General features: G+C 29.8%; 64 protein-coding genes and 1 tRNA gene (2 of these 65 cut by a window edge). 38 read left to right on the top strand and 27 right to left on the bottom strand.

Going from position 1 to position 55712, the window contains the following annotated elements:
* On the bottom strand, nt 1-695 hold the 5' portion of the coding sequence (gene mtnA / locus ACTTA8_RS01780) for an S-methyl-5-thioribose-1-phosphate isomerase (protein ID WP_440653997.1). 376 nt of this gene lie to the left of the window's left edge; 695 of the gene's 1071 nt are visible here — the first part of the coding sequence; the start codon lies at nt 693-695; the stop codon falls past the left edge of the window.
* Nucleotides 692-1564 (bottom strand): S-methyl-5'-thioadenosine phosphorylase, encoded by an 873-nt coding sequence (locus tag ACTTA8_RS01775; RefSeq protein ID WP_440653995.1) that lies wholly within the window; start codon nt 1562-1564, stop codon nt 692-694. The genes mtnA and ACTTA8_RS01775 overlap by 4 nt, the downstream gene beginning before the upstream one ends.
* Nucleotides 1565-1597: 33 nt before the next feature.
* On the opposite strand from ACTTA8_RS01775, the gene ACTTA8_RS01770 reads away from it, so the two are divergent.
* Nucleotides 1598-2125, top strand: coding sequence for an adenine phosphoribosyltransferase (locus ACTTA8_RS01770; protein ID WP_440653994.1), 528 nt, complete (start codon nt 1598-1600; stop codon nt 2123-2125).
* Here the strand turns inward: ACTTA8_RS01770 and ACTTA8_RS01765 are convergent.
* A complete protein-coding gene (locus tag ACTTA8_RS01765) occupies nt 2122-2997 on the bottom strand; it encodes a glycosyltransferase (RefSeq protein WP_440653993.1) in 876 nt (291 codons plus the stop codon). The two genes, ACTTA8_RS01770 and ACTTA8_RS01765, sit on opposite strands and share 4 nt — an antisense overlap.
* 68 nt (nt 2998-3065) lie before the next feature.
* On the opposite strand from ACTTA8_RS01765, the gene rfbB reads away from it, so the two are divergent.
* The 7 genes from rfbB (at nt 3066) to ACTTA8_RS01730 (ending at nt 7426) form a co-directional block, all read left to right on the top strand.
* Entirely contained in the window at nt 3066-4082 is a 1017-nt protein-coding gene (rfbB, locus tag ACTTA8_RS01760) for a dTDP-glucose 4,6-dehydratase (RefSeq protein ID WP_440653992.1), read from the top strand.
* Nucleotides 4075-4941, top strand: coding sequence for a sugar nucleotidyltransferase (locus ACTTA8_RS01755; RefSeq protein ID WP_440653991.1), 867 nt, complete (start codon nt 4075-4077; stop codon nt 4939-4941). Before rfbB ends, ACTTA8_RS01755 begins: the two co-directional genes overlap by 8 nt.
* Complete coding sequence (gene rfbC / locus ACTTA8_RS01750) at nt 4938-5480, top strand: dTDP-4-dehydrorhamnose 3,5-epimerase (protein ID WP_440653990.1); 543 nt, start codon at nt 4938-4940, stop codon at nt 5478-5480. Before ACTTA8_RS01755 ends, rfbC begins: the two co-directional genes overlap by 4 nt.
* Before the next feature lie 250 nt (nt 5481-5730).
* Nucleotides 5731-6027 (top strand): EF-hand domain-containing protein, encoded by a 297-nt coding sequence (locus tag ACTTA8_RS01745; protein ID WP_440614225.1) that lies wholly within the window; start codon nt 5731-5733, stop codon nt 6025-6027.
* A gap of 76 nt (nt 6028-6103) precedes the next feature.
* Complete coding sequence (locus tag ACTTA8_RS01740) at nt 6104-6652, top strand: sigma-70 family RNA polymerase sigma factor (RefSeq protein WP_440614224.1); 549 nt, start codon at nt 6104-6106, stop codon at nt 6650-6652.
* A 16-nt stretch (nt 6653-6668) separates the two neighbouring features.
* Nucleotides 6669-6998, top strand: a complete 330-nt coding sequence (locus ACTTA8_RS01735) for a hypothetical protein (RefSeq protein ID WP_440614223.1) — start codon at nt 6669-6671, stop codon at nt 6996-6998.
* Nucleotides 6995-7426 (top strand): hypothetical protein, encoded by a 432-nt coding sequence (locus ACTTA8_RS01730; RefSeq protein WP_440614222.1) that lies wholly within the window; start codon nt 6995-6997, stop codon nt 7424-7426. The genes ACTTA8_RS01735 and ACTTA8_RS01730 overlap by 4 nt, the downstream gene beginning before the upstream one ends.
* Before the next feature lie 57 nt (nt 7427-7483).
* Here the strand turns inward: ACTTA8_RS01730 and ACTTA8_RS01725 are convergent.
* Nucleotides 7484-7560 (bottom strand) — tRNA-Met (locus ACTTA8_RS01725).
* A gap of 58 nt (nt 7561-7618) precedes the next feature.
* Between ACTTA8_RS01725 and ACTTA8_RS01720 the strand changes: the two genes are divergently transcribed.
* A complete protein-coding gene (locus tag ACTTA8_RS01720) occupies nt 7619-8092 on the top strand; it encodes a DM13 domain-containing protein (protein WP_440653989.1) in 474 nt (157 codons plus the stop codon).
* Between the two features lie 9 nt (nt 8093-8101).
* Here the strand turns inward: ACTTA8_RS01720 and ACTTA8_RS01715 are convergent, their stop codons facing one another.
* From ACTTA8_RS01715 to ACTTA8_RS01705, 3 genes are read right to left on the bottom strand one after another with little or no spacing between them, the layout of a single operon-like run.
* Complete coding sequence (locus ACTTA8_RS01715) at nt 8102-10546, bottom strand: GcvT family protein (RefSeq protein WP_440653988.1); 2445 nt, start codon at nt 10544-10546, stop codon at nt 8102-8104.
* Between the two features lie 2 nt (nt 10547-10548).
* Complete coding sequence (gene ald / locus ACTTA8_RS01710; RefSeq protein WP_440653986.1) at nt 10549-11667, bottom strand: alanine dehydrogenase; 1119 nt, start codon at nt 11665-11667, stop codon at nt 10549-10551.
* 30 nt (nt 11668-11697) lie between these two features.
* Complete coding sequence (locus ACTTA8_RS01705; protein WP_440653985.1) at nt 11698-13044, bottom strand: aspartate aminotransferase family protein; 1347 nt, start codon at nt 13042-13044, stop codon at nt 11698-11700.
* A gap of 201 nt (nt 13045-13245) precedes the next feature.
* Between ACTTA8_RS01705 and ACTTA8_RS01700 the strand changes: the two genes are divergently transcribed.
* The 3 genes from ACTTA8_RS01700 to ACTTA8_RS01690 all read left to right on the top strand — a co-directional run bounded on the left by ACTTA8_RS01700 (nt 13246) and on the right by ACTTA8_RS01690 (nt 16996).
* Nucleotides 13246-14187: an ABC transporter substrate-binding protein gene (locus tag ACTTA8_RS01700; RefSeq protein WP_440614218.1), complete on the top strand. Its 942-nt coding sequence runs from the start codon at nt 13246-13248 to the stop codon at nt 14185-14187.
* Nucleotides 14188-14273: 86 nt separating this feature from the next.
* Nucleotides 14274-15071, top strand: coding sequence for an ABC transporter ATP-binding protein (locus ACTTA8_RS01695; protein WP_262590519.1), 798 nt, complete (start codon nt 14274-14276; stop codon nt 15069-15071).
* Nucleotides 15071-16996, top strand: coding sequence for an ABC transporter permease subunit (locus ACTTA8_RS01690; RefSeq protein ID WP_440653983.1), 1926 nt, complete (start codon nt 15071-15073; stop codon nt 16994-16996). The genes ACTTA8_RS01695 and ACTTA8_RS01690 overlap by 1 nt, the downstream gene beginning before the upstream one ends.
* Nucleotide 16997: 1 nt before the next feature.
* On the opposite strand, the gene ACTTA8_RS01685 is transcribed toward ACTTA8_RS01690, so the two are convergent.
* Nucleotides 16998-17882 (bottom strand): hypothetical protein, encoded by an 885-nt coding sequence (locus tag ACTTA8_RS01685; protein WP_440653981.1) that lies wholly within the window; start codon nt 17880-17882, stop codon nt 16998-17000.
* Nucleotides 17883-17938: 56 nt separating this feature from the next.
* Between ACTTA8_RS01685 and ACTTA8_RS01680 the strand changes: the two genes are divergently transcribed.
* From ACTTA8_RS01680 to ACTTA8_RS01660, 5 genes are read left to right on the top strand one after another with little or no spacing between them, the layout of a single operon-like run.
* Nucleotides 17939-19288 carry a B12-binding domain-containing radical SAM protein gene (locus ACTTA8_RS01680; RefSeq protein WP_440653980.1) on the top strand — a complete coding sequence of 450 codons (1350 nt, stop codon included), beginning with the start codon at nt 17939-17941 and terminating at the stop codon, nt 19286-19288.
* Between the two features lie 6 nt (nt 19289-19294).
* On the top strand, nt 19295-20146 hold the full coding sequence (locus tag ACTTA8_RS01675; protein ID WP_440653978.1) for a glycosyltransferase: 852 nt from the start codon (nt 19295-19297) through the stop codon (nt 20144-20146).
* A complete protein-coding gene (locus tag ACTTA8_RS01670; protein ID WP_440653976.1) occupies nt 20143-21165 on the top strand; it encodes an NAD-dependent epimerase/dehydratase family protein in 1023 nt (340 codons plus the stop codon). The genes ACTTA8_RS01675 and ACTTA8_RS01670 overlap by 4 nt, the downstream gene beginning before the upstream one ends.
* Complete coding sequence (locus ACTTA8_RS01665; protein ID WP_440653975.1) at nt 21165-22214, top strand: NAD-dependent epimerase/dehydratase family protein; 1050 nt, start codon at nt 21165-21167, stop codon at nt 22212-22214. The genes ACTTA8_RS01670 and ACTTA8_RS01665 overlap by 1 nt, the downstream gene beginning before the upstream one ends.
* Nucleotides 22198-23217 carry an Ldh family oxidoreductase gene (locus tag ACTTA8_RS01660; protein WP_440653973.1) on the top strand — a complete coding sequence of 340 codons (1020 nt, stop codon included), beginning with the start codon at nt 22198-22200 and terminating at the stop codon, nt 23215-23217. The genes ACTTA8_RS01665 and ACTTA8_RS01660 overlap by 17 nt, the downstream gene beginning before the upstream one ends.
* Here the strand turns inward: ACTTA8_RS01660 and ACTTA8_RS01655 are convergent.
* Nucleotides 23197-23394, bottom strand: a complete 198-nt coding sequence (locus ACTTA8_RS01655; RefSeq protein WP_440651552.1) for a hypothetical protein — start codon at nt 23392-23394, stop codon at nt 23197-23199. The genes ACTTA8_RS01660 and ACTTA8_RS01655 overlap by 21 nt on opposite strands.
* Nucleotides 23395-23509: 115 nt before the next feature.
* Between ACTTA8_RS01655 and ACTTA8_RS01650 the strand changes: the two genes are divergently transcribed.
* Nucleotides 23510-24466 (top strand): MarR family transcriptional regulator, encoded by a 957-nt coding sequence (locus ACTTA8_RS01650; protein ID WP_440653972.1) that lies wholly within the window; start codon nt 23510-23512, stop codon nt 24464-24466.
* Here ACTTA8_RS01650 and ACTTA8_RS01645 read toward each other — a convergent pair.
* Nucleotides 24459-25307, bottom strand: a complete 849-nt coding sequence (locus ACTTA8_RS01645; protein ID WP_440653971.1) for a bile acid:sodium symporter family protein — start codon at nt 25305-25307, stop codon at nt 24459-24461. The two genes, ACTTA8_RS01650 and ACTTA8_RS01645, sit on opposite strands and share 8 nt — an antisense overlap.
* A gap of 80 nt (nt 25308-25387) precedes the next feature.
* On the opposite strand from ACTTA8_RS01645, the gene ACTTA8_RS01640 reads away from it, so the two are divergent.
* From ACTTA8_RS01640 to ACTTA8_RS01630, 3 genes are all read left to right on the top strand, one after another.
* Nucleotides 25388-26299: a bifunctional enoyl-CoA hydratase/phosphate acetyltransferase gene (locus ACTTA8_RS01640; RefSeq protein WP_440653970.1), complete on the top strand. Its 912-nt coding sequence runs from the start codon at nt 25388-25390 to the stop codon at nt 26297-26299.
* 61 nt (nt 26300-26360) lie between these two features.
* Complete coding sequence (gene hisD, locus ACTTA8_RS01635) at nt 26361-27641, top strand: histidinol dehydrogenase (RefSeq protein WP_440648053.1); 1281 nt, start codon at nt 26361-26363, stop codon at nt 27639-27641.
* Between the two features lie 24 nt (nt 27642-27665).
* The gene (locus tag ACTTA8_RS01630) at nt 27666-28031 is read left to right on the top strand and encodes a rhodanese-like domain-containing protein (RefSeq protein ID WP_075505893.1); all 366 of its coding nucleotides are present in this window, start codon (nt 27666-27668) and stop codon (nt 28029-28031) included.
* Here ACTTA8_RS01630 and ACTTA8_RS01625 read toward each other — a convergent pair.
* Entirely contained in the window at nt 28028-29113 is a 1086-nt protein-coding gene (locus ACTTA8_RS01625; protein ID WP_440653969.1) for an ester cyclase, read from the bottom strand. The two genes, ACTTA8_RS01630 and ACTTA8_RS01625, sit on opposite strands and share 4 nt — an antisense overlap.
* Nucleotides 29114-29162: 49 nt before the next feature.
* On the opposite strand from ACTTA8_RS01625, the gene ACTTA8_RS01620 reads away from it, so the two are divergent.
* From ACTTA8_RS01620 to ACTTA8_RS01590, 7 genes are all read left to right on the top strand, one after another.
* Complete coding sequence (locus ACTTA8_RS01620) at nt 29163-30107, top strand: cupin domain-containing protein (RefSeq protein WP_440653967.1); 945 nt, start codon at nt 29163-29165, stop codon at nt 30105-30107.
* Nucleotides 30107-31069 carry an ester cyclase gene (locus ACTTA8_RS01615; protein WP_440653966.1) on the top strand — a complete coding sequence of 321 codons (963 nt, stop codon included), beginning with the start codon at nt 30107-30109 and terminating at the stop codon, nt 31067-31069. Before ACTTA8_RS01620 ends, ACTTA8_RS01615 begins: the two co-directional genes overlap by 1 nt.
* A 3-nt stretch (nt 31070-31072) precedes the next feature.
* Nucleotides 31073-32200 (top strand): cobalamin-independent methionine synthase II family protein, encoded by a 1128-nt coding sequence (locus ACTTA8_RS01610; RefSeq protein WP_440653965.1) that lies wholly within the window; start codon nt 31073-31075, stop codon nt 32198-32200.
* A gap of 85 nt (nt 32201-32285) precedes the next feature.
* Nucleotides 32286-33506: an ABC transporter substrate-binding protein gene (locus ACTTA8_RS01605; RefSeq protein WP_440653964.1), complete on the top strand. Its 1221-nt coding sequence runs from the start codon at nt 32286-32288 to the stop codon at nt 33504-33506.
* A gap of 49 nt (nt 33507-33555) precedes the next feature.
* A complete protein-coding gene (locus tag ACTTA8_RS01600; RefSeq protein ID WP_440648067.1) occupies nt 33556-34584 on the top strand; it encodes a carbohydrate ABC transporter permease in 1029 nt (342 codons plus the stop codon).
* A 2-nt stretch (nt 34585-34586) separates the two neighbouring features.
* The gene (locus tag ACTTA8_RS01595; protein ID WP_075505887.1) at nt 34587-35468 is read left to right on the top strand and encodes a carbohydrate ABC transporter permease; all 882 of its coding nucleotides are present in this window, start codon (nt 34587-34589) and stop codon (nt 35466-35468) included.
* Complete coding sequence (locus tag ACTTA8_RS01590) at nt 35465-36130, top strand: HAD-IA family hydrolase (protein WP_440653963.1); 666 nt, start codon at nt 35465-35467, stop codon at nt 36128-36130. Before ACTTA8_RS01595 ends, ACTTA8_RS01590 begins: the two co-directional genes overlap by 4 nt.
* Here the strand turns inward: ACTTA8_RS01590 and ACTTA8_RS01585 are convergent.
* From ACTTA8_RS01585 to ACTTA8_RS01560, 6 genes are all read right to left on the bottom strand, one after another.
* On the bottom strand, nt 36117-36872 hold the full coding sequence (locus ACTTA8_RS01585; protein WP_440653962.1) for an alpha/beta fold hydrolase: 756 nt from the start codon (nt 36870-36872) through the stop codon (nt 36117-36119). The genes ACTTA8_RS01590 and ACTTA8_RS01585 overlap by 14 nt on opposite strands.
* A complete protein-coding gene (locus tag ACTTA8_RS01580) occupies nt 36869-37486 on the bottom strand; it encodes a LysE/ArgO family amino acid transporter (protein WP_440653960.1) in 618 nt (205 codons plus the stop codon). The genes ACTTA8_RS01585 and ACTTA8_RS01580 overlap by 4 nt, the downstream gene beginning before the upstream one ends.
* Before the next feature lie 9 nt (nt 37487-37495).
* Complete coding sequence (locus ACTTA8_RS01575; protein WP_440618248.1) at nt 37496-39001, bottom strand: ABC transporter permease; 1506 nt, start codon at nt 38999-39001, stop codon at nt 37496-37498.
* Entirely contained in the window at nt 38991-40052 is a 1062-nt protein-coding gene (locus ACTTA8_RS01570; protein ID WP_440653958.1) for a quaternary amine ABC transporter ATP-binding protein, read from the bottom strand. Before ACTTA8_RS01570 ends, ACTTA8_RS01575 begins: the two co-directional genes overlap by 11 nt.
* A 68-nt stretch (nt 40053-40120) precedes the next feature.
* Nucleotides 40121-41083: an ABC transporter substrate-binding protein gene (locus ACTTA8_RS01565; RefSeq protein ID WP_262590496.1), complete on the bottom strand. Its 963-nt coding sequence runs from the start codon at nt 41081-41083 to the stop codon at nt 40121-40123.
* Between the two features lie 92 nt (nt 41084-41175).
* Nucleotides 41176-41586 (bottom strand): VOC family protein, encoded by a 411-nt coding sequence (locus tag ACTTA8_RS01560; protein WP_145595791.1) that lies wholly within the window; start codon nt 41584-41586, stop codon nt 41176-41178.
* A 73-nt stretch (nt 41587-41659) separates the two neighbouring features.
* Between ACTTA8_RS01560 and epsC the strand changes: the two genes are divergently transcribed.
* Complete coding sequence (gene epsC / locus ACTTA8_RS01555) at nt 41660-42244, top strand: serine O-acetyltransferase EpsC (protein ID WP_440653957.1); 585 nt, start codon at nt 41660-41662, stop codon at nt 42242-42244.
* Nucleotides 42237-43238, top strand: a complete 1002-nt coding sequence (locus tag ACTTA8_RS01550; protein ID WP_440653955.1) for a cysteine synthase A — start codon at nt 42237-42239, stop codon at nt 43236-43238. Before epsC ends, ACTTA8_RS01550 begins: the two co-directional genes overlap by 8 nt.
* Here the strand turns inward: ACTTA8_RS01550 and ACTTA8_RS01545 are convergent.
* Complete coding sequence (locus tag ACTTA8_RS01545; protein WP_440653954.1) at nt 43235-43651, bottom strand: hypothetical protein; 417 nt, start codon at nt 43649-43651, stop codon at nt 43235-43237. The two genes, ACTTA8_RS01550 and ACTTA8_RS01545, sit on opposite strands and share 4 nt — an antisense overlap.
* Nucleotides 43652-43814: 163 nt before the next feature.
* On the opposite strand from ACTTA8_RS01545, the gene ACTTA8_RS01540 reads away from it, so the two are divergent.
* The 7 genes from ACTTA8_RS01540 to ACTTA8_RS01510 all read left to right on the top strand — a co-directional run bounded on the left by ACTTA8_RS01540 (nt 43815) and on the right by ACTTA8_RS01510 (nt 46370).
* Nucleotides 43815-44243, top strand: a complete 429-nt coding sequence (locus ACTTA8_RS01540) for a hypothetical protein (RefSeq protein WP_440653953.1) — start codon at nt 43815-43817, stop codon at nt 44241-44243.
* 13 nt (nt 44244-44256) lie between these two features.
* A complete protein-coding gene (locus ACTTA8_RS01535; RefSeq protein WP_440653951.1) occupies nt 44257-44631 on the top strand; it encodes a hypothetical protein in 375 nt (124 codons plus the stop codon).
* Nucleotides 44632-44649: 18 nt separating this feature from the next.
* On the top strand, nt 44650-44931 hold the full coding sequence (locus ACTTA8_RS01530; protein ID WP_440653949.1) for a hypothetical protein: 282 nt from the start codon (nt 44650-44652) through the stop codon (nt 44929-44931).
* A gap of 73 nt (nt 44932-45004) precedes the next feature.
* Complete coding sequence (locus tag ACTTA8_RS01525) at nt 45005-45328, top strand: GYD domain-containing protein (RefSeq protein ID WP_075505873.1); 324 nt, start codon at nt 45005-45007, stop codon at nt 45326-45328.
* Nucleotides 45329-45341: 13 nt separating this feature from the next.
* The gene (locus tag ACTTA8_RS01520; RefSeq protein ID WP_440653948.1) at nt 45342-45662 is read left to right on the top strand and encodes a nuclear transport factor 2 family protein; all 321 of its coding nucleotides are present in this window, start codon (nt 45342-45344) and stop codon (nt 45660-45662) included.
* 38 nt (nt 45663-45700) lie between these two features.
* Nucleotides 45701-46033, top strand: coding sequence for a DMT family transporter (locus tag ACTTA8_RS01515; protein WP_440652293.1), 333 nt, complete (start codon nt 45701-45703; stop codon nt 46031-46033).
* A gap of 1 nt (nt 46034) precedes the next feature.
* Nucleotides 46035-46370, top strand: coding sequence for a DMT family transporter (locus ACTTA8_RS01510; RefSeq protein ID WP_440614179.1), 336 nt, complete (start codon nt 46035-46037; stop codon nt 46368-46370).
* On the opposite strand, the gene ACTTA8_RS01505 is transcribed toward ACTTA8_RS01510, so the two are convergent.
* Genes ACTTA8_RS01505 through ACTTA8_RS01495 form a run of 3 tightly spaced genes read right to left on the bottom strand, consistent with a single transcriptional unit; the run spans nt 46349 to nt 48088 of the window.
* Nucleotides 46349-46720: a DUF952 domain-containing protein gene (locus ACTTA8_RS01505; protein WP_440653947.1), complete on the bottom strand. Its 372-nt coding sequence runs from the start codon at nt 46718-46720 to the stop codon at nt 46349-46351. The genes ACTTA8_RS01510 and ACTTA8_RS01505 overlap by 22 nt on opposite strands.
* Before the next feature lies 1 nt (nt 46721).
* On the bottom strand, nt 46722-47285 hold the full coding sequence (locus ACTTA8_RS01500) for a DUF924 family protein (RefSeq protein ID WP_440653946.1): 564 nt from the start codon (nt 47283-47285) through the stop codon (nt 46722-46724).
* Nucleotides 47282-48088 carry an inositol monophosphatase family protein gene (locus ACTTA8_RS01495; RefSeq protein WP_262590483.1) on the bottom strand — a complete coding sequence of 269 codons (807 nt, stop codon included), beginning with the start codon at nt 48086-48088 and terminating at the stop codon, nt 47282-47284. The genes ACTTA8_RS01500 and ACTTA8_RS01495 overlap by 4 nt, the downstream gene beginning before the upstream one ends.
* Nucleotides 48089-48155: 67 nt before the next feature.
* On the opposite strand from ACTTA8_RS01495, the gene ACTTA8_RS01490 reads away from it, so the two are divergent.
* Nucleotides 48156-49259, top strand: coding sequence for a TauD/TfdA family dioxygenase (locus tag ACTTA8_RS01490; RefSeq protein WP_440653945.1), 1104 nt, complete (start codon nt 48156-48158; stop codon nt 49257-49259).
* On the opposite strand, the gene ACTTA8_RS01485 is transcribed toward ACTTA8_RS01490, so the two are convergent.
* The 6 genes in view from ACTTA8_RS01485 to ACTTA8_RS01460 are tightly spaced (at most 8 nt apart) and all read right to left on the bottom strand, a layout consistent with a single transcriptional unit that may run on beyond the window.
* Complete coding sequence (locus ACTTA8_RS01485; protein WP_440633546.1) at nt 49249-49836, bottom strand: FMN-dependent NADH-azoreductase; 588 nt, start codon at nt 49834-49836, stop codon at nt 49249-49251. The genes ACTTA8_RS01490 and ACTTA8_RS01485 overlap by 11 nt on opposite strands.
* A gap of 8 nt (nt 49837-49844) precedes the next feature.
* A complete protein-coding gene (locus ACTTA8_RS01480) occupies nt 49845-50552 on the bottom strand; it encodes a cytochrome c biogenesis CcdA family protein (RefSeq protein ID WP_440653944.1) in 708 nt (235 codons plus the stop codon).
* Nucleotides 50553-53243 (bottom strand): phosphoenolpyruvate carboxylase, encoded by a 2691-nt coding sequence (gene ppc / locus ACTTA8_RS01475; protein WP_440653943.1) that lies wholly within the window; start codon nt 53241-53243, stop codon nt 50553-50555. It abuts the gene before it with no gap.
* Nucleotides 53218-54129 (bottom strand): SMP-30/gluconolactonase/LRE family protein, encoded by a 912-nt coding sequence (locus tag ACTTA8_RS01470; RefSeq protein WP_440653942.1) that lies wholly within the window; start codon nt 54127-54129, stop codon nt 53218-53220. Before ACTTA8_RS01470 ends, ppc begins: the two co-directional genes overlap by 26 nt.
* Nucleotides 54122-55294, bottom strand: a complete 1173-nt coding sequence (locus tag ACTTA8_RS01465) for a mandelate racemase/muconate lactonizing enzyme family protein (RefSeq protein WP_440653941.1) — start codon at nt 55292-55294, stop codon at nt 54122-54124. The genes ACTTA8_RS01470 and ACTTA8_RS01465 overlap by 8 nt, the downstream gene beginning before the upstream one ends.
* A 6-nt stretch (nt 55295-55300) precedes the next feature.
* Nucleotides 55301-55712 carry the final stretch of a fumarylacetoacetate hydrolase family protein gene (locus ACTTA8_RS01460; protein WP_440653939.1) on the bottom strand. 431 nt of this gene lie beyond the right edge of the window, so the window shows 412 of its 843 coding nt (coding positions 432-843); its start codon lies beyond the right edge, outside the window; its stop codon occupies nt 55301-55303.

The following is a 55712-nucleotide window of genomic DNA, read 5'->3' as shown; positions in this document are numbered from 1 at the left end:
ACTTCGCCTCTTTGCATTAAAATACCACCTGTATTATCAGCAATAATTGTATTTGGAATTTCTTCCTGATTTAGCTCATATGAGGTTAAATTTGCACCTTGGTTTCTTGGTCTTGTTTCATCTACCCAGACATGAACTGGAATTCCTTTTTTATGAGCATGATAAATCGGTGAAGTTGCTGTACCCCAATTAATTGTTGCTAACCATCCTGCATTGCAATGAGTTAAAATATTTACTGTACTTTTTTTCTTATTATAAATTTCTTCTATTATTCTTAATCCATTAATACCTATATTTTCACAAAACTTTTCATCTTCATCACATATTTCTTTAGCTTCCTTTAAAGCTATATCTAAAATTTGATCACTATCGATGCCAGATAATTTTTTCATCATACGATCAACTGCCCATTTTAAATTAATTGCTGTAGGCCTTGATTGAATTAATTCTTCTGCACTTTTATTAATAAACTCTTTCTCAGTACTTTCTTGAATAGCTAATACTATCCCGTAAGCAGCAGTTCCCCCTATTAAGGGAGCGCCTCTAACCTCCATGACTTTTATTGCATTAATTGCATCAATTATTGATTTAAGATCTTTAATTACAAATTGATGAGGAAGTTTTGTTTGATCAATTATTTTTACTATTTTATCCTCGTACCATATAGTTCGATATTCTTTTCCTTGAATTTTCATTTAATCAAAACTCTACCAGCAACTGTTTTTAACTTATCTAATGTTTTTTGGGTTCGTTTTTCTGGAGCTGTAATAATAGCCACATCTAAACAATTATTAGTTGGGTCATTTGGATCTATATGACTTTCAAAATTATCAATTAAATTTTTAATCATAATTTTTGCTTTTTCAGCATTTCCTAATAAAACTTTTATAACTTGTTGAACATCAACATTTTCATGATCTGGGTGCCAACAATCAAAATCTGTCACCATTGAAACTGATGCATATCTGATTTCAGCTTCTCTAGCTAGTTTTGCTTCAGGCATATTAGTCATACCAATTACATCAGCTTTCCAAGATCTATATAAATTAGATTCAGCTAATGTTGAAAATTGAGGGCCTTCCATGACAACATAAGTTCCATTTCTTTGATAATCTATTTTAGATTTTTTAATTGCATCTTCACAAGCATTCATTAGTCCATTTGATGTGGGATGTGCCATCGATACATGGGCAACAATTTCGTCATCAAAAAAAGTTTTTACTCGTGCAAAAGTTCTGTCAATAAATTGATTTACAATAACAAACTTTCCAGGTGGCAAATCTTCTTTTAAAGATCCTACGGCCGAAACTGAAACAATATCAGTAACACCTAATTTTTTTAATGCAGCAATGTTCGCTCTAAAATTTATATTTGAAGGAGAAATAAAATGTCCTCTTCCATGTCGAGGTAAAAAATAAACTTCTTTATTGTTATAATTAGTTTTTAAAATTTGATCAGATGGTTTACCCCAAGGAGTAATGATTTCTAACAACTCTCTATTAGTAAATTCTTCAACATCATAAAGACCACTTCCACCTATTATTGCTAATTTATTTGTTGTCATATTTTAAAATACACTTATTTATAATTAAGTATTATGAATTTAAAAGATTATATTAGATCAATTCCTGATTATCCTAAAAAAGGTATTTTATTTAGAGATATAACTACTCTTATTAAAAACGAGAAAGCTTTTGCAGAAACTATCAATCAAATTATAGAAAGATCAAAAAAATACAAAATTGATAAAATTGCTGCAATAGAATCTAGAGGCTTCGTATTTGCTTCTGCAGTTTCTTTCATCCTTAAAAAACCTTTTATAATGTTAAGAAAAAAAAATAAATTACCAGCTGAAGTGCATTCTGTAGATTTTGAATTAGAATACGGAACTGCGACTATAGAGGTTCATAAAGATTCTATTTTAAAAGAAGAATCTGTTTTAATAATTGATGACTTAATTGCAACTGGAGGCACTGCAGAAGCTGCTGCAAAATTAGTAGAAATGTGTGAAGCTAATGTTTCGGCTTTTGTGTTTGTAATTAATTTATTTGATTTAGGTGGATCAGATAATTTAATTAAAAAAAATTATAAAGTAGAAAATTTAGTTGATTTCCCTGGACACTAACTCTTGATTTTGGGTCTATAAAAAGAATTATTCCCAACCAATGCATTTACAAAACCTGACATTCTTTGAAAGTAAATATATTTTTTTTTTTTATTAATAAAAAAATAAATTAGATATTTAAATAACGCTGAAACAAATGTTGGAACTCCACCTTTAAGAGCATTAATTGTTCCATAATGTTTTTTATTAAAATAAAATTTTGACCAAATCCAATGCCAGTTTCTAGAAAGCTCAATTTCATATTCATGTTTTGAGTCAACAGCCTTGCCACCTAAATGATAAACTTTAGATGATGGAATCATATAAATTTCTTCATTGATATCCCTAATCCTTTTGCAAATATCATCATTTTCAAGATACATAAAAATTTTTTCGTCAAAATAATAAAAATTCTTAAATTGGTTTAGTCTTTTAATATTAAATAGCATAGCGTAACCATCAACACTTAATACTTTGAATGGTTTGTTTTTTTTAATTATATGATTTTTGTCGAGCTTATAATTTGGATAATTTAAATTTTTTGAAATTGGTGCAATTAAAGCAAAAGTTTCCAACTGTTTAGAGGCATTTATTAATTCATCAATAGTATTTTTATCTAAAATTACATCAGGATTTAAAATAAAAGCAAAATCGGTTTTGATGTGCTTGAAGCCTAAATTATTACCTGAGCCCATTCCTAAATTATTTTTAGATAAAATACATTCTACATTTGCATGTTTTTTTTCTATCATTTTCTTAAAATACTCATCATTAGCGTTGTCAACTATAAGAATTTTAATATCTTCAGGAATATTTTTTAAACATTGTTCAATAACTTTTTCACTCCTGTAAGTAACTATTATTATTGATAAATTTTGTCTTGATATATTCATTTTGTCTAAATATTAAATATACTAATACTTTTTACTAATGTAAAAAATAATTAAATATAAACAAAAAAATGAAAAAAATATTTGTAACTGGGGGTCTTGGATTTATTGGTAGCAATCTTATTGGCTTGTTACTTAAAAAAAAATATTATGTTATAAATATAGATAAAGTAACATATTCATCTAACAACTATAATGTAAAAGAATATAAAAACTCTAAAAATTATAAATTTATTAAATGTGATATCAAGAATAAAAAATTTAAGAAACTTTTATTTAAATATAAACCTGATTGCATTTTTAATTTAGCCGCAGAAACGCATGTTGATAGATCAATAGATAATCCTGAAAACTTTATTCAAAGCAATATAGTTGGAGTATATAAATTGCTTGAGTATTTTAAAGCTTATTCATTTAAAAATAACTCAAAGCTAATACATATCTCTACTGATGAAGTTTATGGTGATATTCTGAAAGGAAGAACATCTGAAAAATATCCCTACAATCCAAGCTCACCTTATGCTGCTAGTAAAGCTAGTTCAGATCATTTAGTTAGATCTTATTTTAGAACATACAAACTTCCTGTGATAGTTACAAATTGTTCAAATAATTATGGACCTAAACAACATCCTGAAAAATTAATACCAAAATTAATTTATAATATAATCAATGATTTACCTTTGCCAATTTATGGAAATGGTAAAAATTCAAGAGAATGGATTTATGTTGATGATCATTGTGAGGCATTAATTAAAATTTTTGAAAAAGGTAAAATTGGTGAATTTTACAATATTGGATCAAATAAAAATTTGAACAACCTACAAATTACTGGGGAACTTTTAAAAATGTCCAAAAAATTCATACAACTTGGAAAAAATGTTAAAATTAATTTTGTTAAAGATCGACCTGGTCACGATATAAGATATGCATTAAATAGCAGTAAACTTAAAAAGGATTTAAAATGGAAACCTAAAGTTTCATTTAGAAATGGAATTAATTTAACTTTAAAATGGTACTATAATAATAAATCTTATTATAAATCATTATCAAAAAAAGATATCGTAAAAAGACTGGGAAATCATGATTAAAAAAGGAATAATTTTGTCTGGAGGTATGGGAACTAGAATGAGTCCGTTAACAAAAGCAGTTAACAAACAACTTCTTCCAATTTACGATAAACCTTTAATTTTTTACCCATTATCAATATTCATGTTAGCTAAAATAAAAGAGGTTTTGATAATAGTAAATAAAGGACAGTTGGATCAATATAAAAAAATTATTCCAGATGGAAATCGATTGGGAATGAAAATATCATATAAAGAGCAAGATAAACCAAGAGGCTTACCTGATGCTTTTATATTAGGTGAAAATTTTATTAATAAAGACAAGGTTGCAATGATACTTGGAGATAATTTTTTTTACGGTCAATCCCTAACAAAAATTCTTGATAATTGTGTTAAATTGCAAAAAGGTGCGAAGGTGCTTTTACACAAAGTAGCTAATCCTGAAAATTTTGGCGTTGCAATTTTAAATAAAAAAAAAATTATTAAAATTCAAGAAAAACCTAAAAATTTTATATCCAATTACGCAATCACAGGACTTTATTTTTTTGATAATAAAGTAATAAAGTACGCAAAAAAATTAAAACCTTCGAAAAGAAACGAATTAGAAATTACAGACTTGTTAAACGAGTACAGAAAGCATAATAAATTATCAGCAGAATTAATTGGACGTGGTGGAGCATGGCTAGATACTGGATCTATAGAAGATTTTTATAAAACAAGCAATTTTGTATCAGTAATTGAAAACCAACAAGGTTTCAAAATTGCATGTTTAGAAGAAATTGCTTTTAATAATGGATGGATAAAGAAAAGTGATATCAAAAAATCTATTAAATTTTATGGTAACTGTAATTATTCAAAGTATTTAATGAAGATTATTTCGTGAAAACCTTAAATAAAAAATTTAAAGGCTTAATTTTAATCAAGAATAAATCTTTTCAAGATAACCGTGGTTATTTTAGAGAAATGGTAAGAGAGAACAAAATAAATAAAAGATTCCCTTTCCAAGTTATGTCTTTTTCCAAAAAGAATGTTGTACGTGGTATTCATATTCAAACCAATAAATCACAGGGAAAACTAATTACAGTAATTAAAGGTAAAATATTTGATGTTGCTGTTGATTTAAGATCAAAATCAAAAACATTTGGAAAATATTTTTCCTGTAAATTAAGTAGTGAAGACGCAAATTCTATTTATATTCCACCAGGTTTTGGTCACGGCTTTCAAGCATTAAGTAACGAAAATTATGTAGTCTATAGTTGTACTCATTATAGAGATAAATTTAGCGAAAAATCAGTAAATCCTAATGATGTTTCATTAAAAATAAAATGGCCATTGAAAAAAAAAATTCTTTCTGAGAAAGATAAAAATGCAATGTCTTTTGAGGAATATAAAGAAATTTTGAAAAAATCAAAAAATTGGTAGCGGGAAGTGGGATCGAACCACTGACCTCGGGCTTATGAGTCTATCGCCATGAACCCTTGAGCCTACCTCTAGAACAATTACTCCTGTAAATGCTCTCTTTCCTTTCTATGCATATTGAATCAAATTAAAGAATCTTAGTCAAGAACCAATGTCATTGGAGCACTATTGGAGCAATAAAAATTCGAGTACTTTTGAAGTTTATATCGTTTAAATCAATAAAGTTTAAAATTTATTTTAATAGGAGATAGAAATGATTGATTTAAAAAAAAAAATTATAAAAGTTCTAATTACTTTGATTATATCAACTACTTCATTTAGTGCATTAGCTCATGACGAGATTAATTTAAAAGGTAAATTTCAGAATATCGATGCTAATAATGATGAAACAATATCTTTAGAGGAGTTTAAAAATTTCGTACTAGAGAATAGAAGAATGAATAGATTAGAGAGAATATTTAATCGAATTGATAATAACTCTAATGGAGAAATAACAATCGAGGAACTAGAATTATTTCAAAAAAAATTTAGAGAAAATCAAAAATCTTAAATTTAATTTACAGATTTTGTTTAGATGTATTTATTAAATCTATTTAAATTATGGATAATAATTTAAAAATATTATCATGTCCTATGATTCAGAATCTGATTATATTTTGCTTAAAGAAATACAAAAAGGAAATCATTCTGCGTTTAGCAAACTTGTAAATATTTATACAACAAGATTTTATAGTATGGCTTATCGATATTTAAATAATCAACAGGATGCTGAAGACATAGTTCAAAAAGCATTTTTAAAATTGTGGAAAAACCCTTATTCTTGGACACCAGGTAAAGCAAAATTTACTACATGGTTTTCACGTGTAATAATCAATTTATGCCTAGATCAGCTAAAAAAAAGAAAACTAGTTAGCATATCTGAGAATTTTGAATTTATGGATCAATCAACACTTCAAATAGAAAAAATAATAAAGGAAGAAAGGAACATTTTAGTTCAAAAAGCTATTCAACAACTTCCCACAAGACAAAAAACTGCTCTAATTCTTTGTTTCCTCGAAGGCTATTCAAACAAAGAAGTAGCAACTATTCTAGAAACAACTGAAAAAGCTGTACAATCATTATTGTTAAGGGCAAAAGATTTTTTAAAGAGACAAATAGATATTACAAAATTATGATAGAAAATTAAATTTGATGCAAAACAAAAATTATAAAAACATAGATGCAATACTTAACAAACTTCAAGTAAAGCCTCATAGTAAAGATCTGGAAAAAAACATTATATATAAAGCTAAACAAATGAAACAGGGCAAATCATTTGTTTTTAATATTAATTATTTAATTGAAAGTTTTTCAGACAATTTACTTTTGCCATCAGCACGTCTTAATGCAGCAATTATTCTTATAGTTGGTTTTTTTGGAGGCATTATTGTTTCTAATTTATCAATACAAAATGAACTGCAATTAATTTTCAATGATAATTTTATAACAGAATTATTTTTTGATGAGGATATATCTATATGAATTACACTAAATATTTCCTAACATTTTCTATAATTTTAAATTTAGTCTTAATTGGTTTTATTATTGGTAATAAATTTAATACTAATTTCTTAAAAAAAGATAAATTTACAAATAATAAAATTGTTAAATTAATTTCAAAAACAGAATTGACTGAAGATAAAAAAGAAGAATTTATAGAACGAATTAAGAATTTAAAAATTTCAAAAAATCAAAAAAGAGAAGTTAGAAAATTGTGGCGAAATAAAATAAAGAAAATTATTGAGGCAGATGAATTCGATGAGGACGCACTCAAGGTATTATTAGAGAAACGAGCTAGTATTTTTGCAGATAACCGAGGAGAAGCAATTGATACAATAATTGACTTGCTAAATACGCTTTCTAAAAAAGATCGTATAAGAATATCTAAATTAATTCTTAAAACAGATTGAACTTAACCAATTCCCATTGGAGCACTATTGGAGCAAAAAGATATCGATCGTCTAGAATGGTAGCGGGAAGTGGGATCGAACCACTGACCTCGGGCTTATGAGTCCCGCGCTCTAACCAACTGAGCTACCCCGCCATAAAATGAGAGATTTATACTACATTTATTAACTCTTTCAACTATAAGTAAATTTACTATGAAAAAAAAAAATACCTTTCTATTTATCAGTCACTTTTTCTTTTTAATAATCGGCTTTGGCTTAGGTGTATATTTTCTACCAATTTTAACTGCGCCAGCTTCAGTCGAGGTGAGTAAAATTAATGAGTATGAAAATAAATCTCAATATCAAACTAAGTTTGTTAGAGATTTAAGAGGAAGTGATCCATTTCACTGGGGAGAAGCAAAAGTTACAATTTCAAAGACAAAAATTACAGTTAATGGCGCAATTGCACCTGGGCCAGATTATAAACTTTATCTAACAAATGAATTTACTCAACATGAGGATGAATTTTTACCAATTAAAGATGAAGCTAAATATGTTGCAGAGGTTAAAAGTTTTGAAAACTTTGTTGTTGATGTTCCTTCAAATGTAGATGTAAGTAAATACAATACCGTAGTTATTTGGTGTGAAAGTTTCAGAGAATTTATAACTGCAGCTAAATACCAATAATTTTTTTAATTAACTATTTTTAAAATTAGTTTGCTTTAATGGTTTGAAGATAATTTCAGCAGGATATTTAATTTTCTCTATTTCAATTGAAATATTTCCGTTTTGAAGTTCATCATCTGAATAGTCATTATTTATATAACCAAATGCAAGATTTTTTTTGAAGTTAAAAGAATAATTTCCCGATGTAGTTCTTCCAACTATCTTATTATCTTTATAAATTGGTTCATCGTGAAGTAGAAGGGGTTTTCCTGGTTCATTATTTTTAAGAACAAACATAGCAAACTTCCTGTCAATTTTTTTGTCTTTTATTTTTTCCAGTGCTTCTCTTCCAATAAAATTAAATTCTTTCTTGTAGCTAATTGTAAAGTTAAGACCTGCCTGGTATTGGTTTTCTTCAGGTGAAATATCATGGCCCCAGTGTAAAAAACCACTTTCCATTCTCATAGTATCTAATGCATGCATTCCACAATTAGATAAGTTATATTTCTTACCTTTTTCTATTAATTTCTCATATATATTTTTAGACTCAGAATTTTTAACATAAAGCTCATAACCTAACTCTCCAACGTAAGATAATCTTTGGGTCCATATTTTAGTTCCGTTAATTTCTATATATTTTGAATTCGCAAACTTAAAATTTTCATTACTAAAATCATCTGAACTTAAATCTTGCATTAACAGCCTACTCTTTGGCCCAAATATTCCAAACACACAATAATCATCAGTAATGTCAGTTAACTCAACATTATCCGATAGATGCTTTTTAATATGAAATTTATCTCTTTCTCTTGTTGCTGCAGAACTAATAATTCTAAAATGATTTTGATCTATACAAACTACTGTAAGATCTGTCTCTATTCCTCCATCTTTATTGAGCATATGAGTATAAGTACATTTTCCAGGTTCCTGTTTTATATTTGATGTGCAAATTCTCTGAAGATCTTCATGTACTTTCTCGGATTTAATTTCAAATTTAGAGAAAGGAGACAAATCATATAGACCAACATTTGTTAGTGTGTTGTTAGTTTCGTATTCAACTGATGGATACCAGTTTTGGTAATTATAACTGTATTCATACTCTGCTTTTTCTCCATCAAGAGCAAACCACATTGGTCTTTCGTATCCAGCTGAAACTCCAAAGCATGCACCAAAACTTTTTAATTCATTGTGGTATGGTAGTTTTTTTACATTTCTTGATGTTTTATGTTGTTTATAAGGCCAATGCATTCCATACAAATCTCCAAGTGACTCCGTAATACGATCTTTAATAAAACCTAATTCTGAATGAAACTTTTGAAATCTCTTGATATCATAATTAAAAATATCTTCGTTAATATGGCCAGTCATTAACCATTCTGCAGTTACTTTTCCAACTCCTCCTCCACTACCAATACCAATGCTATTCAAACCACAGCTAACAAATAAATTTTTAACCTCAGGAACTTCACCCAATAAAGAATTGGTATCAGGCGTAAAAGATTCTGGTCCTGAAAAAAACTTTCTAATTCCAGCTTGCTCTAAAACTGGAAATCGCTTCATGGATTTTTCTAAATATGGTTCAAAATGATCAAAATTTTCTGGAAATTCACCAAATGAAAAATCTTCTGGAACTTTATTAGTATCTTTAAATGCAGGGATTGATTTACCTTCAAATATTCCAATTAAAAGTTTTCCAGCATCTTCTTTAATATAAGTGCTGCTGTCAAAATCTCTTATTACAGGTAATGTAGGTGAAAGATTTTCAATTGGTTCTGTAATTACATAAAAATGTTCTGCAGGATATAAAGGAATACTAACTCCTATTTTTTCTCCAATTTGTCTAGACCACATACCTGTTGCAAGGACCACATATTCACATTCAATATCTTGCCCATTAACTCTAACACCACTAACTCTACCATTTTTAGTTAATATTGTTTCAACAGGTGATTGCTCAAATAATTTTGCTCCACCTAATCTTGCACCTTTTGCTAACATGTGTGTAACACCACTTGGATCAGCTGCACCATCACCAGGCATTAACACTCCACCTTTTAAATCCTCTGTGTACATGATTGGATAATTTTTCTTAATTTGATCTTTATCTAAAATCTTAATATCAACATCATACAATTGAGCCGTAGTTGCTTGTCTTTGAAGCTCTTGCCATCTAGCATCTGTTTGAGCAATAGATAAGGCTCCATTAATTCTTAAACCAGCTGAGTGATCAACTTCCTTTTCTAATTTTTTATAAAGATCTAAAGTATATTTTCTAATTTTTGTAACGGCTGCTGTAGGTCCTAACTGACTAACTAATCCTGCTGCATGCCAAGTTGTTCCAGATGTTAATTGATCTCTTTCTAAAAGAACAACATCTTTCCAACCGAATTTTGTTAAGTGATAAGCAACTGAACAACCTATAACCCCACCTCCAACAACAACTACCTTTGTGCTAGAAGGATACTTTTTTTCCATTACTAATGTTTGACAGCTTCTCCTGGATCTACAAAGTTGTGACCAAATAAATCTGCAACTGCCTTATAAGTAACCATTCCTTTATGAACATTTAATCCAGCTAAAAAGTTTTTATCTTCACTTAATGCTTTTTGATAACCATTGTTAGCAAGTTTAACCAGATAAGGTAACGTTGCATTATTTAATGCTAATGTTGAAGTTCTTGGAACTCCACCTGGCATATTTGCTACACAATAATGAACAACATCATCAACTATATAAGTTGGTTCACCGTGAGTAGTTGGTTTACTTGTTTCAACACATCCACCCTGGTCAATTGCAACATCAACAATAACAGAACCCCTCTTCATACTTTTGATCATGTCTTTAGTAACTAATTTTGGTGCTTCAGCACCTGGAATTAAAACACCTCCAACTAATAAGTCTGCTTCAGAAACTAATTTTGGAAGATCAATTTTGTCACTTTGCTCAGGAATAATTTTGTCACCAAACATATCAACTAATTGTTTTAATCTAGCTTCTGATTTATCAACGATATGAACTTTAGCTTGCATTCCTGTTGCAATAACTGCAGCGTTTTCACCCACAACACCACCACCTAAAATTACAACAGTTCCACCGGTTACACCTGGAGCACCACCTAACAAAAGTCCTCTTCCACTTTGATTTTTTTCTAAACAATGAGCACCAGCTTGTACTGACATACGTCCTGCAACTGCACTCATTGGCGCTAACAATGGTAATCGACCATTATCATCTGTTACTGTCTCATAAGCAATGTTAACACTTTTTGATTTGATTAATCCTTCAGTTAATTCTTTCGCTGCTGCTAAATGAAGATATGTGTAAACAATTTGATTTTCTCTAATCATATCAACCTCAACTTTTTGAGGTTCTTTAACCTTAACAATTATGTCTGCATCATAAAAAATATCAGCTGCAGTGCTAGCTATTTTTGCGCCTGCATTTGTATATTGATCATTTTCAAATCCAGCTTCAAACCCACCATTGTTTTCAACAATAACTTCGTGACCTTCCGAAACTAAAGTTTTAACACTCTCTGGTGTTAACCCTATTCTGTTTTCTTGAGGTTTTATCTCCTTAGGTACGCCTATCTTCATAAGCACTCTCCATGTCTTTAATTAAACTAATTAGTTCTTTTGGTTTTTTTGATAGTTCGTAATACCTGTTCTTAGTTTATCAATAATCTCATCTATATGTTTTTCTTCACATATAAATTGAGGAGCGATAATTAGACAGTCACCAGTTGCTTTAAAGTTCACACCTGCTTCATAACAAGCTTTAAAACATTCATAACCTGCTTTACCTGGTTTAGTATTCATTTTCATATCAATACCACCCATCATTCCATAACCTCTTATGTTTTCAACAGACTCTAAATCTTGAAGAGAAAATAATCCTTTTTGGAAATAAGGTGCTAAATTTTTTGCTCTGTTAAAAATATCTTCTTTTTCAAAAATATCTTGAACAGCTAAACCTGCTGCTACTGCAACTGGAATTCCTGAATAAGTGTAACCATGAAATAATTCAACAGATCCCATTGGAGAAGCATCCATCACTGCATCATAAATTTCATCTTTACATGCAACCACACCCATTGGAACAACACCATTAGTTGTTGCTTTAGCCATAGTCATTAAATCTGGAATAACACCAAACTCATGACTTGCAAAAGAAGAACCTGTTCTTCCCCAACCAGTAATTACTTCATCAAAAATTAAAAGTATTCCATGCTTGTCACAAATTTCTCTTAATCTTTGCAAATATCCTTTTGGTGGAACTAAAGTTCCAGTAGATCCAGCAATTGGTTCTACGATACAAGCTGCAATATTTTCTGGTCCAAAGTTACTTGCAATTCTTTCTAAATCATCTGCAAGATCTCCTCCTGTTTCAGGTTGACCACTAACAAATTTATGTTCTGGTAAATGTGTGTGTCTCATATGTTGAACACCTGGCATTAAAATGCTTGCAAATGTTTTAACATTATTGATCATTCCACCAACTGAAACACATCCAATGTTCATTCCGTGATAACCTCTTTCACGTCCTACAAATCTAAATCTATGAGCATTTCCTTTTGCTCTATGATAAGCAATTGCAATTTTAATTGCAGTCTCAACAGCAGTTGAACCACAAATAGTAAAAAACATTTTATTTAAATCACCTGGAGTATGTTTTGAAATTTTTGTAGCTAATTCAAATGAACCACCAAAACCTTGTTGAAATGGTTGAGCATAATCTAAAGTTTCTAATTGTTTAGTAACTGCTTCTGTAATTTCTCTTCTTCCATGTCCTAATGGATTACAAAATAATCCTGAGCTTGCATCAATTTGTGTTTTTCCATGGTGAGTTTTTAAATAAACTCCTTTCGCTTCAGTAATTAATCTTGGGTTTGCTTTAAAATCTTTATTCGATGTAAACGGCATCCAATGTTCATTTAATGAATTTGGAACTGAAGTTCTTCTTTCTGAGCTCATAAATTTTTTTCTCTTTTTATTACTGTTATAAATATTTCCAACTATTAGACTAAATCAATTAGTTTGCTAGAAATATTTTGACCATCTAAAATGATGCGTCATATGTATACAACTTTTAATTGAGCTTATCTTTTTGTTTTACAACCGCTCAAAATTGAATTTAAATAACAATAATTTAATTAAATTAACATAGGGGAATAAATGAAAAAAATACTAAGTTTTATTCTAGGATCTATTTTTGCTCTTAACCTTTCAATTTCAGTTGCAAACTCTGCAGCTACTGAAGTTAGAGTTGCATACTTTCTAGAATGGCCAAGTCCAAATCTAGAGGACATGCAGAAGAAAAATTTTGCAAAAGCTCTTGGTGTACCAGTTAAGTGGACAAACTTCACTAACGGTGGAGCTATGACTGATGCAATGTTAGCAGGAGATATTGATATTTCTTACTCACAAGGTTTAGTACCTTTCATCAACGCTGTAAAATCAAATGCACCACTTAAGTTAGTGGATATTGCTATGGAATACGGAATGGGTGGAACTACTTGTGTAACATCAAATGCATCTGGAATTACAAAAGCTAACGCTACTGAATTAGAAGGTAAAAAAGTTGCTGTTCCACTTGGAACAATGGCTGAATACGTTTTTGATGAAAGTATGAAAGTTGTTGGTGCTGACAGAAGTAAAATGGATATCATTCAAATGGACCCTGAAGAAGGCGCTGCTGCATTAGTAAGCGGTGATGTTGTTATGGCATGTTTATTTGGTGGTAACTCAATTAAAGCAGCAACTGCAGTTGGTTCAAGATTATTAACTGTAGATGAAGCAAGAGCTGCTGGTATCTTAGGTATAGATATCACATCTGTTACAGATAAATTCATGAAAGAAAATCCAGGAATGCTAAGAACTTTCATCGAAGTAACTCACGAAGCAAACGACAGATACAGATCAGGTAAATCCGATATGAATGCTATGTCAAAAGCTTCTGAAATGACTGTTGCTGATATGAAAGAAACTTTAAGTGGATTTAAATTCTTAACTCCAGAGGAAACTAAAGCTTCTATGGAGAGCGGAAACTTAGATGGGTTCTTAAAAGGAATGGGAACTCCAGCTGGTAACGTAGACACAAGTTTCTTACCTTTATAATTTTAAAGGTTTAAGACTTTTTAAATAGGCACTGATTTAAAAATTAGTGCCTATTTTTTTTAAAAAATTTCTAATATAAGGGCGCTATGAGTGATCTTGTTTCTCAAAATCTAAATATGATTTTTAAAACTCCAAAAGGAGAAACGGTTCATGCATTAAAAGATGTTAGTTTTACTTTAAAAAAAGGAGAACTACTTACTGTTCTTGGCCCATCTGGTTGTGGAAAAACAACTTTATTAAATATTACTGCTGGATTTTTAAGACCGACTTCGGGAAAAATTACTTTAAACGATAATGAAATAGATGGACCTGGTGTTGAACGAGGAATGGTGTTTCAACAAGGTGCTTTGTTCGAATGGTTAACAGTTGCTGAAAACGTAAACTTTGGTCTTCGTATGAAAAGTGAAGACCCTGAAGTAACAGCAAAAAAAGTTGAAGAATGGTTAGATATAGTTGGGTTAAAAGGATTTGGTAATACTCCTACTTATCAATTATCAGGTGGTATGCAGCAAAGAGTTGCTCTTGCAAGATGTTTGATTAATGATCCTGATTTAATTTTAATGGATGAGCCATTAGGTGCATTAGATGCATTAACAAGAGAAAAGATGCAGTCTTTAGTTTTAAAAATTTGGAAAGAAACTGGAAAAACAATTATTTTAATTACTCACTCTGTTGAAGAAGCTCTTTTACTTGGTGAAAGATTATATGTAATGGCGCCAAGACCAGGGAGAATACATAAAGAGTACAATCTTCCATTTGCTGAAATGGGTCTTACTCAAGATTTAAGAGAAATTAAAAAAAATAAAGAATTTTCATCTACTAGAGAAGAAATTTTATCCATGATCTGGAATATGGAAGAAGAAATAATGGGGAAAGATAATTAATGTTAACCCAATTTGTAACAATATTAATTATCGTTTCTGTCATTGGCTGTGTTCTTTATGGAAGAAGATTAATCAGAACTGAAAAAGTAGATGCTGTTTTTGGTAATCCAGAAAGAGCTAAAGGTGGAACGCACTGGGTAATTGTTGGAAGTAGTGCAATCTTAATGCTCTGGCTTTATTATTCATGGGATATTGCAAAGGGTTTTTATCCAAAATCAGCAAATGAATTATGTCAGGTTGCTAAAATTAATGAGTCGTTATTAGGTTTAAAATATCAATTCCCTATTGAAGAAAGAGAATTCAAAAGTACTTCGATCATTAAAATTGAAAATAAAAATCTTGTAAAAATTGCAAATGAAATAAATGGATCTCCAGATCTAAATGATCAACAAAAAACAATTCTTGTAAGCTACATTGATAGAACTTCTAAATTAATTCCACTGTTAACAAGTGAAGAATTAATGGAAATGGATACCAAAATTAAACTTCAAGAAATAACGGAAGAAATAAAACTTCTAAGTTCTAATTTCCAAAAGAAAGATTATCCCTTTGAGACAGATGAACAAAAAACTGAAAGACAAAAACTTATTGATGAACAAGGTGGCTGGGGAATTACTACAATAGATTCTGGAAGTGGGTCTATTGAAAATACAATTGAAATACCAACTGCACCTCAAACAAATAAAGGTTTAAAATTTCATGCAGCTGCAGCAGAATTAAAAAAAATTGACGACAAATTTTTCAAATTAAAAAATCATAATCCACCTTTCAAAAGCTCAATTAAACAACTTAAAGATGATATAAAAGCTTACAGAAAAGGTTTAGATGATAGTGAAGAGATAGCATCTGACTATGCAAAAAATATAGTTAAAATTGCAAGAAGAATAGAATTTGCAAGTATCTACCCTCCTAATGCATTAAATGAAATGCAAGCAGCAATCATAGAGTTTGATGAGTTACAAAATAAAGAACAAGCTGGATTAAGATTAATCGATATACTTTTATTTCCTGCTGGAACAATTGTAGCAAGTGGACCTACTTGTTCGGAGCAAGGCTCAGGTAGATGGCTACCTAAACCATCTGATACTTTTAATAAGTTTGTATTGATGTCTAAACCAAGTGTTGGATACAAAAATGTTCCTCTTTTATGGATTGAAATGGTTGATGTTAGTAAAATGATTGGCTTCGTTTTACCAGATTGGATAGCTGATATTTTACCTGGTGAGTATCCAGTTCATACAAAAGATGGAATTGTTAAAGAGAACTTTAAAAGCAATGTTTTAAAAGTTGTTAGTGGTGACTTTAAACTATTCAAAGTTCCAGTTCCATACGGGCATATCTGGGACTCTTTTATGAGGGTATTTTTAGGATTAGTGTTTGGAATTATTATTGGTGTTCCATTAGGATTATTTATGGGTCTTAATAGATTTGCAAAAGGCTTCTTTGATCCATTAATTGAACTTTATAGACCGGTCCCACCACTTGCTTGGGCTCCTTTAATTATTTCTGTACTTGGAATTGATAACTCTGGAAAAATATTTTTATTATTTATGGTCTCTTTATCTATTATGATTATTTCAGCAAGAGCTGGAGCATCAGGAACTCAATTATCAAAAATTCATGCCGCTCACTCATTAGGAGCTACAAAAAAACAAATATTAAGATATGTAATTTTCCCAAATTCTCTTCCAGAAATTTTAACTGGAATCAGGGTTGCAGTTGGTATGTGTTGGGGAACATTGGTTGCAGCAGAATTTTTAGCAGGAACAACAGGTATTGGTTTTGTTGAAAACGTTGCTAAAAAATACTTTCAGTACGAAGTTATTTGGATAACGATATTTATTATGGGTCTTCTTGGTTTATTGTTCGATGTTACTTTAAGAAAAATAATCGATAAAACTATTCCATGGCGTGGAAAAGGTTAAATCAATCTATCCAATCTTTATAATATTCTAAATTTTTTTTTATATAATCAGGTAAATTTTCTGAGCTTACTTTTGTAAGCTCAAACCTATTATCTTGCTTTTTTTCATTTTCTAATTTTCTGTCTGCTAAATGATCATAATTCACAAATTTATTTCTAATTTTATACTCAATGTCCTCTAATTTATTATTATTAGAGTCAAATTCTGAATGTAGCTCATCATTCAGATATTTTTTTAATAATTCTTCAGGAGTTTTAAGGTTAGTAAAATGCCAACCACCATCTTCGATTATTTTTAAATCAATATATTTCATATTTGATAAAAATGTATCAATTCTAAAAAAATTATATTTTTTATTTTTTGTATTTCTAAGCCATGAAATATTTTTTAAATCTTTTAGTTTACATGCCTTTGACCCATACCAATTAATTCTAGGAAAAGACAAGTTGAATTTGTAATAAAATAGTTTCTGTTTGAAAATTAATATTTTTTCCTTGTTTTCTTTAAAATTTACATTTTCAAGTTTTGGAATTTCGTCATTGTCACTATAAATAACATAATCTTCAGGATTGGCATCTTGCAATGATTTAAAAATAAAATTTCTTTGTTCTTCTATCCTTTTAATACTATTGGCTCTTAAAATTGATAAATCATTAATATTTGTTTTTGATTCTTCAACTGGATCTTTATCTAATATTAAATGAATTATTTTATCTTCAAATTTAGGAAAGTCTTTTTTATTAAAGTTTATTTCTTTTTTTTTTCCGCTATGGCTAAATGTTGCTTCACAAACAACAAACTTATCAACAAATGGATCTAAAGTATTAAATCTTAAATCCATCATTAATTTTTCTTCAAAATAAGTTGTCGTATCAAATATTTTCATTTATGCTTTAATCTTTAGTTGAATGATTTAAAAATAAACTATAACTAGTTCTTAATATGTCAATTTTATTTAGTAATCCTCCTTGGTGGGAAAATAAAGAAAGCAGAGGATTGTTTAGAAAAAAAAGGTGGAGAAGAGGTGTTAGAGCTGGTTCTAGATGGCCTTTCACTTACATCGGAAGATCGAGCCCTGACAAGTCAAAAACTAAGGATTATATTCCCTATCCTTACTTTCTTGGGTATGCGACTACATACGTAGCAAATAAAATTGATAAAGATAAAGTTTTTTTTAGGGATAGTATTGCTTTATCAGAGTCATATAAAAGTTTTTATGAATATGTAGACACAATAAAAGATAAAATTGAATATTTTCTAATTGAAAGTGCAACTCCTTCTTGGAAGCACGATTTTGAATTAATAAAAGAAATCAAGAAAAAGTATCCACATTTCAAAATAATTGTTGCGGGACCAATTTCTACTTCTGATCAAGAGTGGGACATGGATATAATTCATTCAATATTAAAAGGTGAATATGAAAAAAATGTTATGAAAGTTTTAAACGGTCAAAGTGGGTTAATTGAACATGATTTATTGACATTAGAAGAAATGAATAATGCACCCTTCCCTTATTACGATAAACTTATCTATGATAAATATTATGATGGAAATCCAATACCAATGAACCAACTTACTCCTCAGGCTCATTTATTAACTAGTAGAGGATGTCCTTTTAAATGCATATTTTGTGTGTGGCCAGCAGCAATGACTGGAAATGATCCAGATGGAGAAAACAAAAGATCGGTAAGACAATATAGCTCCGAATACATGGATGGTTTTATCGACCAACTTACAAATGAATATAAGTTTGAAGCAATATATTTTGATGACGATACATTTAATATTGGAAATAAACATACTCAAGAAATTAGCAAAGTGGCTGGAAAATATAACATTCCTTGGTTTGCAATGTGCAGAGCTGATACTTGTAAAAAAGATACATGGGTTACAATGAGAGACAATGGTTGTAAAGGTGTTAAAATTGGAATTGAGTCTGGAAGTCAATATGTAGTTGACCAGATAGTCAATAAACATTTAGATTTAAACTATACAGCTCAAGTAGTTGATCATTTAAGAAGTTTAGACATGTCGGTTCATGGTACTTTTACCTACGGTTTACCTGGGGAAACAAAAGAACAAATGTTAGAAACAAAAGAGTTTATTAAAAATACAAATTTTAATACTGTTCAAGAATCTGGAACAGCTGAGATTGAAGGCACTCCACTACATACTTTAAATAAAAAAGAGTTAAAAAATTATCCAGGCGCTAGCTTAAATGCTGATTACGATAGGCAAAAAGATGGTGGTAAAAAATGGCAGAGTTTAGTTAAAAGCTTACAAGAAAATTAATCAAGTGTGATTAAAAAAAAAGTAAGTATTTATATTCCTGCTTACAACGCAGAAAATACAATAAGAGACTCAATTTTATCTGTTAAAAATCAAATTTACAAATTTGACGAAATTTTAGTAATTAATGACAATTCTTCAGATGATACTGATAAAATTTTAAATGAATTATCTGACATTAAAATAATCAAAAATAAGGAAAATAAAGGATTGGGTTATAATAGAAATCTTGGGATGAAAGAAAGCTCAAATGAATTGGTGGCATGTATAGATGCTGATGTTGTTCTGGATAAACATTGGTTAGAAGTAATGATTAAGAATTTTAATGAAAAAAATGATACTATTTGTGGTGGTAGAATGGAGGAAAAACTAATTTCAAATAAATATAATCTTTGGAGATCAAAGTATTATAGTCAGAATTGGGGTAAAGAAGATATTGAAAATCCTCCATTTTTATTTGGGTGCAACACAATACAGCATAAATCTTTATGGAAAGATGTTGGTGGTTATGACGAAAGTTTATTTACTAACGGAGAAGATGTGGATTATGCAAATAAAATAAAAAACTCTAACAAATTTAAATTAAAATATTGTTCTGACGCACTATCCGAACATCTACAAAATGACAATTTAATAACTTTATCAAATAGAGTTTGGAGATATCATTCCTTTGGATACAAAATAAAAAAACCCTCTATCATAAAAACTATAAAATTATCCATAAAACAAATAAAGTTTTTTGTTAAAAGATCTTTTAAGAACCTGGTAAGTTTTGAATTTAGTTTTATTAAAATTAATTTTGTAGTTTTGGTAAAGTTTATAGTATTAGAGCACAAATATTATAAAAAAAATAAAAAATGAAAATATTAATCACAGGTGGGTGTGGATTTGTTGGAACTAACTTGGCATTAGTTTTAAAATCTAAAGGATATAAGATTGATAGTTTAGATAATTTATCCAGAAAAGGATCAAAATATAATCTAAATCTATTAAATAAAGAAAAAATAAAAAATTTTAAATTTAATATTGAAAATTTTGAAAAAATTCAAAAACTTCCAAAATATGATTTAATCATAGATTGTTGCGCAGAAGCTGCTGTTGAAGTTTCTAAAAAAGAAATTGATAAAGTAATCAATACAAACTTAATAGGAACTTTGAATATATTAAAAAAAGTTAAAAAAGATAAATCTAAAATAATTTTTCTTTCTAGTAGTAGAATTTATCCATTATCAGAAAGTATGAATACCATCAAAAGTAAAATAATTAATTCAAAAATTAAAATAAACAAAATGTTTGATGAAAACGACAACATAAGAGGTGTAAAAACTTTATATGGATTGACAAAGTTAACTTCGGAAATGCTTATTGAGGAGTTTAGTTATGCATTTGGTATAAAATACATAATTAATAGGTGTGGGGTTATCTCGGGACCTCTTCAATTTGGAAAACAAGATCAAGGATTTATAAGCCTTTGGATTTGGAAACATTTAAACCAAAAGAAATTAAATTACATTGGTTATGGTGGTTATGGGCATCAGGTAAGAGATGTGCTTCATATAAATGATTTAACAGATTTAATTTTTTTACAAATTAAAAAAATTAACAAAATAAATAATAAATTATTTACTGTTGGAGGATCAAAAACAAGTTTTACTTCTTTGAAAGACTTAACTCATTTATGTGAAAAGATTACCAAGTGTAAAATCAAAATTGGAAAAATTTCAAAAACTTCGATTTATGATATCCCATACTATATAAGCAACAACAAAAATGTTTCAAAAACTTATAATTGGAAACCTAAAAGAGATATAAATCAAGTTGTGAACGATACTTTTTTATGGTTAAAAACCAATAAATCAAAAATTAATATATATTTCTAATGTCTTTAGCAATTATTACAGGTTCAACAGGACTAGTAGGTTCTGAAACCGTAAATTTTTTTCATGATAAAGGTTTTGATGTAATTGGTATTGACAATAATTTAAGAAAATTTTTCTTTGGAAAGTCTAGCTCTACTGATTGGATTAAAACAAAGCTTATCAAAAGAAACAAGAACTTTAAAAATTTTAATATTGATATTAGAAATTTTAAAAGATTAGAAAAAATATTTAAAAAATATAGAAAAAAAATCTCTGTGATCATTCATTGTGCTGCACAACCATCTCATGATTACGGAAAAAATTTCCCGTTCTTAGATTTTAATATTAATGCCACTGGAACACTAAATCTCTTAGAATTAACTAAAAAATTTTGCCCAGATGCTCCTTTCATTTTCATGTCTACAAACAAAGTTTATGGAGATAATCCAAATAAACTTAATATTTATGAGCAAAAAACTAGATGGGAGTTAAAAAAAAGTGATAAAAATTATAAAGGTATAAAAGAAAATTTTTCAATTGATAATGCTACACATAGTTTTTTTGGTGTTTCTAAAACTTATGCAGACCTAATAGTTCAAGAATATGGAAAAAATATAGGTTTAAAAACTGTTTGTTTTAGAGGAGGATGTATTACCGGTCCAAATCATAGTGGAGCAAGTCTTCATGGTTTTTTATCTTATTTGGTTAAATCAAGCTTAAATCAAAGAAAATATAACTTGATCGGTTACAAGGGGAAACAAGTTAGAGACAATTTACATAGTAATGATTTAGTCAGTTGTTTTTGGGAATTTTATAAAAAACCTAAAGCAGGTGAAGTCTATAATATGGGCGGAGGTAGATATTCAAATTGTTCTATAGTAGAAGCTCTAGATCTCATCGAAAAAACAGCTAATGTTAAAATTAAAAGAAAAATAATTAAAACTCCAAGAGTTGGAGATCATATTTGGTATATATCAGATACATCAAAATTTAAAAAACATTATCCAAAATGGAAACAAAAATATAATACTAAAAAAATAATTGAGGAATTAATTGATCATCAAAAATAAAAAAATTTACAATCAAGTTCTAAAAATATTCCAAAAATATGGATTAAGTAAAGAACATGCTTCAATTTCAGCTAACGCATTAATTAATGCAGAATTAGTTGGTGCTTATGGTCATGGTTTATCTAGACTTAAAATGTATTGTGATCGAATTTCTAAAAAAGTAATTAATCCAAAACCAAAAATAAAAATTAAAAAGATTTCATCTTCTATTTCTCATATTGATGCAAACAATAGTATTGGATTTGTTGCTGCTGATCTTGGAATTAAAACTGCAATTAAACATGCACAAAAAACTGGAATAGGAATGGTTGCTATAAAAAATAGTGGTCATTATGGTTTGTCAGGTTATTACGCAGAACAAGCTGTTAAGAAAAATTTAATAGCAATGATTTATACAAATGCTCCTCCAGCAGTTGCTCCTCATGGCGCATTAAAAACTTTATTTGGAACTAATCCAATTTGTTTTGGAACCCCTACTGGTTCTAAAATTCCTTTTATTTTAGATACATCAATCTCAATGATTAACAGAGGTAAAATTAGAGTTGCTGCAAGAAACAATCAAACTATTCCTGCAGGTGTAGCATTAGATAAATTTGGAAAACCAACTACTGATGCAAAAAAAGCATTAGCAGGAGTTCAATTGCCTATTGCTGGATTTAGAGGTTCGGGACTTGCTTGGATGGTAGATATTTTAAGTGGTGTACTAACTGGAGGAAATCATGCAGGTCGAGTTAAAGATCCTTTTGATGATTTTTCAGGACCACAAAATATTGGACATTTATTTATAACGTTTAAAGCAAACTTATTTCAAAAAAATTATAATGAAAGAATTAAAGACAATGTTAAAACAATAAAAAAACTTCCTAAGATTAAAGGTGTTAAAGAAATAATGTATCCAGGACAAAACAAATTTAATCGTTTCAAACAAAATCTTAAAAAAGAAATTAATATTCCTGATATTATTAAAAAAGATTTAGAAACTTTAATAAGTAAAAAAAGTTAAAACTCCTAAACAAGCAACAACAGAAGAAACGATGATTGTTCTTTTAACTTTTTCTTTTTTTTTCTCTTCAAGAAGTCTTTGCTTTAGAACATCCACATTCACTCTTTGTGGAGCTTCAATATTTTGAGGGGGGTTCTCAATTTCAACGGATGTTCTATTTAAGCTTTCTGTACTCATAGTTTTTTAGATACAACATCATTTAATCATTACTATTTACATTATTACATATTAGGAATGTCCAAAATGGGTTGACTCTTATTTATGTATTGTCCATATTGGGTTTTTTTAAATCATGAGCACACTACCAAGCATATCTGATGCACTGGATGAAAAAAAGGTTACATCAGTAATCAATAAAAAATTTAATAATTTCGTTCCAGCTTTTTATAAATTTGTATCTGAATGGATAATTAATGCTTATTCAAATTTCAAAGACATAGAAATGTATATGATCTTGATCTATTTGGTTAATAATAATTTTAAATTTTTTAAAAAAAATGGAATTCAGGTCGATTACAACACCTTTTATAAAGACAAAAATTTAGAAATCAAAGAAATTAAAATAATTGAAATTTCTAGAGATCTTCAAATGCCTAAAGAAAGTGTAAGAAGAAAGATTATTTATCTAGAAAAAATAGGCGTAATTAGACGAACAAGAAAAAAAGTTTTTATTGATAGATCTGCTTATGAAACAGTACAGCCAATAAGTGCATTAAAAAATATATCGTATTTGGTATCAATTTCTTCAAAAATTTTAAAACAAGAAAATAAAATTCCAAACTCTTTTTCTTCCAATGAAATAACAGATGCTATTAAGAATAATTTCTCATATTGTTGGTACGAATTTTATAAATTTATTTTTTCTTACTTTTTCAGATGGAGAAAAGAAACAAAAGATTTAGAAACATTATGCATAGCTTTGCTCATAATATCAAATGCATCATCAAATAAAAATTTTATTATCCAGGATATAGATATTGAAAAGTGGAGAAAAAGAATATCTTATGCAGATACAGTTGGTTTAAATTCCATGTCAATATCAGATATTACAGGTATTCCAAGACCGACTGTTGTTCGAAAAGTTAATTTTATAATTAAAGGAGGTTTTGCAAAAATGGATCAAAAAAAATTAATTTCAGTTAACATTGATGAAAAAATTTTTTCAAAAACCCAAAAAATACAAGAACAAACAATAAAAGAAATTTCAAAACTAATTTATAAAATTTTAAATAAAACTACAATTAACTAGATCTTCTTAAAATATATATAAGAATAAATCCCGTAATATACATGACTAAAGCATAAGCAGCTGTTGGTATCACGTAAGCAACATCATTAAAAATTTGAGTTGCAACAAATACTGCTAAAGTTCCATTTTGAAGGCCACACTCTAAAGAAATACATTTTCTCTGAGCAACTCCAGTTGCAAAAGCTTTAGCTATATAAAATGCTAAGATCATCATCACAATATTTAAAATTAAAACTGCTATTCCAGCTTGAGCTAAATAATTAAAAATATTTTCTCTTTCTTCAATCCATATTGCAGCAAATACGATAACAAATAATAAACTAGTCGTTCTATTGACGATATTAATATTTGAAGAAATAAAATTCTCTGCAAATCCTCTTATAACCATTCCTATAATAACTGGAACAGTTACAACCAGAGCCATTTTAAGTGCAATCCCAGTCATGGTAATCTCTGTCGACATTTCAGTAACCCCCAGCATTCCAGCTGAAGTAAAAAATATAAATGGAACTGAAATAATACTAATTAAACTTCCAACAGCTGTTAAAGAAATTGATAAAGCTACATCTCCATCTGCAAACTTGGTCAGAACATTTGATGTAACACCTCCTGGTGCTGCAGCTATAATCATTAAACCTAAAGCTATTTCAATTGGTAATCTTAAAATTAAAACTAATATGTAAGCTACAATTGGTAAAAGAATTAATTGGCAAGTTATTCCGATTAAAAAATCTTTTGGATTTCTAATTACTCTTGTAAAATCTTTTACAGATAAACCTAGTCCTAGGCCAAGCATTATCAATGCTAAAGCTAATGGTGCTATTTTAGTAACTATTTCCATAATTTAAAAATGATAGAAACTATAACTTTTTAGTAAATAATTTCTATATACATATTTAAATTATACTATATTTGTAAAAAATGCTCTCAAACAAAGAAATTGTCTGTCCAAATAAACTATTAGATATAGCTCATAGCAAAAAAGGAGTTAAGGTTGCAGTAGTAAATGCTGGTAAACCCCTACCCATGTTGTCTGTTCAAGATGCTGTAAATGAAAATCTAATTGAACCAGTTTTTATTGGTCATGAAGTTGAAATACAAAAATGTGCTGAAGACCTTGGTTGGGATATTTCAAAATATGAACTTATTCATGAGCCAGTTGAAAATAATACTGCAAAAATTGCAGCTAAACTTGCAAGTGAAGATAAAGTTAAAATAATTGTTAAAGGACATATTCATACTGATGTCCTTATGAAAGAAGTTTTAAAGAGAGAGCACAACTTATTGGGTAAAACTAGATTAAGTCATATCTGGCATATGACAGTTGAAAAAGAAGATAAGCCATTAATTATAACTGATGGCGCTTTAAATGTTTTACCAAATGTTAAAACCAAAATGCATATTCTCAAAAATGTAATAAATTTTTCAAATCGTATAGGAATTGAAAGACCAAAAGTTTCTGTATTGTCTGCAACTGAAGAAGTTTTAGAAAGTGTGCCAAGTTCAATTGAAGCAGCTGAAATAACAAAGCTTGCTAAAGAAGAAAATTTAAATGCAGATGTATTTGGACCCTTAGCATTTGATAACAGTATTTCAAAAAAATCTGCTGGTATTAAAGGTATTAAAAATTTAGTTGCTGGAGAAGCTGATGTGCTATTAGTTCCAAGTGTTGAAACTGGAAATGCTTTAGTTAAAATGATGATTTATTTTATGGGTGCATGTGCTGCAGGAGTTGTAGTTGGAGGAAAAGTCCCAGTTGTAATAACTAGTAGATCAGATGAAGCACAAGCAAGATTGGCATCTATAGCTGCGGCAGTAGTAGCTTTGGACTAAATGATTAATTGAATTTTATTAGAAATTAACCTAAAAAACTTTAAATTTTAAAAGGAGAGAAATGGCAATTACATACTTAAAAAAATCACCAAAAACATCATCAACTGACGATACAAAAACTAGAGAAATAGTTGAAAATATTCTTAAAGATATTGAAACAAGTAAAGAAGAAGGTTGCAAAGAACTTTCTAAAAAATTTGATAAGTATGAAGGTGAAGTAGTTATCTCTAAAGAAAAAATTGAAGATATTAAAAAAAATTTAGATCAAAAAACTAAAGATGATGTCCAGTTTGCTCATGAAAGAGTAAGAAAATTTGCAGAAGCTCAATTAAAAAATTATGGTCAAGATTTTGAAGTTGAATTGTCTGAAGGTTTATATGCAGGTCAAAGATTAATTCCTGTTAATACAGCTGGATGTTATGTACCTGCTGGAAGATATGCTCACATTGCATCTGCAGTAATGAGTGTAACAACTGCAAAAGTAGCTGGAGTTAAAAATATTTTAGTATGTAGTTCTCCAAAACCTGGTGTTGGAGTTCATCCAACTATTGTTTACACAGCTGATCTTTGTGGTGCAGATGTAATTATGAACCTTGGTGGTGTTCAAGCAATTGCTGCAATGACCAATGGTTTATTTGGAAATGCTCCAGCGGATATATTAGTAGGTCCTGGAAACCAATTTGTTGCTGAAGCTAAAAGAATTTTATTTGGTAAAGTAGGGATTGATTTATTTGCAGGTCCAACAGAAATAGGAATTATTGCTGATGAAAACGCAGATCCAGAAATTGTTGCAGTAGATTTAGTTGGTCAAGCAGAGCACGGATATAATTCACCGGCTTGGCTTTGGACAACAAGTAAAGAATTAGCAGAAAAAGTTATTAAAAGAGTACCTGAACTTATTGCTGATCTTCCTGAGTTACCAAGAACTAATGCAGAAGCTGCTTGGAGAGATTACGGAGAAGTTGTTCTTTGTGATACAGACGAGGAAATGGCTACTATCAGTGATGAGTACGCACCAGAACACTTAGAAGTTCAAACTAAAAACTTAGATTGGTTCCACAAAAGATTAAAAAATTACGGGTCTTTATTTATTGGTGAAGAAACAACTGTTGCTTATGGTGATAAATGCTCCGGAACAAATCATATTCTTCCAACTAAAGGTGCTGGAAGATATACGGGTGGTTTGTTTGTTGGTAAATTTATTAAAACTTTAAGTTTCCAAAGAATGACCAAAGAATCTACTGAACTTGTTGGAGCAGCTGCTGCTAGACTTTCAAGATATGAAGGAATGGAAGCTCATGCAAGAACTGGTGATGTTAGATTGAAAAAATACGGTTACTAAACAATTTATTAAATAGGATTTAACATGAAAAAATTTGAAGAAGTAATGAGCGTCAGCAATGAAATTGAAAACATCACTGCTGAAGAAGCAAAGAAGAAATTAAATGATCCTAACGTTCAATTTATTGATGTTAGAGATAAAGAAAGTTTTTCTAAAGGGACTATTGGAAATGCGATGCATTTAGATAGAGGTTTGCTAGAATTTTATTTAGCTGAAGGAAGTCCTATTGAAAATGATACTTTTAAGAATAATCCTGACAAAGAATATGTTGTATTTTGTGGTTTAGGTGGTCAAGGAACTCTTGCTACAAAAACAATGAAAGAAATGGGAATTAAGAACGTTAAAAATATTACAGGCGGTATGTCTGAGTGGGATAAGTTAAAAGATTAGTCCTTAATTAAATCTAAAACATCAATACCTATTTGCTTAAGTATATGTATTAAGTCTATAGGTACCCAGTTTTCTCTAATTTTACCTTCGTGGTGATGGTAAAAATCCATTACTCTCATAGTTACGTTTTGATTATCAGATTTGTATCCTAACCAGTCATCTGATCCATAAACTGCTTGAATGCTATGCCAGCCAGCAGTCATTGAAAAATTTCCATCACCAAGTTCACAGTAATGTCCTAGTTTCCAATAATTTCTTTCTTTAAAAGTTTTTCTAAATGGTAACTGATGATTATCAACAAATCCCTCTAGGTTTCTTCCTGTACCTATTCCACTTGGTCCATACCATATCATTTTATCATGCCAAAATTCACTTTGTGGATGATTAATTAATTTTTCTTTTAATTCTTTATCTGAATTAGTTTCCAACTCTGGCTTTATGTTCAAGCTTCTTTGCATTGTTAAAGATTGGTCTAAACTTGCTTCAGAAACTTTCATATCTTTTTCAAAATAATTTACACCATCGGTATTAATTGGATTTAGCCAATTTCCCTCTGAACCTCTTGAAGGATTTATTGGATTTTTTCCTGTTTGAAATATTAAATCTAATAAATCAATTAAGATATAACTCTCTACAATTTTATCATTTTTCAATTCATGTACTTCGCAGGATTTAAGATTTACCATTTTATTAATTGGCTTTATTCCAAAAATAGGTTTTTTGAATGTGCCTGAAAGCATCGATACTGATCCAACTTGGACTTTATCTCTAAAAGTACCCCCAATGACTATTTGTTCTCTCTTCTCAATGTCTGGGAAAGCTTCAAATAGAGGTAGCCAAAATTTTTCTTTAAAATTATTTGCACCTTCGAATTCGTTAACTGGGTGAAAACAATTAACTTTTACATCTTTATCAAAATAATTTTCTATATTTTGATCTAATTTGGATATTCCACCTTCTATAATTGTTTTTAAGTAGCCTCTTACTTTTGTTTTATTATTGAAATTTTCTTCAGGTGTAATTTCTAATTTTTTTACACCTTGCTGTTCTTTTAAACCTGTATCAAATTGTTGAATTGGCATTTATAATAATTTAAGTAGGGTTAATAACATAATTCAATTAAAAAAACATATGGAAAATAGGTTAGCAAAATTTAATGAGCTAGTTCCAAGCACCCTACCCTTTGTGGAAGGAAAACTTGAAGGTCACAAAGAAAGAAAAAATTATTCTATAGTTGGACCTGGTGTAGCTGAAGATAGCAAACAATTTATAAAAATTGCTATGCCTCATAGTTTTAATTTAGGCGCTGTGTCAGCACTTCCCCAAAATGGTTCGGGCCTACATAGTCATACAACTGCAGAAGTATTTGTTATTTATTCTGGTAGATGGAGATTTTATTGGGGAGCAGAAGGAAAAGATGAAATAATTTTGAATGCTGGTGACATAATTTCAATGCCAACTAACATGTTTAGAGCATTTGAAAACGCAGGTGACGAAGAAGGATTAATTTTTGTTGTTTTAGGTGGAGATGATCCTGGAATAATAACTTGGGTTCCAAGTGTTTTAGAAAAAGCAAAAAAAACTGGTATGACACTATTAAATGATAATTCATTAATTGATTTATCTGTTAATCAAATACCAGACGGAAAAACAATTCTCGAGCCTATTTCTCAGGAAGAAATAAAAAAATTTGATAACTATAAATTGGATCAACTAGAAAAGTTTATATGTAAAAGTAATGAAAATTCAAAATATGAAAACAAACTCAATGAGAATGTTAATTTAATTCAAATTCTTGGAAACAAATTTGAAAAAAAAGAGTTCTCTCCAGTAATAAATCAAGATACCGGATTTAATCTTTCGATCTTAAAATCTAGTAAGGGTCATATAACCAATTTAAAATTTGAAAAACCTACAATAATGTTCTCAAGAACTGGAAAATGGGAAATAATGATTGATGATTTTCAGTGTGTTTTAAATGCTAAAGATACAATTTCTATTCCTATCAATTCAAAAGTTAATATTAAAATAGATGAAAATGAGGAATGTTACTTAAATTGTGTAACACAAATCTAATGAAAGGTTTTGATTCAAAATATAAAAACTTTCCCGATTACATACTAAAAATAACTAAACAAATTTGGGAAAATAAAGATGTTGAGTCTATTGGTCAATTTTATAGCGATAACATTCCAGTTAGATCACCATTTGGTGTCACCTATGGAAACAAACCTGTAATCGATGCTACTTATGCGACCTTAAAAGAATTTCCTAACAGACAATTGCTTGGTGAAGATGTGATTTGGAATGGAAATGATGATATCGGTTATCATTCATCTCATAGAATTTTAAGTAAAGGAACACATCTTGGTGATGGTTCATACGGCAAACCAACTGGTAAAGATATTTACTATAGAGTAATTGCTGATTGTGCATGTAAAAATAATCAAGTCTATGATGAATGGATTGTTCGTGATCAAGGAGCGATGGTAAGACAAATAGGATTTACACCAAAAGATTTCGCTCAAATGCTTATAGATAAAGAAGGCGGTGTTGAAAAAGCAAAACAATTATTTAATTCAAATTCTGAGATGAATTCAGATTACAAACAAGGCGTTGTACCTAATGATTCTGCTGGAAGTAAATACTCCAAAATATTAAAAAATATCTTTAAAGATGATTATGATTTTTCCAACTATGCAAGAGCTGCAACTATTTATTGGCCCGGAAACAAAATCGGACACGGGAGAGAGGATATAATCAAATTTTGGAATGTTTTGAAAAATACTTTAAGTGATATAAAGTTTTCTGTTGAGCACATTGGTTATTTAGAAGAAGCAGGTAAAAATCCTAGAGCATCAATAAGATGGTTTCTAGAAGGTAAACATTCTAAAGACACTGAAGAATTTGGAGAAAAATCAAATCAAAATATTTTTATAATGGGTATAAACCATGCAGAAATAATTGATGAAAATGTTATAAGAGAATGGGTTTTGTTTGATGAGGTTGCAATTTGGAAACAAATTTTAATGAAATAAATTATGAGTAAAATTAAAACAACACATGTAGGAAGTTTGCCAAGATCAAATGAATTATCTGATCTTTTATTTAAGAAAGATCAAAAAGAAAAAATAGATTTAAATCAATTTGATGAAATTGTTCAAAGAGATGTAGATAATATTGTTAAAAAACAAATAGAAGTTGGAATTGACTATATTAGTGACGGTGAAATGTCTAAGATTAGCTATGCAACTTATGTTAAAGATAGAATTGATGGCTTTTCAGGAGAGAGTGAAAGAAAAGCACCAAAAGATTTAGATGACTTTCCATCTTTTAAAGAAAGAATTGCAAGAACAGGTGGCACTCCTACTTACACAAGACCTTGTTGTACAAGTGAATTAAAAATTAAAGATAAAACTTCCCTAACAAAAGATATAAATAATTTTAAACAAGCTTTAGAAAAAAATAATCATAAAGATGCGTTCATGAATGCTGCTTCTCCAGGAGTTATTTCGGCTTTCTTACCCAATAAATTTTATAAAAATGATGATGAATATTTAGAAAATTTATCCAATCTGATGAAAGATGAATATGAAGAAATTACATCAAATGGATTAAAACTTCAGTTAGATTGTCCAGATTTAGCTCTTGCAAGACACATGACTTTTAAAGATTTATCTGAAGAAGAATTTTTAATAAGAGCAGAAAAACAAATAGAATGTTTAAATAACGCTATTAGTAATATTGATAGCTCTAAAATAAGAATGCACATTTGCTGGGGTAATTATGAAGGACCTCATTTACATGACATTGCACTAGAAAAAATTATGCCTATAGCTTTAAAGGCTAATATACAAACATACTTAATTGAGTCATCAAATCCAAGACATTCTCATGAGTGGCAAATTTTTGAAAATTTAAAAATCCCAAATGACAAAATAATTGCTCCTGGGGTAATCGACTCAACCACAAACTTTGTTGAACATCCCGAGGTTGTAAAAAATAGACTTGTAACCTATTCAAAAGTTGTTGAGAAAGATCAACTGGTTGCTGGAACAGATTGTGGTTTTAGTACCTTTGCGGGCTTTGGAAATGTTGATGAAAATATTGTTTATAAGAAGCTAGAATCTTTGGTGCATGGCGCAGAACTTGCGTCAAAAGTGATTTAATTTCCTCTTTAATTTAAACTTCCTAATAGATATAGTTTTTAAACTTAAATTATAATTTAACAATAAATATAAAGAGAGAAAACATATGAGAAAAATACTAGTTACTTTATTGTTTTTACTTTTTGGAACTTCTGCTAATGCAGATTGTAACATTAAAAGTGGTTCAATAAATATTTTGGCTAATGATTTTCCTGCATTAAGAACTTTCGTTGAAACTTCTAAACAATGTAAAGGAAGTGCAGATTTTAAAGTGACTCATTCATCTGAGCACAATAAAATCGCAGTGCCAGCTCTTACTGCAAATCCATCTGAATTTTCAGCTAGAATTGCAGCAAACAGTTCAATCGTTCCTTTAATGAACCAAGACTTAATAAGACCTTTAGATGATCTTGTTAAAAAATATGGAAAAGGAATTCAAGACTCTCAATTGATCACAATTGATGGAAAAGTAATGGCTGTAGCATTTATGGCTAACACTCAACACTTATACTATAGAGAAGATGTTTTAAAAGATCTTGGTATAGCTGTTCCAAAAACATATGAAGAGGTAGTTGCTGCTTCTGAAAAAATTAGAGCTTCAGGAAAAATGCAATATCCATATGCTGCTGCTTACAAAGCAGGTTGGAACTTAGCAGAAGAGTTTGTGAACATGTACATTGGTCATGGTGGTGAATTCTTTAAGTCTGGAAGTGCAGAACCAAATGTAAATAATGCAAAAGGTGTTGCTACTTTAAACATGCTTAAAAAATTATCTGAATTAAGTAACCCAGATTATTTAACACATGATAGTGAAGCTATTAAAGTTGAATGGGAAGCAGGAAATGTTGCATTAATGACATTGTGGGCTTCTAGATCAGGTACACTTTTAGATGATGAAGGTGATGCCAATATTACTAAAGCTACAAAACTAACAGGTCCAGCTACTGTTGGTGGTGGAAATATCCCAGCTGCAACTTTATGGTGGGATGGTTTCACACTTGCAAAAAATAGACCTGATGCTGATGCTGAAGCAACATTTAGAGCTTTAGCGCACGCTGCATCAAACAAGAAAATGGTTGCTGACGCTGCTGACCAAGCTGTTTGGTTAGTAGAAGGATTTGTTCCAGGACCAAAATCTATTGGTGTAATTGAAGCTGTAAAAATGGGTGCAAAACCATATCCAATGTTACCACAAATGGGTTTAATGCATGGAGCATTAGGAAGTGAGATTGTTGAGTTTTTACAAGGTAAAGAGTCAGCTGAACAAGCATTGAAAGATGTTGAAGCTGCTTACACTAGTAAAGCTAAAGAACAAGGCTTTCTATAAAATCTAATCTTTAAGTGGGGACTTGGTCCCCACTTAACAAAAATTTTCAATGCCTAATAAAACATTTTTTTGGTTTTTTTTACCAACAGGATTAGCAATGGTCCTATTTATTGGGCTTCCTATCATTTCTACTGGAATTCAATCTTTTTATGCTCAACATGATCAAGTAGTTAAAGAGGTTAAAAAATGTGATCCATTTGGCTGTACTGTTTCAATTGTAGTCGACAATGAAGCAACTACTAAAATAAGAGAGGCAAAACCTCTTGGAAAATTTAATGGTTTTGGGACGTATATAGATAGAAATCATTTAGCAACAGAAGAAATAAAAAAATTTTGGAATGAAACAGAAACTTTTGGTGAATTTGTTGACCAAGTAACTAATCTACCATTTTACAAAGCACTAATATTTACATTAACTTATTGCATATTTGTAACTCCAAATGTCTTGTTGTTAGGTTTTATTATAGCTTTGAGTTTAAACGCAATCTCAAGAAAAATTAGAGGTCCTTTAATTTTTGGTACTATTTTACCAATGATTGTAACTCCACTAGTTGGGTCTTTGGTATTATTCTGGATGATAGACTCTCAAGGAATAATTGGAGCTAATATTCAAAATTTAATGAATGATCCATATTTGTCTTTGAAATCGTCTAAAACTCTCACGTGGATAACAATTATTATATATGGAATTTGGCATCACTCCCCTTTTGCATTTGTAGTTTTTTATGCTGCGCTTCAAACAGTTCCTCAGGAACCTATTGAAGCTGCAATTATTGATGGTGCTTCAAGATTTCAAAGAATAAAACATATTGTACTACCTCATATCTACCCGGTAGTAACATTTGTTGCATTAATATCATTGATGGATAATTTTAGAGTTTTTGAGCCAATTATAGGTTTTAGTGCTGAAGGTAGTGCGCAATCTCTTTCATGGTTAATTTACGATAACTTAGTAAATGAAGAGGTTATTTTATTTGGTTCAGCTGCAGCGACATCAATGATGACAATCATCGGAATAGCTATTTTGCTTGCCCCTGTATTAGTTAGAACATGGAAAGAATTTAAAACTGCGAGATAAATATGGATTACGGTTTAGATAAAAAATCAAATACTTTAAAAACATTTAATACCATATTTATTATTTCTTGGTTATTAGTTGCATGCTTTCCATTCATCTGGACTTTTTGGGGATCATTTAAAGTAAGAGCAGATTTTTTCTCAAGGTCAGACTGGTGGTATGCTGTTTCAGCTTTTAATACCTTGATTGAAACTGGAGAAAAATTTACAACAAATGCTTATCATGAAGCTTGGTTTGAGGGTGAATTTTGGAAAGCGTCCAAAAATACGATTATTGTTACTGTGTTTGTTGTTAGTATTTCATTGTTTTTGGGAACTCTGGGAGCGTACGCTCTTTCAAGATCAACTGAGAAATACGCATTTTGGATTTTAATGGCAGCTTTAATCTTTAGAGCTATGCCACATATAACTCTAGTCTCGGGTTATCTATTTCCATTTTTTGAATTACAAATATGGGGAATACTGCCAACAACTATTGTTGTTTTAGTTGCTATTAATCAACCATTTACTTTATGGTTACTCTATTCATTCTTTAAAACAATTCCAAAAGAGCTTGATGAAAGTGCATTGATTGATGGATGTTCATATTTTCAAGCATTCAGGCATATTATAATGCCAGTGATGTGGCCTGGAGTTATTACCGCTGGACTATTTAGTTTAATGCTTGCTTATAATGATTTCACGGTAACAGCTTTACTGCTTAATCAAGAAAATCATACAATGGTTCCAAAGATACAAAGTTATTTAGGAACTAACCAACATGAGGGTAATCTAATGTGGGCAGTTTCAGCGGTAGTTTCTGCAACGGCACCATTATTTATGTTAGTCATGTTCTTCCAGAGACAAGTTATCAGTGGTTTAACTACTGGAGCTGTAAAAGGTTGAAGAAAAATTACAAAGCCTTGTTATTCGGTTCTATTGGAACTCTCGTTGAAACATCAGAAATTCAGAGAAAATCCTTTAATGAAGCATTTAAAAAAAAAGGATTGGATTGGTATTGGACTAAAAAAGAATATATCAAACTTCTAAACAAATCAGGTGGTAGAGATAGAATAACAGAATATGCAAGAACAAAAGGTATTAAAGTTAATGCTAAGCAATTAAGAGATTTAAAAACTAAACTATTCAATAATTATTTAAAAAAAAATCATTTAAAATTAAGACCAGGTGTTAAAAATATAATTAATCTTTGTATTAAAGAAAAAATTAAACTAGCTTTTGTAACTTCTACCTCAAAAAATAATATTAATTCTATTCTTTTCTCATTAAGAAAATCAATTAGTCCAAAGAACTTCAATTTTATTGGAAATTCAAAATTAGTTAAAAATTTAAAACCAAATCCAGACATATATCTTCTTGCATTAAAAAAGCTTAAATTAAAACCTAACCAATGTTTAGCTATTGAAGATTCTCAAGAAAGTTTAAATTCAGCAGTTAAAGCAAAAATTAAATGCATAATTTTTCCAGGAAAGTTTCACTTAAATAAAAAGTTTAAGAACGCTTTTAAAAAATTAGAGAAATTAAATAAAAATATTATTCTGAAATAAAATCATTTACCAGATTATTAAATCTATCTGGTTCTTCTAAGTGAACATTGTGACTGCAATTTTTAAATATTTCTAGACGACTATTTTTAATATTTTTATTTAACGTGTCGACCTGTTCAAAATTGTAAGAGATATCTTTATCACCCCATATAATTAAGGTGTCATTTTTAATGTTTTTCAAATTATCAATACCTCTCCAATTTTTCATTGCGAGTAAAGCGTTATCAGCAGTTTCTAATGAAACATTTTTAACTGCATTAGCACATAAAAAATAATTTTTATCTTTATCCCCTTTTACAAACCATTTAGGTGGAACTCTTGAAAATGATACTTCAGCACCCTCTTTCTTAAGTTTCTCTCTTGTTTCGTCCATAGTTTCAAATCTACCGGGGATATCTCCAATAGATCCTGTTGCAAAACAGATTAATTTATTAACTCTATCACCAATTAATTTTGTTATTTCTTGAACAATCATTCCACCCATTGAATGTCCAATTAAATTAAATTTTTCGATTTTTTTTTCATCTACTATTTCAATGATTTTTTTTGCCATCGCATTAATAGAATTTAATGATTGCACATTATGACTTTCACCAAAACCAGGAAGTGCAGGAGCAATAACTCTAAAATTTTTTGAAAAGTAATCTTTTTGAAAGCACCACATCTCTGAGGAGCCTAAATATCCATGTACTAAAACAAATGGAAAACCTTCACCTTTATCATCTACAAAAATATTACTCATAAAAGCTTAATTATCATTTCCTTTAAAATAAACAAAACTAAAAAACTCATAAAAGCTATGATGAATATATTTATTACCTGCCATATTTTTTTGTCATTAGCATACTTGGAAAGATAATTTGATAAATATCCCAAAATAAAGAAAAACAAAAATGAAGCAAAAGATGCTCCTATCGCAAATGAAAGTTTTTGATTTAATAAGTAGTTCTTAGAAAAATTTCCAAGAATAAAAACTGTATCAGAGTAAACATGTGGATTTAAATATGTGAACCCTAATGTTTTTAAAAAAATATTTAACTTTGATACCGCAATAACATTACTGTGAAAATTAACTTCTTTGTAATGAGTTTTAATTTTTGAATAAATAAAATGAATTAAAAAAACCACTAAAAGAAGGTTAAAAATAAATTCAACTATTGAATTAAAAAATTGATTAAAAAAATGAAATAAAAAAATTCCAAAAAAAATTAATATTAAATCAGAAAGTGAGCAAATAAAACAAACTAGAAATACATGCTGTTTTTTTAAACCTTGTTCAATTACAAAAATGTTTTGAGCACCAATTGCTAAAATTAAACTTAGGCCAGTAAAAAAACCTAACAGTGCGTATTCCATTGATTTTTCTTAAACTCGTTTTCTACCCTGAACAACTCTATCAAGAATAAGAGCTACAAATAATATTGCTACACCTGCTAAAATACCTTGTCCTACGTTTGCGTATTGAAGCGCTTCTAATACATCTTGACCTAAACCTTTGGCACCGATTAATGATGCAACAACTACCATTGCTAAACTTAACATAACTGTTTGGTTAACACCTGCTAATATAGATGGAGTTGCTAATGGTAAATCTACTTTTCTAAGCAAATACCATTTAGATGCACCATAAGCGATTGCAGCTTCTCTAATTGTTTCAGGTACTCCTCTTAAACCAAGAACTGTTAGTCTAACTACAGGTGTTCCACCAAATATCATTGTAATAATAACTGCTGCGACTTTTCCAGTTCCAAAAAATGCTATTACAGGTATCATGAATACAAAAGCAGGCATTGTTTGCATAAAATCCATAATCGGTCTGATCATTGAATAAAATCTTTGTCGCCTTGCACAAAAAATTCCAAGAGGAATACCAATTACAATACTTAATACTGCTGCTGTTCCTAAAAGAGCTAATGTTGTCATTGCTTTAACCCAGAAACCCAAAAATCCCATGTAACATAAAAATCCTGCTGAATATATTGCAGCTCTAGGTCCTGCTGCTAATCCCGTTAAGGTTACAATGGTTGTTATAATTACTATCCAAGGAGTTTTAACAAATAATAACTCTAAGAAATCTAGTACTGATCTAATACCAATAGTGATTGCCGTAAATAACGCATCTCCTTTTAATACTGCATAATCGAAGATCGTTTCTACCCATTTTATTGATGTTAACCTGATATCTGGATGAGTTGGGAAGTCGTCCATTAATGTAATGACACCAGGAAAACTATAATGCACTACAGAAAAAAACATAATAACTGCAGCAAACATTGTGCTTGATACAAAATTCTTAACTTGCATCCCAGGTCTTAGAGTTTTGTCTGATAACCATTCTGAATATCTTTTTTCTAATATCGAGTTAGCTAGTATTCCTTGAACAACTTTAACTGCAATTAATAACCCAATACCAAAAATTGTAATCCAAATAGCTGATGCCTCAATCCTTGCTACTTCATCTATGTAGCCTTGCATTGCATCCTCTAGTGATTTGATATTTCTTTTATAAACCTCAACTTTGTCTGGATTATTTGTAATAGCTGCTTCTAACTGTTTGTTTCTAAAAGCTATAGTTGATTCAACTTGTTTAATTTTTTCTACAGCTTCTTTAGTAATATTACCAAACAAACCTCTTATTATTTGAACAACAGAAAAAGTTTCAATAATTAGAAAAGCCAAAGCCCAATTCCAAATATTTCTCATTCCAAACCAAATTGGCCCTAGAATTCCAGCATACAAATTAAATGAAAATGAAAAAGAAGGTTTGCTTCCAATTTTTTGAAATTCTTTAATATAATATTCAGGATTAGATTTTACAAAATCTGTAATTAATTCTGATCTGGTTGGATTATGAATTTGTTTATTCTCCATCTCCACCTTCTATAACCGCTTTTAAAAGATCTGATTGTGTTAACACACCAACATTATTTTGATTGTTATCTTTAACAACCAATGGTCCTTTACTAGATTTTGATAACTCAATGAGCTTACTTAATAATTCATTTTCCCCAACACTTTTGTTGTTTTCATTTAATTTTCCATTAGCACTCTCGTAACTCTCAATAGATTGCATGATTGTTTTAGCTTGAACAACTTTTAGTCTTGAAATTCCTTTTACAAAGTCAGCAACATATTCATCTGCAGGACTTACAACTATTTCTTCGGGTGTACCTATTTGGATTACTTTTCCATCTCTCATAATAGCAATTCTGTGTCCTACTCTTACTGCTTCATCTAAATCATGAGTAATAAATACTGTGGTTTTTTTCATTTGTTTTGAGAGTTTGATGAATTCAGCTTGAAGCTGTCTTCTAATCAGTGGATCTAATGCACTAAAAGGTTCGTCCATTAACAGAAATTCAGGATCAGCTGCTAGTGCTCTTGCAAGACCTACCCTTTGTTGCATTCCTCCAGATAGTTCGTGAGCAAACTTATTACCCCAACCTTGCAGCTCTACAATTTCTAAAATTTTATTTGCAGCATCTAATCTATCATTTTTACTCACACCTCTTATTTCAAGTGGCATTGCAATGTTATCAACAACAGATCTATGAGGCATAAGCGCAAAGTTTTGAAAAACCATACCTATTTTTTTATTTCTTAATTCTTGAAGGCTTTCTCTATCTAAGGCCATTACATCCTGACCATTAATTAAAATTTTTCCTGATGTTGGTTCTAAAAGTCTATTAATATGCCTTACTAATGTAGACTTTCCACTCCCTGAAAGCCCCATTACACAGAATATTTCACCTTGCTTTACATCGAATGAAACATCTGAAACTCCAATAACTGAGTTGTAATTTTCTAAGGCTTCTGTTTTTGAAATTTTTTTATTTTGGATTGCATCTAATGCTTCTTTAGAAGTATTGCCAAATACTTTCCAAACATTTTGAATTTGTATTGCTGAACTCGATGAATCCATTTTTGTCTTTTATTATAGGAAAATATACTCGGCAATCTTAAATTGCCGAGTATAGATTTTGATTTAGATTATAGTCCTAACCAACCGTCTACAGTTGATTTATTTGCTTCCATCCAAGCTCTTGCTACATCAGCTGGATCTTTTTTCTCAACTGAAACTGCATAAGCCATTGCAGAAACATCATCAGCTGTTAATTGAAAATTCTTAAAGAATTCTACAATTGCTGGTGATTGACTCTCTAAAGAAGTAGCCCAACCGATTTGGATTTGCTTAAGAGCATCTTTTGATGCAACATAAGATTTCTTGTACCAGTCAGCGTCTGCTTTAGGTTGAATCATTTTGTATTTTGCAGGATCATATTTTGGTTCTGTTAACATTACTACGTCAGCCATTCCCCAAATTGCATGAGGTTTGTAACAATAGAATGCATAACCTTCACCTTTTTTGATTGAGTCTAGTACTCTAGCATTTTTAACTGCTTCAGCAGCTCTAACTGCTTCGATACCAGCATCATATAAACCATAGTCTCTTAATTTAACTTGGTTAACATTTGCAGAAGCCCAACCATCAGCACCAATCCAAAATTCACCTTTACCATTTCCATCGCTGTCCATTGCTTTAACAACTTCTGGTCTAGCTAAGTCTTCAATAGCTGTAATATTCATTTTTTTAGCAAACTGTTGAGAAACACAGTAACCTTGGTTTCCTTCATATGGTTTGCTACTTAATTTTAAAGTTCCTTTTGGAACTAAATCATTAGTGTAAGCTTCTTGGTTTGGTAACCAAATATCAGGGTGAACATCGATTTCACCTTTTCCTCTATCAATTGCTGCATAAATTGCAGTATTGTTTCCAGGAACTAATTCTGCTTCACCACCCATTTTGTCTATAACTACTGCAGCAAGTAAATTTGCAATTGCAGTTGCACCTGTCCAACCTGGATCTCCAATTTTAACTTTTTCTGCGTTTGCAGAGAAAATTGATAAAATTGAAATTAATCCAGCTACAAGTGTAGATTTGATTATTTTCATTATCTCTCCTTAATTATTTATAAATAAAGTCTAACGCGAATTAAGAGAAGGTGTCAAAGAAAATAAGTATCTAAAAATTAGATGTATTTTTACTATTCTGGGTTAGATGTAAGAGTTTTAATCTCTAGTATATTTTCGTTAGGGTCTTTTACGAAGAATGTTTCTTGTTCATACTTAGTGCCTTTAAATCTTAAGTATGGTTCGTCATAATATTTAGTGCCACTATCTTTTAATCTTTGTTTAAGTGCATCAAAATCTTTTCTAGATAAGTGTACACCAAAATGGGGTACAGACACATTTCCCATGTCCACATCATGTCTTTCATTATCTAATTTATGATCACTTTTATGAAGTGTTAATTCATTACCCCAAAAGTCAACATCAGCCCACTCTTGTGCAGAATTATCCAATCTACATCCTAAAGTTTCGCTGTAAAATTTTTTTGCGACCTCTAGATCACCACAAGGTATAGCTAAATGAAAACAATTAGTGTTTTTGTACATAATTAATCTTTAATAACAGAATATAATGACTATATAAGCCACTTATTAAAATTTCAAGTGAGCATAAAATACAATGAATGATTATTTACAATCGATAATTGATAGAGATCCTGCAGCAAAATCAAAGCTTAGTTTGATTTTAACCTATCCAGGTGTCAAAGCTGTATTCTTTCATCGTATAGCAAACTTTTTTAGTACTGCTAAATTTTATCTCGTTGCAAGAATCATTTCTCAATTTTCAAGATTCTTAACTGGAATTGAAATTCATCCAAATGCAAAAATTGGAAAAAATTTATTTATAGATCATGGTATGGGAGTTGTGATTGGTGAAACTTCAGATATTGGTGATAATGTTACTATCTACCATATGGTTACATTGGGTGGAATTGCACCAAGTATAAATTCAAACGATCAAAGAAACATGAAAAGACATCCAACAATTAAAGATGAAGTAGTTATTGGATCAGGAGCACAGGTGTTAGGTCCAGTAACTGTTGGACGATGTGCAAAAATTGGAGCAAACGCTGTGATTACAAAAGATGTTCCTGAAAATGCAGTGATGGTTGGAATTCCCGCGAAGAATGTTGGAATAGCTGACAGTGAATTTAAACCTTACGGGATTACTCCTGATAGTGATAAAAAATCAGATAATGAATAATACACAAAACGATTTTATTTCTGGGATTGGAAATACTCCTCTTATTAAACTTAGAGCTGCATCAGAGATTACTGGTTGTAATATTTATGGTAAGGCAGAATTTTTAAATCCAGGTGGATCAGTAAAAGATAGAGCTGCACTTGCATTAATTAAAGACGCACAAGAGAAAAAATTAATCTCTAAAGGAGGAACCGTTGTTGAAGGTACTGCTGGTAACACTGGAATTGGTTTGGGTCTTTTAGGAAATTCTTTAGGTTACAAAACTATTATTGTAATGAACGATAATCAAACTCAGGAAAAAAAAGATTTACTTAGAAACCTTGGTGCTGAGTTAAGGTTAGTTGAACCAAAACCTTATAAAGATGACAATAACTTTGTAAAGGTTGCTGCAAGACTTGCAGATGAATTAAGACCTTCAAATAATAATGGAGTTATTTGGGCTAACCAATTTGATAATACTGCAAATGCAAAAGGTCATTATGAAGGTACAGGTCAAGAGATTTGGGAGCAGACAGAAGGTAAGGTAGATGGTTTTGTGTGTTCGTCTGGAACTGGGGGCACCATTTCGGGTGTAAGTAATGCATTAAAAGAAAAGAATAAAGATATTAAAATTTACCTTTCAGATCCAAAAGGTTCCGCTCTTTATAATTATATAAAGAATGGAGAATTAAAATCTGAAGGAGGATCTATAACAGAAGGAATTGGTTCAAGTAGAGTTACAGCAAACTTTGGTGAGGCTAAAATTGATGATGCCTACTCTATTGATGACCATGAAGCTCTACCTATTCTTTATGATTTAATTCAAAATGAAGGTCTAAGTTTAGGAACTAGTTGTGGAATAAATATTGCTGGCGCTATTAGAATGGGAAAAGAATTAGGACCTGGTAAAACTATAGTAACTATTCTTTGTGACAGAAGCGATAAATATGCAACTAAAATGTTCAATAAAAAATTCTTAGAAGAAAAAGGTCTACCAATACCTAATTGGTTTTAGATATAAATTTTATCTGCTAATCCGTAACAAAGTATTGCACTTAACAAAGTCAGGATACCTGGTGCAATAATTCCTTCATTAGATGTTTGTGGAGTGTGGCCTAATTTATTTATTTTAATTGTATAAATTCCTACACAAAAAGCTGAAAGGTTTTGTAAAAATACTAAATTAAAAAATGCCCATGTTCCTTGGAGTCCATCAGGTCTAATAAAACCAACCCATATTGCCATCGCAACAGCACCTATAAACAAAGAACCAAAAAATCTTGTCATTCCTGCACCAGTGTCATCGATACCAAATTTGTCTAAAAATTTCTTTGTAGCGAAAACTGTCTGATATGCATAAACAGCAAAAATCACAAAATGTACTATAAATACAATTAAATAAAAAATTCCATTAAATTTCTCAATCATATTAAAACTCTATCAAATTTTATCATCAGATAAAACAACATAATCAGCAATTTTTGTGCTCCTTAATTGCATAACTGACGCGCGTTATAAACACGAGAGACTTTGTCATGAATATGTAACAGTCTTCGATTACTTATAATTAATAATTAAAAAGAAAGATAAAATGAAAAAAATAATAATAATTTTGATGCTTAGTTTATTTACTACAATTGCTAACGCTGACGGCCATGCAAAAGCAAATGCGTTTGCTATTACTTTGAAAGTTCCAGCTAGTGATGTTGCTAAAGTCGAAGAAATGTTAAAAACGCACCATAAATGGATGAAAGAAACTCATCCAATGACCGGTGAAAAAAAATTAAATTCATATTCAGTTATCAAAGGACCTGAATGGAATAATCCTGCAGATCCTTCACAAGGTATGACTGGAAATATGTATTTTATTTTAACTGAGTATTATGAAAATCCTGCCGGTTTTCAAAATCACCAAGAGCTTGGAAGCAAATGGCCAATGATACAGGAATTTCAACAAATGCTATTTAGTTATGTTGTGGGATATACATTTCCTGGAACAACTGTTGTTACGATAAAATAAAAAGAAGAAAATTATGAAAAAAATAATAGTGATTTTATTCAGTGTTTTATTTCTGACCTCTGCATATGCGGATATGTCTGATAGTGATAAAAATAGAGCTTGGGAATGTAGTGGTATTTATATGGCTAACTATTTCTTGCCAATTGGTGAAACATTTGAATATAGTATGAAAGAAAAATCTATGGCATCAGTTAAAGTTTTAAAAGCTTATGCCTTAGAAGTTGGTGTCCCTGAAAAGCAATGGGATGAAGGAGTAAACAAAGCTGTTGATAAGTTTTATGGTTCTAAATTTGATGAGGATAAAACTAATGCCTGTCATGAATTTGTAAACTCAACGGTACCTAATGGAGAAGATAGAGTTAAGAAAGTAGTTCAAACTTTATATTAATATTAAAAAAGGAGAAAAATGAAAGATATATTAGTAGTAGGAAAACTAAAAGAAGGAGCCTTTGAAAAATTTATGGGTTTCATGCAATCAGATGAAGGTATGGCTGAGAGAAAAAAAGTAGCAGATGTTACTAAAACAATAGCTAGTGTTTCACCTGATAAATCAACAGTAATGTTTAAAATTGTAGTTCATGACATGGCGGCACTTCATTCATTTATGGATGGGTCAAATCCAGTTTCAAAACCTGTATTTGATGAAGTAATGAATAGTTATGAAATTTACGAATTAGCTAAAGTTTAAAAAGAACAGAGACTCCACATGTTGGATTTTCTCTGCTAGACTTTGAATATTAAATTAAGCAACAGGAGAAAAAATGTCTAAATTTTATATTATAGGAAAGATTAGTCGTGATCTTGCATTAAGAATGCAGAGCGATCCTAATGCAGATAGAGGAGCAGCAATCAAAGCTATTTGTGATACTGTTGGAGTAAAGTTTCATAGTTATGAGTGGGTTCGAGGAAGATTTGATGTAATCAATGTTATTGAAGGAGATTACGAAAGTGTTCTTGGAATGAAAGTTGCAATTATGAACGCAGGTTTAATGGAAGATATTATGATTCATGAAGTATTTGATTATAATAAAACTTTTAACAAAGCTGCAGATGCTGGAAAAAACTTTAAAAAACCTGGCGAATAAAAGAAAGGAATAAATGTCTATCTTAGAAAAATATAGTGCCGCATTAAAAAATAAAGACGAAGCAGCGATGAATGAGCTTTTGCATGATGATTTTAAATTTACAATGCATAAATCAGGAAATGTTTTAAAAAAAGGTGATGTTATCAAATGGGCAATGAGTGGTGACATCAATCAAGATAAAGTTAGAATTGTTTACGAGAATGATGAAGTTGGAATTCATCATGCTTTTGTTACATTTAACGATGGAAATGTTGAGGCTGTAATGGCAGTTTATAAATATGACAATGGAAAAATTGTTAGTTTAGAAACTGGTGCTACTCCAATGCCTAAATAATTATATATATTTAGCGAGATTTCATTTAATATTATTAAATGAGTCTCGCTACTTCATACTTGTTCTTAGGTGTTGCTGTATTCCTAGGAGTTACATCAAATAGTTTTGCTAAAAGTGCTGAAGGTTTTACTCTTCTCTTCCCAAGTATAATTACCGCAATTACAATTGTATTGTGCATGTATGCGCTTTCCTTGGTGATGAAAAATATACCAATGGGTATCACTTACGCTTCATTTGCAGGATTAACAATCATTGCAACAGTTATAGTAGGTGTAATTAAATATAATCAAGTTCCAAATCTTTACTCCATGATCGGACTAGTATTTATAATTATTGGAGTTTTAATGGTTAATTTGTTAGGTAGTAAATAATATGAAGCCTCTTATTGGATATTTATTTTTAGCTAATGGTATAATTTTTGGAATAGCTTCAAACAGTTTTGCTAAAATCTCTGAAGGTTTTACAAAGCTAACTCCTTCAATTTTATGTATTTTATTTATGTGTATTACAATGTTTTCAATTGCAAAAGCTATGCATGCAATACCTGTTGGATTTGCCTATTCAATTTATAGTGGTTTGACAGTAACAGGAGTTGTTCTTTTTGCTGTATTAAAATTTAATCAAGTTCCTAATGTTTATGGGATAATTGGAATTGCTTTGATTATTATTGGTGTAGTAATGGTTAATTACTTAGGTCGATTAAATTGATATTTTTTTAAAATGTCTGGAAGTTGATAACTTCCATCTTCACTTAAAGATAGTTCATATTCATTAACAACAGTGCTTGTGTCTAATGGGGAATATAAATGTGGGTACATATCACCATTTGATGCTTGTTCCCAAAGTAAGTGCTCAAGTTTAAAAGCATTTACTCTCAGCAAAACAAGGTTTTCTTTATTTGGAAAATGTTTTTTTAAGGTTTCCTCGACCTGATCTTCTTCTGAGAAATGAATATAGCCATCTTTAATATCTTTTTCAGATCCACCATAAGTTCCAAATTGCTTAGCTTTTTGCCATTCTTCTTTATCTATAACTTTAAAAATAAATTCTAAATTCATTTTACCAGGAAGAGTTTGGTCCTTTTAAAAATTCCAGCTCTTCTTCAGTAGACTCTCTTCCTAAAATTTCATTTCTATGTGGATATCTATGAAACTGTCTAATTGCTTTGGTGTGGTCTTGCCAAAATTTTTTAATCTTATTGTATCCTTCATGTTCTCTTAAATATTTATTTAATAAGTAATAAGCCATTTCATGATCACTAATTTCTTCGCTATGAATCAAAGGTAAAAGCATAAAAAATCTTTGATCAACATTCATAGCTTCTAAATATCCAGAATACACTGCATCATTTACTATCAATCTAGTTTTTTGATCTTGAGCAAATGCTTTTTTATCATCCCTAAATATATTTCTTGAAAATTGATCAAACAAAATTACCAAAGCTAAACAGCTCATGGGATTATCCTGCCAATCATCATATTCATTTTGACAAGCAAGCTCATAATCTTTTAAAAAATTATCTTTTATCTTTTGATCAAATTTATCATCCTTCTTAAATCTCATGTCAAAAGGAGTTTCTTTAAACCAGAAATCTAAAATTGATTGCGCTCGATCTGGTATCATTCAGCTAAAGGCTTTAATAATTTTAATATTTGTTTATGATTTGCTTTATTATTTGAGACAATAATATTTCCTCCTACCACAGGATTTCTATTACCCCACGTAGTTACTATGGCCCCACTTGCTCTCACTATTGGCATTATTGGATGAATGTCCCAAATCTTGTTTGCACACTGTGCAACCATTTCAAGTCTGCCTTCAGCTAGTTGACAATATGTTAAAGCATCAAAGCATGGAAATTGCATTCGTTTAATAAATTTTTGAATTTTGGATTGTTGTTTTAAGGTTAATTGATTATGAAAAGCTGCAGCTAACTTTGAATTTGCAAAATTTAATTTAGAATTAACTTTTAGTTTTCTTTTTTTGTTATTTTCAAAAACGTATGCAGTGTTTTTGTTTACATTTAAGTAATATTTTTTCATTTTAGGGAAATTTGCTAATCCTAAAATTGGCTCTCCATTGTAATTTAATGAAATCAAATTACTCCAACTAGGATTACCAACAACATATGATCTAGTTCCATCAATTGGATCTATTACCCATGAAAATTCACTTTTAGTATTTTTGTGACCGTATTCCTCACCTATAATTTGATGATCTGGAAATCTTTTAGAAATTTTAGACCTTATAAACTTTTCAAAAGCTTTGTCAGATGTAGTTACTGGATCGTAACCTTTACCTTTCATCTTATTGGTTATCTTGAATGGCTTATCCAACTTAGCATAATAAAATTTTGTTAGATCTTTTGCTAACTGGTTTAAAAAACTTGAAAATACTGGATATTTTTTTGTATCAAAATTATTCACAAAGAACTCTTACTATTTAATTTATATTGATTAAAGTTAAATTTTAAATAATGCTCAAATATTATTTATGAAAATTGAGCTTCACGAAAATAAAGTCTACTTCAATAATGGTACTGAAAAAAAAGAAATACATCCTTTTTGGTTAAGAGAAAGAGTGGATGGTGAAGAATTTGTTGATAAAGGAACTCAACAAAGACTTTTTGACCCAACTAGTTTGAGCAATGATATAATCATTAATAAAGCCTCCATTCATGAGGAATTTTTAGAAGTCAACTTTAATGATGGAATTAGTTCTAAGCTTAATCTTAATAAAATTGCTTTAGAATTCTCAAAAGAAGATACAGTTATAAAATCTATAGAAAAAACTAAATGGGATTCTAGTTTAAGCAATATCAAAAATTTTGAATACCAAGATAATTTTTATGAAAGTAAAGAAATGCATGACTTGCTCGTTTCTTTCTATAAGTTTGGATTTGTTGTAATTAAAAATATACCAACAACTAAAAATTATATCGTTGAGTTTGCAAACTCAATAGGCAGTGTTAGACGAACAAACTTTGGAGAATATTTTGATGTTAAATCAAAACCTGACCCTAATGATCTTGCATATACTTCTTTAGCTCTTGCACCGCACACAGATAATCCATATCGAAACCCTGTACCATGTATCCAACTTTTGCATTGCATAGAGAGTAAAGTTTCAGGAGGATATTCTACACTGGTTGATGGATATACTGTTACTGAAGATTTAAAAAAAAGTTATCCTGATTATTATAAAATCTTAACAGAAGTAAAAGTAAGATTTAAATTTATTGATAAAGAAGTAATTTTAGAATCTTTATGTCCTTTAATTGAATTAGATGAGTATAAAAATTTTAAACAAGTAAGATTTAGTCCAAGATTAGATTTTGTTCCAATCTTAGATAAAGAAGAATTAGATTTATACTATCAAGCAAGAAAAAAACTGTCTGAAATGTACAATTCAGATAAATATAGAATAGAATTTAAACTTGCCCCAAAAGATTTAATGATGATGGATAATCATAGGTTGCTTCATGGACGAACAGTTTATGATGCTAATGAAGGAGAAAGATTTTTGCAAGGTTGCTATATAGACTACGATAGTACCGAAGGAAAATTAAGACACTTAAAAAGAAAGTTTAATTTGTAGAAATATTTTCTATTTGAGCTTCTGCATCCCTAATAGATTTTTCATAATCTAAGGCCATTTGATCAGCGCTTATAACTTCAACTTTTTCAATTCCAAAAAAATTTAAAATAAATTTTAACCAAGGCGTTAAAAAATCTTCTGAGCTATTTAGTTTTGTTCCGCCAGAAGTAATTACAAGGTATGCTTTTTTATTTTTTAATAACCCTTCTCTTCTACCATTAGGTTTAAATTTAAAGGTTTCCCCTATTCTTGCAGCTAAATCTGACCAAGCTTTAAGAGTTGCGGGTGGTCCGTAATTATATATTGGAGCTGAAATTATAATAATATCACTCTCTTTTAATTCTTTTACAAGCTTGTCAGAAAGTTCAAACATTTTCTTATGTTCTGCAGTTTGATCCTTCTCATCAATTTTCATTCCAGATTCTGTTAAACCACTTACAAAAAGCATTTCATCATCTAAATCTCTATAAATTACTTCATCCTCTGGTTTTTTAATTTTTTCCAAAAGTTTTTTTGCTAATGCTCTCGATGTTGAGCCTTTTTTTCTAGCACTTGAATCTATTTGATAAATTTTCATTAATTACTTTAACCAAAGTTTTGCATAAAAGGAAAGATCTCAATTAAATAAAACCCAATTGCTTGCAATTTATTTGTAATAATTAATATCCCAGTTACTAAAAGAATTGCACCACCTGCTTTTGATATAATATTTATATACTGACGCATATTTTTTGAAAAAATTAAAAATTTTTGAATTAAATAGCCAGATAAAACAAAAGGTATGGCTAAACCTAAAGAGTAAAAGCTTAATAAAATTATTGCTCTTGATAAAGTATCTTCAATTGAAGCTAAAGCCAAAATTGATCCTAATATTGGACCAATACAAGGTGTCCATCCAAATCCAAAAGCAGCACCAATTATCACAGGAAAGAAAAAACTATCAATTTTTTTAAAATCAAATCTTCTATCAATATTTAAAAATCCAAAATTAAAAACACCTAATAATTGTAGTGAAAAAAATATAACAATCAGTCCTGCAATTAATCTTAAGGATTGAGAATTCTCTAACAATACTTGTCCCAAAAAAGATGCTGAAGCTCCAAAAATGATAAAAACTAATGAAAAACCAAAACAAAATTTAATTAAGGGAATAATATTAAAATTTTGTTTCTCTGTTATTTCTTTGAGAGATTGGCCTGATACAAAAGATATATATCCAGGTATCAAAGGTAAAACACAAGGAGATAAAAAACTTATTAACCCTGCCCCAAAAGCAATTAAATATTCAATCATCTATCCAGTGTTTTTCATTGCTGCAGAAATTCCTGCGATAGATGTCATTAAAGCATCGTCTAAATATTTCTTATCTAAATTTTTATATTTTTTATTTGTTAATTTATTCATTATATTTGCCTGAAGAATGTTTAGCATCTCAGTGTAGTTGTTTCTGATAAATAAAGCTTTTCTAAACTCTTTCCTCTCTTTTATAACTTCTTTTGGGGTAATTTTATTGTGCAATTTGACCAATGCATCAAATTGAAACCTTAATCTTTTTCCAATTCTTATCAAAGATTTATCAGCTAAATTGTTTTCATAAATCACTGATATTTCAGGATCAACCTTTGAAATCACCATGTCCAAAATATCCATTGTTGATACAAAATAAGGCCAGTTCCTCTCCATGTCTGTCATAGTTTTTTTAAATTTTTTAATTGATCCATATCTCAAAGCCTCAGTTGTACCGAGCCATGCAGGAAGCATTAATCTAATTTGTGTCCAAGCAAATACCCAAGGAATAGCTCTTAAACTTTTTATATTATCAACATTTTTTCTCTTAGTAGGTCTTGAACCAATTGCGAGTTTTCCAAGAGATTTATGCGGAGTAACAGTTTTAAAATATCTAATAAAATCTTCGCTTTGATTTAAATACTTTCGGTAAGCAGATGTAGAAATCTCAGACATTTTTTGAATAAGCTCTCGCCAATTTGGTTTAGATCTAGGAGGTGGATTTAAAGTAGCCTCCATTACAGCCCCGATATAACTACATAGATTGTATTCAGCTAAAGGCTTATATCCATATTTTTGCTGTATCACCTCTCCTTGATCAGTAATTCTAATTTTTCCATTTACTGTTCCAGATGGTTGAGATTTAAGAGTTGCCTGAATTGGTCCTCCTCCTCTTCCTGGAGATCCTCCTCTTCCATGGAAAAATACAAGATCTATTTTATATTTTTTAGCTAAATTTCTAAGTTCTTCTTGAAGTTTGTATTGATGCCAACTTGCAGATAGTTTTCCCGCATCTTTACTAGAGTCTGAATATCCAATCATTACCTCTTGTTTTGAGTTGATCATTTTTCTGTACCAAGGAAGTTTAAATAAATTTTGCATAACACCATTGGCATTCTTTAAATCATCTAAAGTTTCAAAAAGTGGTACTACTCTTAACAAATTCTTTGTTTCGGCCTGTAATTGCAGTAAATAAACAGATAAAATATCAGATGCTTTTGAAGTCATTGAAATTACATAAGCACCCATACATTGCTCTGGCTCTTTAGATATTTGTTTAAATGTTTTCCAAACTTCTAAATTCTCTTTGTCCCTTAAATTAATTTTATTAACAAAAGATTTTTTTTGTTTTATTGATTTATTAAGTAATTCAATTTTCTTTTCTTCAGGTAATTGTGAATAATTAATTTTATTTTTCTTTTTAAATATTTCATTTAAAAGTTTTTCATGTCTATCAGACTCCTGTCTGATATCTAATCTTGCTAAATTTATTCCAAAACATCTAACTCTTCTTATCAAATCCAACAAATCTGCATTTGCAATGTGTTGACCTTTGTTCATGTTTAAGGAAGTTCTAACTTCTCTTAATAGATTTATAATTTCATACTTATCTTTTAGTAATTTATTTTCATCTAATGGTTTATCATAATTTATATGTGCTTCAATTAACTGATGTGTTCTTCTTACTTTGTCTCTTAAAGGTCTTAAATAAACTCTATAAGGTTCAAAACTATTTCCAGTAACTGTTTTGATTTTATTAGAACATTCTTCCATTGATAAATCTTGAATTAATTTTGTAAGTTCTCTTTCGTATAACTTTGCAGCTTGCCATCTTGAAAATAAAATCACTTTTTTTGTTACTTCAGATGTAACATTTGGATTTCCATCTCTATCACCACCCATCCAGGAACCAAATTGAATAGGATTAAAATTTCTAGGAAGATCTTTATTTAGATTTTTCCTAAAAATATCATTCAATCTTTTGTAAACTCTTGGAATTGTATCCCATAAACTATCTTCTATTACAGCCAAGCCCCATCTAGCTTCATCAAGTGGTGATGGTTTGGTTCTTTTTAATTCATCAGTTTTCCAAATAATGGCTATCTCCGAATATAATTTTCGATCTATTTCAATAATCTTTGCGGGGTATTTTTTATAAAGATGACGTTGTTCCATCAAGGTAGTTAAATTTGCGTATTTTTGAATTAGTGTTCTTCTCTTAACTTCTGTTGGATGTGCGGTGAGAACTATTCCAATATCAAGTTTTGTTGCCTGATCATAAATTTTTTTGTCAGAGATTTTTCTATTTTTAAATAGATTATTAATAATATCCTCAATAAATAGATTTTGTTTTTTGTTCTTAAAATATGGATTATCGTATTCATTAAGTTTTCTAGATGCATCTAACGACTCAGCTAAATTCATTAAATTTAGAATATGTGAAAAAGCTCTAGTGACCTTAAAAGTAATTTCAGGTGAAAGCTTTCTTATGTCTTTTGAAATTTTGGAAAATACCTTACTTTTATTTTTATCTAATAAGGTGTTTTTAGATAATAATCTTAATCGCTCAACAATATTGAAAAATTTTGTGCCTTCTTGATCTTTGATTACTCTTCCAAGGAAAGTTCCTAATAATCTTATATCTTCTCTTAAAAGCTTAGTAGGTATTCGTTCATAGTAAAGATCTCTCTGCTTCATTACTTAAAATAAATTTTTTTTGTAAAACTCCTTTTGTGTTTGTTTTTACACCAAAAAAGAATCCTGAATATCTAAATTTTCGCAAATCAGCCTTGTCCATTCCTTTTGTAGCTGTTGAAACGTAGAGTTCTTGATTATTCTTACCACCAAAGGCACAATTAGTAATATTTTTAGCTGGAAACTTAATTCTGTGAATTAATTTTGCTCTACTATTAAATACTGAGACACATGCCCCACGAAAATGGGCAACCCATAAATTTTTATTTTTATCTACGGTCATTCCATCTGGAACTCCTTCTTCAGGAGTTAACTTTTTAAATATTTTTTTACTAATTATTTTATTATTTTTATTTATCTTAATTTTATAGATAATTTTTTTAGGACTATCATTGTGGTAAAAATTATATTGATCGATAAATGCTGGGCCATTTGTAATTCTATAGTTTTTATCAACTCTAGTTAATTTTAAATTTTTATCTAATTTATACAAAGATCCTTTTTCAATTTTTCTCTCTAAGTTATCCATAGTTCCGAACCAAAGATTTCCAGCAGGATCAGTTTTGCCATCGTTTATTCTATTCAATTTTAATTTAGGTTCTATAGGTATCGATTTTAAAACTTTTTTTGATTTTAAATTTTGAATTCTTAATTCACCTTGTAATCCTAAAATAAATATATGATCTCTTACATGAGCAATGAAACCTATCTCTTTATTAACTTTAAATATTTTCTTTTTTTTATTTTTAATATTTAAAGAACAAATTTTCTTTTTCTTTATATCAACAAAATAAATTGAGTTGTGTTCTTTAACCCAAAGTGTTCCTTCGCCTAAAGTACATCTTATTTTCCAAATAGGTTTTGGCTCTGTAGTTTTAATTTTATTCATTTACTTCAAACTCCTTAATAAAGTCCTCATTAGGATTTATACCAATACCTACATTGTCTGTCACTGATGCAAACCCATTATTGTTTTTAACTTGATCTAAAATTGAAAAATTTTCTTTTGGTAGATCTGTAATAAAGATATTTTTCTCTGTCGTATCAAATTCTAGCATAGATTTTGTTGGGAATAATCTCCCTGGCATATCTGGTTGTGCAGTCAATAAATGAAGATTTACCGCTATGCTTACAGCAGATCCCCAAACATGATTAATTACTGGAACAAAGTTAGCCTGCGCCAAGGCTGCAATTTTCAAATATTCTGTAATACCTCCTAATCCACATACTTCTGGTTGAGCTATATCAATGCAATTATTGGTAATTAATTTATTCCATCCATACTTTGTAAATTCTGCCTCACCTCCTGCTACACTAGTTGATATATTTTTTTTCAATTCTCGATAACCGTTGTAATCTTCGGGAGCAACAGGTTCTTCAAACCAATAAACATCTAGTTCATCAAGTCCTTTTCCAACATAATGAGCATCTTTCAGATTATAAGCATGGTTAGCATCCACCATTAATTTAAAATCTTTACCTATAGAATTTCTAACTGCTTGAACCAACCTTAAATCCTCTTTTGGACCTAATCCAACCTTCATTTTCATAGCTTTAAAGTTTTTTGATTTAATCTGTTTAGCTTCTTCTTCAAACAATGGAATTAGCTCATCAACTGATTTTTTTTGCAACATCATTCCATATCCATACACAGGAACTTCATTATTACATTTTCCACCAACAAGTTGGTAAAGAGGAGAGTTTGTTTTTTTTCCTAAGATATCCCAAAGAGCTATGTCAACTCCTGACAAAGCTTGTATTGGCATTCCTTTTTGACCACTATCTCTTAAAAGATTGTAAACTTTTTGCCAAATATGTTCTTTATTCAAAGGGTTTTCACCTATTATTAAAGGCTGAATTACCTTTTCAACAATGAACTTATTAGCTAAAGCAATATTACCTGGACCAAAACATTCGCCCCATCCAGTAATACCTTCATCAGTTTGTACTTCGACTAAATGAGCTGTTCTGTGTTTATAATATTGTTGTGAATAACCTAATTCTTTCTCTAACTCATATTTAAGTACATGACTTTTAATAGAAGTTATTTTCACAAAAGATTATAAAGCAACTACTTTAGAGTTTTGCTCTCCTAAATTTTCAATTGATAATCTCATTGTATCACCAGCTTTTAAGAATTGTTGTGGTTTCATTCCCATACCAACTCCTGGAGGCGTACCAGTTGTAATAATATCACCCGGCTGTAATGACATGAATTTACTTAAATAAGATACAATAACGTTAACATTAAAGATCATTGTATTAGTATTTCCAGTCTGCATTCTTTGACCGTTAACATCTAAACTCATTTTTAAATTGTTGATGTCAGCAATTTCATCTTTAGTTACTAAATAAGGTCCAATTGGTCCATACGTGTCATGAGATTTTCCTTTAACCCATTGACCCATTTTTTCTATTTGCCATTCTCTTTCACTAATATCGTTTACTAAACAATATCCTAAAATGTGATCT

Origin of the sequence: Candidatus Pelagibacter sp. HIMB1506 (assembly GCF_052047935.1) — a bacterium.
Taxonomy (GTDB): Bacteria; Pseudomonadota; Alphaproteobacteria; order Pelagibacterales; family Pelagibacteraceae; genus Pelagibacter.
This window is presented reverse-complemented; position numbering and strand designations above follow the sequence as displayed.

What these genes read in the sequence shown, in the direction of transcription:
- ACTTA8_RS01505 (WP_440653947.1), bottom strand. Translation starts at nt 46,720, where the DNA reads ATGAATTTAGAATTTATTTTTAAAGTTATAGATAAAGAAGAATGGCAA.
- ACTTA8_RS01490 (WP_440653945.1), top strand. Translation starts at nt 48,156, where the DNA reads ATGAAAATTGAGCTTCACGAAAATAAAGTCTACTTCAATAATGGTACT.
- ACTTA8_RS01745 (WP_440614225.1), top strand. Translation starts at nt 5,731, where the DNA reads ATGATTGATTTAAAAAAAAAAATTATAAAAGTTCTAATTACTTTGATT.
- ACTTA8_RS01775 (WP_440653995.1), bottom strand. Translation starts at nt 1,564, where the DNA reads ATGACAACAAATAAATTAGCAATAATAGGTGGAAGTGGTCTTTATGAT.
- ACTTA8_RS01525 (WP_075505873.1), top strand. Translation starts at nt 45,005, where the DNA reads ATGTCTAAATTTTATATTATAGGAAAGATTAGTCGTGATCTTGCATTA.
- ald (WP_440653986.1), bottom strand. Translation starts at nt 11,667, where the DNA reads ATGAAGATAGGCGTACCTAAGGAGATAAAACCTCAAGAAAACAGAATA.
- ACTTA8_RS01655 (WP_440651552.1), bottom strand. Translation starts at nt 23,394, where the DNA reads ATGAGTACAGAAAGCTTAAATAGAACATCCGTTGAAATTGAGAACCCC.
- ACTTA8_RS01530 (WP_440653949.1), top strand. Translation starts at nt 44,650, where the DNA reads ATGAAAGATATATTAGTAGTAGGAAAACTAAAAGAAGGAGCCTTTGAA.
- ACTTA8_RS01650 (WP_440653972.1), top strand. Translation starts at nt 23,510, where the DNA reads ATGAGCACACTACCAAGCATATCTGATGCACTGGATGAAAAAAAGGTT.
- ACTTA8_RS01610 (WP_440653965.1), top strand. Translation starts at nt 31,073, where the DNA reads ATGAGTAAAATTAAAACAACACATGTAGGAAGTTTGCCAAGATCAAAT.
- ACTTA8_RS01640 (WP_440653970.1), top strand. Translation starts at nt 25,388, where the DNA reads ATGCTCTCAAACAAAGAAATTGTCTGTCCAAATAAACTATTAGATATA.
- ACTTA8_RS01700 (WP_440614218.1), top strand. Translation starts at nt 13,246, where the DNA reads ATGAAAAAAATACTAAGTTTTATTCTAGGATCTATTTTTGCTCTTAAC.
- ppc (WP_440653943.1), bottom strand. Translation starts at nt 53,243, where the DNA reads ATGAAGCAGAGAGATCTTTACTATGAACGAATACCTACTAAGCTTTTA.
- ACTTA8_RS01625 (WP_440653969.1), bottom strand. Translation starts at nt 29,113, where the DNA reads ATGCCAATTCAACAATTTGATACAGGTTTAAAAGAACAGCAAGGTGTA.
- ACTTA8_RS01620 (WP_440653967.1), top strand. Translation starts at nt 29,163, where the DNA reads ATGGAAAATAGGTTAGCAAAATTTAATGAGCTAGTTCCAAGCACCCTA.
- ACTTA8_RS01630 (WP_075505893.1), top strand. Translation starts at nt 27,666, where the DNA reads ATGAAAAAATTTGAAGAAGTAATGAGCGTCAGCAATGAAATTGAAAAC.
- ACTTA8_RS01740 (WP_440614224.1), top strand. Translation starts at nt 6,104, where the DNA reads ATGTCCTATGATTCAGAATCTGATTATATTTTGCTTAAAGAAATACAA.
- ACTTA8_RS01575 (WP_440618248.1), bottom strand. Translation starts at nt 39,001, where the DNA reads ATGGAGAATAAACAAATTCATAATCCAACCAGATCAGAATTAATTACA.
- ACTTA8_RS01765 (WP_440653993.1), bottom strand. Translation starts at nt 2,997, where the DNA reads ATGAATATATCAAGACAAAATTTATCAATAATAATAGTTACTTACAGG.
- ACTTA8_RS01595 (WP_075505887.1), top strand. Translation starts at nt 34,587, where the DNA reads ATGGATTACGGTTTAGATAAAAAATCAAATACTTTAAAAACATTTAAT.
- ACTTA8_RS01535 (WP_440653951.1), top strand. Translation starts at nt 44,257, where the DNA reads ATGAAAAAAATAATAGTGATTTTATTCAGTGTTTTATTTCTGACCTCT.
- ACTTA8_RS01485 (WP_440633546.1), bottom strand. Translation starts at nt 49,836, where the DNA reads ATGAAAATTTATCAAATAGATTCAAGTGCTAGAAAAAAAGGCTCAACA.
- ACTTA8_RS01515 (WP_440652293.1), top strand. Translation starts at nt 45,701, where the DNA reads ATGAGTCTCGCTACTTCATACTTGTTCTTAGGTGTTGCTGTATTCCTA.
- ACTTA8_RS01755 (WP_440653991.1), top strand. Translation starts at nt 4,075, where the DNA reads ATGATTAAAAAAGGAATAATTTTGTCTGGAGGTATGGGAACTAGAATG.
- ACTTA8_RS01730 (WP_440614222.1), top strand. Translation starts at nt 6,995, where the DNA reads ATGAATTACACTAAATATTTCCTAACATTTTCTATAATTTTAAATTTA.
- ACTTA8_RS01690 (WP_440653983.1), top strand. Translation starts at nt 15,071, where the DNA reads ATGTTAACCCAATTTGTAACAATATTAATTATCGTTTCTGTCATTGGC.
- ACTTA8_RS01695 (WP_262590519.1), top strand. Translation starts at nt 14,274, where the DNA reads ATGAGTGATCTTGTTTCTCAAAATCTAAATATGATTTTTAAAACTCCA.
- ACTTA8_RS01665 (WP_440653975.1), top strand. Translation starts at nt 21,165, where the DNA reads ATGTCTTTAGCAATTATTACAGGTTCAACAGGACTAGTAGGTTCTGAA.
- ACTTA8_RS01685 (WP_440653981.1), bottom strand. Translation starts at nt 17,882, where the DNA reads ATGAAAATATTTGATACGACAACTTATTTTGAAGAAAAATTAATGATG.
- ACTTA8_RS01600 (WP_440648067.1), top strand. Translation starts at nt 33,556, where the DNA reads ATGCCTAATAAAACATTTTTTTGGTTTTTTTTACCAACAGGATTAGCA.
- ACTTA8_RS01705 (WP_440653985.1), bottom strand. Translation starts at nt 13,044, where the DNA reads ATGAGCTCAGAAAGAAGAACTTCAGTTCCAAATTCATTAAATGAACAT.
- ACTTA8_RS01500 (WP_440653946.1), bottom strand. Translation starts at nt 47,285, where the DNA reads ATGATACCAGATCGAGCGCAATCAATTTTAGATTTCTGGTTTAAAGAA.
- ACTTA8_RS01605 (WP_440653964.1), top strand. Translation starts at nt 32,286, where the DNA reads ATGAGAAAAATACTAGTTACTTTATTGTTTTTACTTTTTGGAACTTCT.
- ACTTA8_RS01580 (WP_440653960.1), bottom strand. Translation starts at nt 37,486, where the DNA reads ATGGAATACGCACTGTTAGGTTTTTTTACTGGCCTAAGTTTAATTTTA.
- ACTTA8_RS01560 (WP_145595791.1), bottom strand. Translation starts at nt 41,586, where the DNA reads ATGTACAAAAACACTAATTGTTTTCATTTAGCTATACCTTGTGGTGAT.
- rfbB (WP_440653992.1), top strand. Translation starts at nt 3,066, where the DNA reads ATGAAAAAAATATTTGTAACTGGGGGTCTTGGATTTATTGGTAGCAAT.
- epsC (WP_440653957.1), top strand. Translation starts at nt 41,660, where the DNA reads ATGAATGATTATTTACAATCGATAATTGATAGAGATCCTGCAGCAAAA.
- ACTTA8_RS01770 (WP_440653994.1), top strand. Translation starts at nt 1,598, where the DNA reads ATGAATTTAAAAGATTATATTAGATCAATTCCTGATTATCCTAAAAAA.
- ACTTA8_RS01470 (WP_440653942.1), bottom strand. Translation starts at nt 54,129, where the DNA reads ATGAATAAAATTAAAACTACAGAGCCAAAACCTATTTGGAAAATAAGA.
- hisD (WP_440648053.1), top strand. Translation starts at nt 26,361, where the DNA reads ATGGCAATTACATACTTAAAAAAATCACCAAAAACATCATCAACTGAC.
- ACTTA8_RS01550 (WP_440653955.1), top strand. Translation starts at nt 42,237, where the DNA reads ATGAATAATACACAAAACGATTTTATTTCTGGGATTGGAAATACTCCT.
- ACTTA8_RS01540 (WP_440653953.1), top strand. Translation starts at nt 43,815, where the DNA reads ATGAAAAAAATAATAATAATTTTGATGCTTAGTTTATTTACTACAATT.
- ACTTA8_RS01565 (WP_262590496.1), bottom strand. Translation starts at nt 41,083, where the DNA reads ATGAAAATAATCAAATCTACACTTGTAGCTGGATTAATTTCAATTTTA.
- ACTTA8_RS01570 (WP_440653958.1), bottom strand. Translation starts at nt 40,052, where the DNA reads ATGGATTCATCGAGTTCAGCAATACAAATTCAAAATGTTTGGAAAGTA.
- ACTTA8_RS01735 (WP_440614223.1), top strand. Translation starts at nt 6,669, where the DNA reads ATGCAAAACAAAAATTATAAAAACATAGATGCAATACTTAACAAACTT.
- ACTTA8_RS01545 (WP_440653954.1), bottom strand. Translation starts at nt 43,651, where the DNA reads ATGATTGAGAAATTTAATGGAATTTTTTATTTAATTGTATTTATAGTA.
- ACTTA8_RS01680 (WP_440653980.1), top strand. Translation starts at nt 17,939, where the DNA reads ATGTCAATTTTATTTAGTAATCCTCCTTGGTGGGAAAATAAAGAAAGC.
- ACTTA8_RS01480 (WP_440653944.1), bottom strand. Translation starts at nt 50,552, where the DNA reads ATGATTGAATATTTAATTGCTTTTGGGGCAGGGTTAATAAGTTTTTTA.
- ACTTA8_RS01520 (WP_440653948.1), top strand. Translation starts at nt 45,342, where the DNA reads ATGTCTATCTTAGAAAAATATAGTGCCGCATTAAAAAATAAAGACGAA.
- ACTTA8_RS01645 (WP_440653971.1), bottom strand. Translation starts at nt 25,307, where the DNA reads ATGGAAATAGTTACTAAAATAGCACCATTAGCTTTAGCATTGATAATG.
- ACTTA8_RS01670 (WP_440653976.1), top strand. Translation starts at nt 20,143, where the DNA reads ATGAAAATATTAATCACAGGTGGGTGTGGATTTGTTGGAACTAACTTG.
- ACTTA8_RS01615 (WP_440653966.1), top strand. Translation starts at nt 30,107, where the DNA reads ATGAAAGGTTTTGATTCAAAATATAAAAACTTTCCCGATTACATACTA.
- ACTTA8_RS01715 (WP_440653988.1), bottom strand. Translation starts at nt 10,546, where the DNA reads ATGGAAAAAAAGTATCCTTCTAGCACAAAGGTAGTTGTTGTTGGAGGT.
- ACTTA8_RS01720 (WP_440653989.1), top strand. Translation starts at nt 7,619, where the DNA reads ATGAAAAAAAAAAATACCTTTCTATTTATCAGTCACTTTTTCTTTTTA.
- ACTTA8_RS01585 (WP_440653962.1), bottom strand. Translation starts at nt 36,872, where the DNA reads ATGAGTAATATTTTTGTAGATGATAAAGGTGAAGGTTTTCCATTTGTT.
- ACTTA8_RS01510 (WP_440614179.1), top strand. Translation starts at nt 46,035, where the DNA reads ATGAAGCCTCTTATTGGATATTTATTTTTAGCTAATGGTATAATTTTT.